The following is a 56636-nucleotide window of genomic DNA, read 5'->3' as shown; positions in this document are numbered from 1 at the left end:
CACCATCCTGACCGGCGATTTCAACATCGCGCCGCTGGAATGCGACGTGTGGAGCCACCGGCAACTGCTGGACGTGGTCAGCCATACCCCGGTCGAATGCGAGATATTGGCGCGGCTGCAGGCGTCGAACGACTGGGTCGACATCGGCCGCCATTTCCACCCCGCGCCTGCGCGGCTCTATACCTGGTGGAGCTATCGCGCCAAGGATTGGGCGGCGTCGGACCGGGGCCGGCGCCTCGACCATATGTGGATGACCCGCGACGTCGCGGCGAAGGCGGTCGGCCATCGCGTGATCGAGCCGGCGCGCAGCTGGATCAAGCCGTCGGACCATATCCCGATCATCACGGATTTCGCCTTCTGATGGCGGGCAGTCTGGCCCGCAACGCCGCGCGCGCGATCGACGCGCTGCGCCGGGGCTGGGCGGTGCGCCTGGTCGCGGACGATGGCGCGATCCGGCTGATGGCGATCGAGGGAGCGGACGCGGTTACGCTGGCGGGGTTTGATCCCGACAGCGAAGCCGACATATTGATTTCCGCCGCGCGCGCCGAGACGCTGAAGCTCGCCAACCAGCTGGCGGCGGCCGACCCCGAATTGCCGGTGCTGATCGAGCGGACGCCCTGGATCGACGCCGATGTCGCGACCAGCATCGCCGACCCGGTGCTGGACCTGGCCTCGCCGCTCAAGGGTCCCTTTCGCGCCCGGCCGATCGCCAGCCCGCAGGCTGCCAAGGCGGCGCTGCGGCTGGCGCGGCTGGCCGGCATCCTGCCCGCCTATTTCGTGGCGAGCGGCGATGGCGACGCTGAAGCGGAGGTGCGCGCCGCTGACATCGCCGCCTATGACGACGCCATCCACCTGGCGATCGCAACGCGCGCGCGGCTGCCGGTGTCGGCGAGCGAGACTGCCGAGATCGTCGCCTTTCGCAGCCCGGACGAGCCGCGCGAGCATGTCGCGCTGATCCTGGGCAAGCGGGACGCCTCTCCGCCGGTCATCCGGCTGCACAGCGAATGCCTGACCGGGGACGTGCTGGGCAGCCTGAAATGCGATTGCGGGCCGCAATTGCATGAGGCGTTGCACAGGATCGCGGATGCGCCCTGGGGCATTCTCCTCTATCTGCGGCAGGAAGGGCGAGGCATCGGCCTGGTCAACAAGCTGCGCGCCTATGCGATGCAGGACCAGGGGTTCGACACGGTCGACGCCAATGTGCGGCTGGGCTTCGCCATCGATGCGCGCGACTTTTCGGTCGCGGCGCGGATGCTGGACCTGCTGAACGTGGGCACGGTGCGGCTGCTGACCAACAATCCCAACAAGGTCGTGGGGCTGGAGGCGGCCGGGATCAAGGTGGCCGAGCGTCTGCCGATCATCCTGCCGGCCAATCCGCATAATGAACGCTATCTGGCCACCAAGCGGGACCGGACCGGCCACCAGCTATGAGCATCGTGCGGGTCGATTGCGCCGCCGGGCGGCTGACCTTCGGCGACCTGGCGATGGACTGCACGATCGGGCGAGGCGGCGCCTGCGCGGCGACCGACAAGCGGGAGGGCGATGGCTGCACGCCCATCGGGACCTGGCCGATCCGCGGCGTCCTGCTGCGGCCGGGCAAGGTCGACGCGGCCGGCATCCGTCTGCCCTGGCGCTGGGTGCGGGCGGGCGAGGGATGGTCGGACGATGGCGCCGACCCCGCCTATAACCGCCCAGTGAGGCTGCCCCGCGCCTTTTCGGCGGAAAGCCTGATCCGCGGCGACGACGCCTATGACGTGATCGTGGTGCTGGGCCATAATGACGCGCCGCCGGTGGCAGGGCGGGGGAGCGCGATCTTTTTCCATGTGTCGGAAGGCCGGCCCACCGCCGGCTGCGTGGCGGTGGAGCGGGAGGACATGCTGCGCCTGCTGCCGCTGCTGGCCTCGGGCGATGCGATGGAAATCATTTAGGCTTCGGGCTCGCCTTCGAGGCGCCGCTCCATTGCGCGCCAGCGGCCGTCGAGTCGTTGCCGAACGATATGAAGAGCCTTCAGCCGATCGGCGGCATCCTTTTCGTCAACGGTCAGTCGCTCTTCGACCACCCGGTCAGGCCGCATGTCAATCATGCTGAAATGTGCGTACCAGCGGCCCTTGTGATCGACGCTGATGGCCGCTGAGCCATGACACAACATGGTGCGTAGGGGCGCAAATTCGGTCCATTCAGCCAACGCCGCCGCAACGCCCTTGCCTTCTTGCGCGAACGGTCCGCCTGGGCCGACAGCTTTTGCAAGAGCGCAGAAGCGCTGGCCGACCGGATGCGGTAGCAGGATTTCGGCTCCCCGCCCCGGAACGGCCGCAAGGCGGAGGAGAGCATTGCTGACGACCCTTTCTCCGCACGCATATTCTTCTATGAAGCGGCCGCGCCAGCCGTTCGCCTGATGCCAGATGTCGGGCCAGTCGAGAGGATTGACAGGAAGCGGAGCGAGCATTGCGGTCACGTCTGACGCGTAACATCAGAACGTTGCCAACCCCTTATCGGCCAAAGCGATCCTAGGCCCGCTCCAGCGCTTCACCCACTTCGCCGCCGGCTGCCTCCAGCAGGCGGCGCTCCAGCGTCTGCAGCCGCGCCTTGCTCTCGATCTTTCCGCCGATCAGATCGGTGATGTAGAAGGTGTCGACCGCGCGCTCGCCATAGGTGGCGACATGGGCGCTGTGGACGGTGACCTTCGACTGGAACAGCGCATTGGCGAGGCTGAACAGCAGCGCCGGCCGGTCGCGGGCATTGACTTCAATCACCGTGAAGCGGTTCGAGGCCTTGTTGTCGATCAGCACATTGGGTTCGATGCGGAAGGCTTCGGCCCGGGTGCGGGGCAGGGGGCGCGCCGACAATTTGGTGATGAGGCGATGTCGGTTCGAGAGCGAATCCTCGATCGCGCCGCGAATGCGCTTCAGCTGTTCGGGGCTGTGGAAAGCGCCGCCGAGCGGGTCCTGCACCAGGAAATTGTCGATGGCGACGCCATCGCGCGTGGTGTGGATGCGCGCGTCGATGATGTTGCCGCCGGCCAGATGGATGGCGCCCGCCACCCGGTAGAAAAGGCCGGGATGGTCGGTTGCATAGACGGTGACCAGGGTCGCGCCGCGCTGCGGATAATATTGCGCCGCGATCGACAAGGGGGAGTCGCCCGCTTCCAGCATATGCTGGGCATTGTGGATCAGGATGTCCTCAGGCTCGGCGATCCAGTAGGATTCGGGCAAGCGGCTGCTGAACGCGTCGAACGTCGCTTCATCCATCCCAAGCGCGTCGCGCAGCGCATCCTGCTTGGCGGTGACGCGCTCGCTGCGGCCCTTCTGCTTGTGGCCGAGGCGCAACAGTTCCTCCGCCGATTCGTAGAGATCGCCGAGCAACTGGCGCTTCCAGCTGTTCCAGACGCCCGGCCCCACCGCGCGGATGTCGACCACGGTCAGGCACAGCAGCAGGCGCAACCGCTCCGGGCTTTGCACCACTTCGACGAAATCGAGAATGGTCTTGTAGTCGGCCAGGTCGCGCTTGAAGGCGGTGGCCGACATCAGCAGATGATAGCGCACCAGCCAGGCGACGGTTTCGGTCTCCGCAGCGGTCAGGCCCAGGCCCGGGCAGAGCGTGTCGGCGATCTGCGCGCCCAATATGCTGTGGTCGCCGCCGCGCCCCTTGGCGATGTCGTGCAGCAGCACCGCGACATAGAGGACGCGGCGCGAGAGCAATTTGCCCATCAGATCGGTGGCGAGCGGATGGTCGGTGCCAAGCTCCCCCTTTTCGATGCGGGCGAGCAGGCCGACGGCGCGGATCGTATGTTCGTCGACCGTATAATGATGATACATGTCGAACTGCATCTGCGCGACGACGCGGCGGAAGTCGGGGATGAAGCGGCCGAACACGGTGGATTCGTTCATCCAGCGCAGCACCGTTTCGGGATCGCGCGGGGATGTCAGCACATCCATGAAGAAGGCGTTGGCGCGCGCGTCGCGGCGGACCTTGTTGGTGATGAGGCCAGCGTCGCGGCTGGCCGCACGCATGGCGCTGGGGTGGATCTGAAGCCCGTGCTTGTCCGCCAGCGCGAAAATCTCCAGCAGCCGCACCGGGTCTTCCTGAAAGAAATCGTCGCTCGGCAAGCTGAGCCGGCCGCGGTCGAGCACGAAACCTTCCAGCTTCTTGGGCCGGCGGAACAGGCTGGGGATATAGCGCCGCCCCTTGGGGCCGAGCTGGTCGTCCAGATGTGCGAGGAAAACGGCGGTGAGGTCGCCCACCGTTTTGGCGTTCAGGAAATAATAGCGCATGAAGCGCTCCACCCCCGAACGGCCGGCGCGGCCGGTGAAATGCATGCGGGTCGCGGTTTCGAGCTGAAGGTCGAAGGTCAGCCGATCCTCGGCGCGGCCGGTGATGCTGTGCAGGTGGCAGCGCACCGCCCAGAGGAAATCCTCCGCCTTCTGGAACTGGCGCAGCTCCGCCTGGGTCAGAAGGCCGACATCGACCAGTTCCGCGACGGAGCGGACGCGGTTCACATATTTGCCGATCCAGAAGAGGGTGTGGAGGTCGCGCAGGCCGCCCTTGCCCTCCTTCACATTGGGTTCGACGACATAGCGACTGTCGCCCATGCGCCGGTGCCGCTCGTCGCGCTCCTCCAGCTTTTCGGTGACGAAAGCGCGGGCATTGCCCTGCATCACTTCGGCGTCGAACCGGGCCGAGCTTTCCTCGTACAAGGCGCGGTCGCCCCAGATGTAGCGCGCTTCCAGCAAGGCGGTGCGCACCGTGAGGTCGCTTTTGGCCATGCGGATCGTTTCGTCGATCGACCGGCTGCTATGGCCGACCTTCAGACCCAGGTCCCACAGCGAATAGAGCATGGATTCGATCACCTGCTCGGTCCAGCCGGTGGGCTTCCAGGGCGTGATGAAGCCGATGTCGACATCGCTGTGCGGCGCCATTTCGCCCCGGCCATAGCCGCCTACGGCGATCAGCGCGATCCGTTCCCCCGTGCTGCGGTTGCTGGCGGGGTAGAGATGATGGGTGGTGGCGTCGTAGAGCAGGCGCAGGATCTGGTCGATAAGGAAGGCGAAGGCGCTCACCGCCTCGCGCCCGCGGGTCGGCCGCGCCTCCAGCCGGCGCGCGACGTCAGCGCGGCCATGATCGAGCGCGTCCTTCAGTTCCTGCACGATCAGCCCGCGCAGCCGCATGGGATCGCCCCGATGCTCCTGCGCCAGGGCGTTGATCCGGTCGGATACGGCGCGCCGGTCGATGATCGCGCGCCGCGACCCCAGGGCAGGAAACTGCATGACCATGCTGCGCTATCTAGTCGGGGCGCGGCTGCGCGGCCAGTTGTTTCAGCCGATATATGTGATCGAGCGCATCGCGCGGCGACAGGGCATCGGCGTCGATCGCTTCGATCGCGTCGCGCAGTGGGTCGCTCGCCTCTTCCTCCTGCGCGGCGACGGCGGCGAAGAGGGGCAGATCGTCCAGGCCAGCGGCAATGCCGCCGGTCTTCGCCTTGCCTGCCTCCAGCCGGGCGAGCACGTCCTTCGCGCGCTTGAGCACCGCGGGCGGCAGGCCGGCAAGCCGGGCGACGGCAAGACCATAGCTGCGATCGGCCGGCCCTTCCGCCAGTTCGTGCAGCAGGATGAGGTCGCCCTTCCATTCGCGCGCGCGGACATGATGGAGCGACAGGGCCGAGAGCGTTTCGGCGAGGCGCGTCAGTTCATGATAATGGGTGGCGAAGAGGCAGCGGCAGCGATTGACCTCATGCACCGCCTCCACCACCGCCCAGGCCAGCGCAAGCCCGTCATAGGTGGACGTGCCGCGCCCGACTTCGTCCAGGATCACGAAGCTGCGCTCGGTTGCCTGCGCGAGGATGGCGGCGGTTTCGACCATTTCGACCATGAAGGTGGAGCGGCCCCTGGCAAGGTTATCGGATGCGCCGACGCGGCTGAACAGCCGGTCCACCAGGGTCAGCGTGGCCGATTGGGCAGGGACATAGCCGCCCGCCTGCGCGAGGATCACGATCAGCGCATTTTGCCGCAGGAAGGTGGATTTGCCGCCCATATTGGGTCCGGTGACGAGCCACAGCCGGTCGCTGTGGCTCAGGCGGCAGTCATTGGCGACGAAGGGCTGGCCCTCGCGCCGCAACGCATCCTCCACCACGGGATGGCGGCCGCCGACGATGTCGAGGCACTGGCCCGCCCCGTCGGCCGGCACGAAATGAGGCCGCCGCCAGCCGCCTTCGGCCGCACGTTCGGCGAGCGCCGCCGCGACGTCGAGCCGGGCGAGCGCATCGGCGGCGCGGGCAATGTCGGCCTTGCGGTCGAGGACGGCGGTGATCAGCTCCTCCAGATGCGCGGCTTCGGCCACCAGCGCATGCGCGCCGGCCTGGGCGACGCGCCCGGCTTCCTCATGCAGGTCGATCGAGTTGAAGCGCACCACGCCGGCCAGCGTCTGGCGATGCGTGAAGCCGCTGTCGGGCGCCATCAGCGCGTCGGCGGCGCGGGCGGGCACTTCGACATGATAGCCAAGCACGCCATTGTGCCGGATCTTGAGCGCGCCGATGCCGGTCTGGTCGCGATATTTCGCCTCCAGCGCGGCGATGGCGCGGCGGCCGTCACCCGCCATGCGGCGCAGTTCGTCCAGCGCGGGATCATAGCCATCGGCGATATAGCCGCCATTGGCGGTTTCAGTCGGCGGGGCGGGGACCAGCGCGCGGGACAGCGCGTCGACCAGTTCGCCATGGCCGTCGAGCGCGGGAAGCAGCTGTTGCAGCAGCGGCGGCATGTCGGCCAGGCGGGCAAGCCGCTCGCGCAGCAGCCGCGCTTCGCCCAGGCCATCGCGCAATTGGCCGAGATCGCGCGGGCTGCCCCGGCCGACAGCGACGCGGCTGAGCGCGCGTCTGATGTCGGGCAAGGCGCGCAGCGCGGCGCGCAGCTGGTCGCGCAGGCCCGCATCGTCATGGAACAGCTGGACGAGGCCCAGCCGCGACTCGATCGCGGGCAGGTCCATCAGCGGGGCGGACAGGTCCTGCCCCAGCAGCCGCGCGCCCGCGCCCGTGACCGTCCGGTCGATCGCGCCGAGCAGGCTGCCCGCGCGCGTGCCGCCGGTGGTGGCGACGATTTCCAGGCTCTCCCGCGTCGCCGCGTCGATCGCGACATGCGCGCCGCTCGTCTTGCGCAGCGGCGGCGCGAGGAAGGGCAATGTCCCCTTGCCCGCATGGTCGAGATAGGCGACGAGCCCGCCCATGGCGGCGAGTTCGGCGCGGCCGAACTGGCCGAAGCCGTCCAGCGACGCGACCCCGAACAGGCGCTGGAGCGCGTCCTGCGCGCGGCTGCTGGAGAAGGCGGCGCGATCAAAGGGGTGGGCGCCCGCGACGTCGAGCGGCGATCCGTCGGCCACCACGGTTTCGCTGGGCCGCAGCCGCGCCAGTTCGGCGGGCAGATCGGCCAGCGGGCATGTCAGCGTTTCGAAACGGCCAGTGGAGATATCGGCGGCGGCGATGCCGACTTCGCCCGATTCCTCGCCCCCGACGTGCGCTAGCGCCACCAGCATATTGTCGCGCCGCGCGTCGAGCAGCGTTTCTTCGGTCAGCGTGCCGGCGGTGACGTAGCGGACGATGTCGCGCGCCACGAGCGTCTTGCCCCCGCGCGCCTTGGCCTGCGCGGGCGTTTCGGTCTGTTCGGCGATGGCGACGCGGTGGCCGCCCTTGATGAGGCGCGCGAGATAGGCTTCGGCGCTGTGCACGGGAACGCCGCACATCGGAATGGGCGCGCCATCATGTTCGCCGCGGCTGGTGAGCGCGATGTCGAGCGTCGCCGCGGCCAATTTGGCGTCGTCGAAGAAGAGTTCGAAAAAATCGCCCATCCGGTAGAAGAGCAGGCAATCGCGCGCCTGGGCCTTGAGCGCCAGATATTGCGCCATCATCGGCGTGGGCTGGGCAGTCGGCTGGGCGCTGGTGTCGCTGGATTTCGCCATGTCGCCAGCCGATAGCCCGAACACCGCACCGAAACCAGAGCTTCGCCCGGCGGCAGGAAAATTGCGCTTCTCGCACTTGCCCACAAGCCGGCCGTGCCGCTAGGGCGACCCCATCTTTCCAGATCGTTCCAATAATTGGGAGGCTGCCTTGTCCGATAGATCGAATGTGGAATTTTCCGAGCGCGAGGCGCTGTTCTTCCACGCGACCGGGCGCCCCGGCAAGATCGAGATCATCGCGTCCAAGCCGATGGCGACGCAGCGCGACCTGTCCCTCGCCTATTCACCCGGCGTCGCGGTGCCGGTGCGCGCCATCGCCGCCGATCCCGCGACGGCCTATGACTATACCGCCAAGGGCAATCTGGTCGCGGTCATTTCCAACGGCACCGCGATCCTGGGCCTGGGCAATCTGGGCGCGCTGGCGTCCAAGCCGGTGATGGAAGGCAAGGCGGTGCTGTTCAAGCGCTTCGCCGACGTCGATTCCATCGACATCGAGCTCAAGACCGAGGATGTCGACCGGTTCATCGACGCAGTGGAGCTGATGGAGCCGAGCTTTGGCGGCATCAACCTTGAGGACATCAAGGCGCCCGAATGTTTCATCATCGAGCAGACGCTGAAGGAACGGATGAACATCCCGGTCTTTCACGACGACCAGCATGGCACCGCGATCATCGCCGCGGCAGGCGTGCTGAACGCCGCGCTGCTGACCGGGCGCGACATGAAGGATCTGAAGGTCGTGGTGAACGGCGCGGGCGCGGCGTCGATCAGCTGCACCGAACTGATCAAGGCCTTGGGCGTGCCGCACGACAATGTCATCATGTGCGACAGCAAGGGCGTGATCTACCAGGGCCGCGCCGAGGGCATGAACCAGTGGAAGTCGGCGCATGCGGTCAAAACCGACGCGCGCACGCTGGCCGAGGCGGTAAAGGGCGCGGATGTGTTCCTGGGCCTGTCGGTCGCCGGCGCGATGAGCCAGGACATGGTGCGGTCGATGGCGGACAAGCCGATCATCTTCGCCATGGCCAATCCCGACCCGGAAATCCTGCCGCCCGACGCCAGGGCGGCGCGGCCCGACGCGATCGTCGCCACAGGCCGGTCCGACTTTCCCAACCAGGTCAACAATGTCCTGGGCTTTCCCTTCATCTTCCGCGGCGCGCTGGACGTGCGGGCGACCGGCATCAACGAGGCGATGAAGCTGGCGGCGGCCAAGGCGATCGCCGAGCTGGCGCGCGAGCGAGTGCCCGAGGAAGTGGCCAAGGCCTATGGCAAGTCGCACAGTTTCGGGCCGGACTATATCATCCCCGCGCCCTTCGACCCGCGGCTGATGGAAGTGGTGCCCGCCGCCGTCGCGCAGGCGGCGATGGACACAGGGATGGCGCAGCGGCCGATCGAGGACATGGTCGGCTATCGCCAGTCGCTCAAGGCCCGGCTCAACCCCACCACATCGGTGCTCAACAGCGCCTATGAGATCGCCAAGGCCAATCCCAAGCGCGTCGTCTTCGCCGAGGCGGAGGAGGAAGTGGTGCTGCGCGCGGCGATCCAGTTCCGCGAACTGGGCTATGGCGTGCCGGTGCTGGTCGGGCGCGGCGACGTGGTCGACAAGCTGCGCGCGCTGGGCGTGCGCGATCCTGAAAGCTTCGAGCTGCACAACAGCGTCAATTCGCCGCTGGTGCCCGACATGGTCGACCTGCTCTACGCGCGGCTGCAGCGGCGCGGCTATCTGCGCCGCGATTGCGAGCGGATGGTCAATCGCGATCGCAACATCTTCGGCACCTTGCTGGTGAAGATGGGCGTCGCCGACGCGATGCTGACCGGCATGACCCGGCCCTATGCGCAGACGCTGCGCGAGGTGAAGCGGGTGATGGACCCGGCGGCGGGCCGCACGCCCTTTGGCATCCATGTCATGGTGTCGAAGGACAAGACGGTGTTCCTGGCTGACACCACGGTCAACGAACGGCCGAGCGCGGCGGAACTGGCCGACATCGCGGAAGGCACGGTCGCGGTGGCGCGGCGCATGGGCCATGATCCGCGCGTCGCTTTCCTGTCCTATTCCAATTTCGGCAATCCGCCCGGCAGCTACCTGGACAATATCCGCGGCGCGGTGAAGCTGCTGGACGAGCGCGCCGTCGATTTCGAATATGAGGGCGAGATGACGCCCGACGCCGCGCTCAACCCGGCGGTGATGCGGAATTATCCGTTCAGCCGCCTGTCCGGGCCCGCCAATGTGCTGGTCATGCCCGGGCTGCAATCGGCCAATATCTCCGCCAAGCTGCTGCGCGAACTGGGCGGCACGTCGATGATCGGGCCGCTGCTGGTCGGCATGGAGAAATCGGTGCAGATCGCCACCATGTCCTCCAACGCGTCGGAACTGCTGACGCTGGCGGTGCTGGCGGCCGGCGGGGTCGCGCTCTGATCCTGCCTGCGTCGCTTTTCGCTTGCGCCCCGACCCCCCGCCGCGACAGGGAGGGGGCCAGCAGCAGGTCCGGGAGCATGCAGGCATGAGCAACGCCAGTTTCGACAGCGCGACATTCCGCCGCGTGCTCGGCCATTATCCGACCGGCGTGTGCGTCGTCACCGCCGTCGAGCCCGACGGCACGGCGGTGGGCATGGTGGTGGGCTCCTTCACCTCCGTCTCGCTCGACCCGCCGCTGGTCGCCTTCTTCCCGGCCAAGTCGTCGGGCAGCTGGCCCCGGATCGAGAAAGTCGGCCGCTTCTGCGTCAACATCCTGGCGAGCGACCAGCTGGCGCTTTGCCGCCAGATCGCCGCGCCCGGCCCGGACAAGTTCGCCGGCATCGCCCATCGCGCGTCGGCCAATGGATCGCCGATCCTGGACGATGTCGTCGCCTGGATCGATTGCACGCTGGACGCCGTGCACGAAGCGGGCGACCATCATATCGTCCTGGGGCGGGTCGTGGCGCTGGAGGTGGAGCGGCCCGAGCGGCCCTTGCTCTTTTTCCAGGGCAGCTATGGCGAGTTCGCGCTGCTCGACTGACCGGGCTGTCGCATCGCATTGGGGGCGATATTGCGGCGCGTGTCGGAAGCAGACATATGCGGGACATAATACCGCTCCTTAACGCATCCCGCCTATGTCGGGCTGGACGCCCCCTGACCGGATCGCCGCATGACCGCGTTGCTCATCACTGTCGATACCGAGCTGTCCGCATCGCTGCACCAGCGCGGGCTGAGCCTGGAGGAGAATCTGCGCCGGTCGATCCATGCGGAGACGGGGGCGGGCGCCTACGGCATCGGGTGGCAGATGGACCTGCTCGACCGCCAGGGCCTCAAGGGCGTGTTCTTCCTTGATCCGCTGCCGGCGCTGGTTCATGGCGCCGACTTCCTGACGCCGATCGTGGGGGAGATTGTCGGGCGCGGGCATGAGGTGCAGCTGCACATCCACACCGAATGGCTCGCCTGGGCCAGGGAGTCTCCGGTCGAGGGGCGGCAGGGCCGCAATATCGGCGATTTCTCCCTGGCGGATCAGGTCGCGCTGCTCGGCTTGGCCCGGCGCTTGCTGGAAGATGCGGGCGCGCCGCCGATCCGCGCCTTTCGGGCGGGCAATTTCGGCGCCAGTGACGATACGCTGCGCGCGCTTGCCCAGATCGGCATCGCCTGGGACAGCAGCGTCAATCCCGCCTATCTGGGCGGCGCGTGCCGGATCGCCGCCGATCGCGGCCAGATCGGCGCGCAGCGGCTGCATGGCGTCATCGAACTGCCGGTATCGGGGATCGCCGACCGGCCGGGCGGATTTCGCCCGGCACAGATTTGCGCCATGTCCGCCGCGGAGATGCGCGCGGGACTGCGCCACGCGGTGCGCAACGGCCATGACGCCTTCGTCGTGGTGACGCACAGTTTCGAAATGCTCTCGCGCGACCGGGCGCGGCCCAATCAAGCGGTGATTGGCCGCTTCGCGCAGCTGTGTCAGGAAGCGGCGCGGCTGCCGGGTGTCGAATGCGCGGGCTTCCGCGACCTGTCGCCGGCGCTGGCCGAGGGGCCTGCGCGCGTGCTGGATCGCGCCGCGCCCAGCCGCCTGCGCACCGGGCTGCGCATGGCGCAGCAGGCCTGGGCGACATGGCGCTACGAGCGTCGACTGGTTCCTGCGTGAGCGCGCTGCCGGGCGTCCTTCTCCTGGGCATGGAGAATGCGATCAGCCTTACCGTCCTGCGCGAACTGGGCGAGCATGGCGTGCCGGTCCATGGCGTTGCGCGAAGCGCCCGGTCGATCGCTGTCGCATCGCGCCATTGCCGGGGCTGGACGCCGCGTCCGGCCGGGCCGATCGCGACATGGCTGCCGCAGATGATCGCGCGGAGCGGGGTCGGCGCGGTGCTGGCGATCGCCGAATCCGACCTGGTTGAACTGGCGGCGCTGCCCGCCCGCATCGGCGACTGCCATATGCTGGCGCCGCGGCTCGATCGGCTGGCCCGGGTGCTGGACAAGCGGCAGACGCTGGAGGCGGCGGCCGAGGCCGGGCTGCTGGTGCCGCAGACATGGCAGCCCATGGCCGGCGAGGATTTCGCCGCGCGAGTCGCCGCCATGCGGTATCCGCTGGTCGCCAAATGGGCGAATCCGCAAGCGATCCTGCCGGTGCTGGAGGCGGCCGGGCTGCCGTGGCGCAAGACGGACTATCTGCATGGCCCCGATGACCTGCGCGCGCTGCTGGAGCGGTTCGCGCCGATCGGGCGCTGGCCGCTGATCCAGCAATATTGCGGCGGCGTCGGCCTGGGGCAGATGCTCTACATGCAGGACGGGCGCGCGACGCTGCGCTTCCAGCATCGCCGTCTGCATGAATGGCCGCCCGAAGGCGGGGTGTCGACGCTGTGCCGCGCCGAGCCTGCGGCCAGCCATGCCGCGCAGATGGCGCTATCGGAAAAGCTGCTGCAGGCGATCGGCTGGGAGGGGCAGGCGATGGTCGAATATCGCCATGAGCCGGGCAGCGGCCGCTACTGGCTCATGGAGGTGAATGGCCGCTTCTGGGGCAGCCAGCCGCTCGCCTGGCATTGCGGCGCGCATTTCGCGTGGGAAAGCTATCGGCGCAGCGTGCTGGGACAGGGCGATGCCGTGCCGGCGCCGCGCGATGATCTGCGCGCGCGCTACATGGTGCCGGAAACCAAGCGGTTGGCGCGCATCCTGCTGAACCCCGATCGCATCGACGATCCGCATTTCCGGCGACGGCCGCTGGCGGAACTGGGCGGATATCTGGCCGCCTTTTTCGATCCGCGATCGCGCTATTATGTCTTCAGCGCGCGCGACCCGCGCCCCTGGCTGCGCGACATGGGGCAGATCGTCAGGAAAGCCGTGCGCCGGGAAAGCTGAGCGCCAGCCGCGCCACCGCCCGGTCGATGCGCGCCAGGCAGCGCGCCATGTAGCGATCGTCCAAGCCATAGGGATCATGCAGATGCGGCATCATCGGCCGGGTCCAGCGGCCGAGCAGCGCGCGCGGCACATCGCGCAGGCGCGGATCGGCGGCTAGGCGGCCGAGTTGCCGCACCTCCATCGCCAGCAGCAGGTCGCCCGGCTGCGGCTGATAATCGGCAAGGTCGGTGGCGCGATGCGCTTGGAGATCATGGCCGAGCGCCTGCGCGGCGGTGATGGCGGGCGGATGGGCGGGACGGCCGGGCGTCGTCGACAGGCCGACCGACGCGGCGCGCAGCCCGGCGCGGCGCGCCGCCGCCTCGGCAAAGGCGCTGCGGCAGATATTGCCCTGGCAGACGAAGACCAGCCGGCGCACGGTCGCGGGATCGACGGGCCGGCCCGCGCCGAGGCCCAGGAATAGCTGCGGATAGGAGAGAGCGAGCCGCACCAGCCCCCGCAGCGTGCCGAATCGCGGCCGGATCATCGCGGGGAGAGGGGGAGGGAGGTCGTCATCGCCCCCCTGATAGCGCGCGCGCGCCGGCGATCAACCATGGCGCGTCACACGTCGCCCATGCCGTCCAGCTCCCTGTCGTCGCGGCCCAGGGCGACGAACTGGTCGAGCAGCCAGGACGCGGCGGGACCGGGGGGCGTGTCGCGCCGCCAAATGCCCGCGAAACGATAGGTGCCGCCCGGATGATCGGGCATGGCGAGCCGCACCAGCGTGCCGGCAACCAGGTCGGGCTCGACCATCGGCAGCGGCATATTGCCCCAGCCTATGCCTTCGCGCAGCAGTGCATGTTTGGCGCCCAGGTCCGCGAGGCGCCAGGTCTTGGGACTGGCGACGGCATAGTCGCGCCCTTCGGTGAAGCGCGACCGATCGGTCAGCACCAGCTGGATATGGTCGCGCCCGGCGCCCGGCGGAATCGCGCCCATGCGCCCCAGTGGATGATCGGGCGCGGCCACGGGCACCATCGGCACCGATCCCGCCGCCATGCCCTCTATGCCCTCGACGCCCGCAGACAGGGGGCCCGACAGGCCGATGACGGCGCCGCGATCCAGCACCATGGCGGTGATCGCGCCCAGCGCTTCGACATGGAGGCGCAACTGGACGGTCGGAAATTCGCGAGCGAAGGCGCGCAGCACCTTTCCCAGCCGTTCCGCCGGCAGCATGACGTCGACGGCGAGATTGACTTCCGCCTCCAGCCCGTCGAGCAGCCCCTTCACCTTGGCGCGCAGCCCGTCGATGCCGTGCGATATGCTGCGCACCTCCGCCAGCAGCGCGCGGCCGGCCACGGTCAGCTGCGGCTTGCGCGTGCCTTCCCGGTCGAACAGCGACAGGCCCAGCTGCGCCTCCAGATTGGCGATGCCATAGCTGATGACCGACACGGCGCGGTTGAGCTTGCGCCCGGCCGCGGCGAAGCTGCCGGTGTCGACGATGGTCAGGAAGATGCGCAACTGGTCGAAGGTCGGCGTGCCGGGCTCGTTCATCATTCTAAATCCTGGAACGTTTCGAAAGATTTTATCTGGCTGATCGGGAAAGAGAGCAAGCCCTAAATAGCTCTCCTACACGGGCCGCCTTTCGCCGCCCGTCAGGAGATTTGCATCATGATCGAGCTTCGCCCCTTCGACAGCCTCGGCGGCGCCAACCATGGCTGGCTGGACGCCAAACATCATTTTTCCTTCGCCGGCTATCATGACCCGGCGCGGATGCACTGGGGCAATCTGCGCGTGTGGAACGACGACACGATCGCGCCGCAGACCGGCTTGCCGCCGCATCCCCATCGCGACATGGAGATCATCACCTACGTCCGCGAAGGCGCGATCACCCACCAGGACAGCCTGGGCAACAAGGGCCGCACCGAAGCCGGCGATGTCCAGGTGATGAGCGCAGGCACCGGCATCCGTCATTCGGAATATAATCTGGAGGATGTGACGACCAGGATCTTCCAGATCTGGATCATCCCCACCCGCGACGGCGAAGCCCCGAGCTGGGGCGCGCGCCCCTTTCCCAAGGGCGAGCGCGCCGGCCAGTTCGTGACGCTGGCGTCGGGCTATGACGGCGACGGCGACGCGCTGCCGATCCGGACCGACGCGCGCGTCGTCGCCGCGACGCTGAAGGCCGGGGAGAGCGCCGATTATCCGATCGGCCGCGATCGCAAGGCCTATCTGGTGCCCGCGACCGGCGCGATCGAGATCGACGGCGTGCGCGTCAACGCGCGCGACGGCGCGGCGATCAGCGACCTCGACATCATCCGCGTGACGGCGATCGAGGACAGCGAGATCGTGCTGGTCGACGCCGCATGAAGCGGGGAAGGGCGTGCGGGCTTCGCGCGCCCTTTTCCATTTTCTCGAACAAAATGGCCGATCTTATCCCTCTGAACCGGAAGGCGCGGAGCGGCTAAAGAGAAGCCATCGAGCGAAAGGAGTGACTGCCCATGCTGACCATCGCCACCCCGCGCCTCAGCCCCGCCGAATGGCGCGACGTGCAGGCCGCCCTTTCCGCCGTTGCCGATTGCGGTTGCGGCCAGCCCGCCGCGGCGGGATCGCTGCGCGCGCGCATCGCCCATGCCGTCGATGCGCTGGTCGGGCCAAATCGGCAGGCGCAGGCCGCGCTGCCCGATCGCTTCGTGCCGGTGCGGGACTTCCTCTGCGCCACAGGCCGCACCGGCCGCATCGCCCCGGCCCATGCCGCCACTCTCGCCGCGCAGGGCTACAGCCCCGCGCAGATCGACGCGCTGGCGCTGCTTGGCGCCTGACCCCTCCTTCTTCACGAAAGGTCTGTCTCCATGTCCATCCGCACTTCCGATGTCGACGGCGTCGACACGATCATCCTGCCGCCGGTCCGCGATCTGGGCGACGGCTTTTCCGTCCGCAGGGCGCTGCCGTCCGCCCACCGCCGCATGGTGGGGCCGTTCATCTTCTTCGACCAGATGGGCGAGGCGGTGTTCAACAGCGGCGAAGGGCTGGACGTGCGGCCGCATCCGCATATCGGCCTCGCCACCGTCACCTATCTGCTGGAAGGCGAAATCCTGCACCGCGATTCGGTGGGATCGAAGCAGGCGATCCGGCCGGGCGAGGTGAACTGGATGACGGCGGGCAGCGGCATCGTCCATTCCGAGCGCACGTCCGACGCGGTGCGCGCCAGCGGCGGCACGTTGTTCGGGCTGCAGACCTGGGTCGCGCTGCCCACCAGCCATGAGGAAACCGATCCGGGCTTTTCGCACCACAAGGCTGCGGACATCCCCACGATCGAGGATGCGGGCGCGCGGCTGACGCTGATCGCGGGGCATTCCGACGGGCTGACGTCGCCGGTGAAGACCTATTCGGACATGGTCTATGCCGACATCGCCCTGCAGGAAGGCGCGCGCTATCAGTTGAAGGCCGAGCATGTCGAACGGGCCATCTATGTCGTGGGCGGCGCAGTCGAGGTGGTCGGCCAGAGCGGCGGCTTTGCGGCCGGCGAATTGGTGGTGTTCAAGCCGGGCGCGGAAATCGTGCTGCGAGGCCGGGGCGCGAGCGGCGCGCGGCTGATGCTGCTGGGCGGCGAACCCTTGCCCGAGAAGCGCAACATCTACTGGAACTTCGTGTCCTCCTCCGCCGAGCGAATCGAGCAGGCCAAGGCCGATTGGCAGGCGCAGCGTTTCGCGCCGGTGCCCGAGGAAAGTGAGTTCATCCCGCTGCCGGCCTGACCAACAAGCAAGGGCGTCTATTCGGCCTGGGCCGGGTGTTCAGCCCGAAGCCGTCCGGTTCGAACGCGCCCGTCACCGGCATGGGCCGGCGCGGGTCATCATTTCAGAAGGCGGACGTCAGAATTTGAAGCTGGTGCCGAGATAGACGGCCTGGCTGTCCTGCCGGTCGTCGGTCATCGGGGTCAGGCGACCCGCGACATTGTTGTTGTAGCGCACGCCCGCCGTCACATTGAGATTGCGGGTCAACGAATAGGAACTGGCAAGATCCAGCGAATAATCCTTTTCCGCCGACGGATTGCGCACGGTGGCGCTCGGTTCGCGGCGGCTTTCGATCAGCACCTTGGTGCTGAAGCGATCCTTCTTGCCGTCCTCCAGCGAGAAATTCTTGGCGTCGACCATGGTTTCGACCGGCACCGGATCGAGCGCCTTGCGGCCGACCGATTCGGACAGGGCGAACTTGCGCCAGTTGTGCGCGCCATTGAGGCTGAACGCCATGGGCTTGATGTCGACCGGGGTGGCCGGCTTGTCGGCGGCGCCACGATCGCTGGCGCGGACCATGATGGTGATTTCGCGCTGGCCGCTCAGCGATCCGCTGGTGGGCGTGAAGCGGAAGCCCTGCCGGCTGGCCGACGCCGCGATCTTCGCATAGGCGGCGGCGAGCTGCGGATCCTTGGTCGTGGGGGTGAAGGAGGAGATGCTGCCGAGCGCACCCAGCGAAACCGGCGCGTCGGGGCGCATCGCAACCAGGTCGGTCGCGGCGCCGAACGCGGGAGACAGCAAAAAGCCAGCCACGGCAACCGCCGAGCCCGCTATCGCCAGATATCCCCGTTTCACGCTCATGGTCCGAATCTCATCCCCGCCGACTTGTATTTGATGACGCATTACACCGACAAACCCGCCACTGGCTAGAGGCGGAACGGCTTTTTGCCCCAAGCTGTTGCAGCAAACCCACATAGGCGTCGGAAGCTCCGCGATCGCCGCATTTTTCGGCGCGAACGCCAACGCGCGGCGGAGCGATCCAGCGCCCCTTGCCGATTGGCGCACGGACATTATAGAAGCGGGCTGATTTTCGTCTTTCCAAGCTAGGACATGCCTGATGGTCCGCCGCCTTCCCGCCTCTCTTTCCACTGGCCTGCTCTTGGCCGCGCTCCTGCCGCTGGCCGCATGCGGCGGCGGGTCGAAGGAACGCCCGCAGGCGGATCTCGCCGCGTCCCGCGTCACCACCATCGGCGTCAACGCCTATCTGTGGCGCGCGACGCTTGATGCCCTGTCGTTCATGCCGATGGCGCAGACCGATTCGAACGGCGGCGTGGTCGTCACCGACTGGTATACCGATCCCAACACTCCGACCGAGCGGATGAAGGTGACCGTGTCGATCCTGGACCAGGATCTGCGCGCCGATGCGCTGCGCGTCGCCGCCAGCCGCCAGGTGAACCAGAATGGCGTCTGGGTCGACGCTCCGGTCAAGGCCGCGACCGTGCAGAAGCTGGAGGAGATCATCCTCACCAAGGCGCGCGACCTGCGCCGCATGGCGATCGGCTGACCCCACCCCTTTTTCCAGGGGCCGCGCGGCGCGGTCCCCTGTTTCAGCATCCGGGGCTGGGCTTCATCACAGGCCCAGCCCCGCTCGCATTTGTAAGGAATAGACATGCAAAGGCGCTTCAACCCGCTGGAGGCCGACGCCCGCTGGCAGGCGGTCTGGGACGAGAAGCAGAGCTTCAAGGCGGACGACGCTTCGGCCAAGCCGCGCTCCTATGTGCTGGAGATGTTCCCCTATCCGTCGGGGCGCATCCATATCGGCCATGTCCGCAACTATTCCATGGGCGACGTGCTGGCGCGTTTTCGCCGGATGACGGGACATGAGGTGCTCCATCCGATGGGCTGGGACGCCTTTGGCATGCCGGCCGAAAATGCAGCGATGGAAAAGAAGGTGCATCCGGGCGACTGGACTCGATCCAACATCGCCAATATGCGCGCGCAGCTCAAGAAGCTGGGCTTCGCCATCGACTGGAGCCGCGAACTCGCCACCTGCGAGCCGGATTATTATGGCCATGAACAGGCGCTGTTCCTGGACATGCTGGAGGCGGGGCTGGTCTATCGCAAGGAGTCGTCGGTCAATTGGGACCCGGTCGACATGACCGTGCTGGCCAATGAGCAAGTGATCGACGGCAAGGGCTGGCGATCGGGCGCGCCGGTCGAGAAGCGCAAGCTCAACCAGTGGTTCCTCAAGATCACTCAGTTCGCCGACGACCTGCTGGAGGGGCTCAAGAGCCTGGACCAATGGCCCGACAAGGTGCGCACGATGCAGGAAAACTGGATCGGCAAGTCGGTCGGCCTGCAGTTCCGCTTCGATTTCGCGCCTTTCCCTGAGCGCGAAGGGTTGGAGGGCGTGGATGCGGGCGCGGGGATCGCGGTCTATTCCACCCGGCCCGACACCATCTTCGGCGCCAGCTTCGTCGCGATCGCGGCCGACCATCCGGTCGCCCAGACGGTCGCCGCCAACAATGCCGATGCCCAGGCCTTCATCGACCGGTGCAAGGAAGGCGGCACCACCGCGGCCGAGCTGGAAACGGCGGAAAAGCTGGGCTTCGACACTGGCCTCAGCGTCACCCACCCCTTTGACCCCGACTGGCAGCTGCCCGTCTTCATCGCCAATTTCGTGCTGATGGACTATGGCACCGGCGCGGTCATGGGTGTTCCCGGCCACGACCAGCGCGACCTCGACTTCGCGCGCAAATATATGCTTGCCGTGGAGCGCGTGGTCGCCGCGGAGGGCGAAGCCGACAAGCCGATCCATGACGAGGCCTATACCGGCCCCGGCAAGCTGGTGAACAGCCGCTTCCTCGACGGCATGGGCGTGGAGGAGGCCAAGGCCGCCGTCATCGCCCGCGCCGAGGGCGAAGGCTGGGGCGAGGGCAAGACCGTGTTCCGCCTGCGCGATTGGGGCGTGTCGCGCCAGCGCTACTGGGGCACGCCGATCCCGGTGATCCATTGCGAGCATTGCGGCGTGGTGCCGGTGCCCAAGGACCAGCTGCCGGTAGTGCTTCCGCAAGATGTCAGCTTCGATATTCCGGGCAACCCGCTCGACCGGCATCCGACCTGGAAGCAGGTCGACTGCCCGACCTGCGGCAAGCCCGCACGGCGCGAGACCGACACGCTCGACACCTTCGCCGATTCGAGCTGGTATTTCATCCGCTTCGCCAGCCAGCCCAAGGACCGGCCGTTCGATCGCGCCACGGTCGAGCAATGGCTGCCGGTCGGCCAATATATCGGTGGGGTCGAACATGCGATCCTGCATCTTCTCTACGCCCGCTTCTGGACTCGCGCGCTCCAGCATATGGGGCAGCTGGGCTTTGCCGAGCCGTTCACCGGCCTGTTCACCCAGGGCATGGTGACGCATGAGACATACAAGGCCGCAATTCCTGTGTCGCCGCCTGCAGACTATGATGGTGCCAATCCTGAAGCTTATGCGATTGAGCAGTGGGTATCGCCTGCTGACATCGAGCGGCGTGATGGCAAGGTATTCTTGGTTGGAACTGACACGGAAGTTGCTGTCGGCCGCGTCGAGAAAATGTCCAAGTCGAAGAAGAATGTCGTCGATCCCGACGACATCATCGAACAATATGGCGCGGACGCGGTGCGCTGGTTCATGCTGTCCGACAGCCCGCCCGAGCGCGACCTGCCCTGGACCGAGGCCGGCATCGAGGGCAGCTGGCGCTTCGTCAACCGCGTCTGGCGACTGTTCGGCGAAGCCGACGCCGGCGCCGAGGGGCAGGACAAGGCGCTGGACCGCAAGCTGCACCAGACGATCGACGGGGTCGCGAGGGACATCGAATCGCTGGGCTTCAACAAGGCCGTGGCGAAGATCTACGAGCTGGTGAACGCGATCGAAAAGGCCAAGCCGTCGACCAGCCGCACCGCCGCCATCCGTACGCTGGCTTTGCTGGTCGCGCCGATGACGCCGCATCTGGCCGAGGAAGGCTGGGCCGAAATGAGCGGCGCGCGTGGCGAGGATTGGGGCCTGATCGCCGATGCCGCCTGGCCAGCGGTCGATCCGGCGCTGCTGGTCGATAATGAGGTGACGATCGCCTGTCAGGTGATGGGCAAGCTGCGCGACACCATCACTGTGCCCAAGGGCACGCCCAGGGACGAGCTGGAAAAGCTGGCCCTCGCCGCGCCCAATGTGGTCCGCATCCTGGACGGCGCGAGCCCCAAGAAGGTGATCGTGGTTCCCGACCGGCTGGTCAATCTGGTGATCTGAATGAAGCCCGCCCTTCCCGCGCAGGCGGACCCGTCACGGCTTCGGCACTGTCGTTGCGTGGCCGCCAATGGGTTGCCGCTTTCGCGGGAGCGACGGAAGGGTTAAGGGTCCGGATATGAAGCGCATCCTTCCCCTGCTCCCCATCGCCCTTGCATCCCTTACCGCCTGCGGGCTGCGTCCGGTCTATGGCGGGGGCGGTCATGGCGCCGTCGCCCAGGCGCTGGGCAATGTCGAAGTCGCGCCGATCGAAGGCAAGGCCGGCTGGCTGGTGCGCAATGCGCTCAATGACCGGCTGGCGGCGATGCAGAGCGGATCGGGGCCACGCTATCGGCTGGTAGTGAAGCTGGACGACAATATCGCGGGCCTGGGCCTGCGCGCCGACGCCGCGATCACGCGCGAGCGGCGGACGCTGCGCGCCCGCTACCAGCTGGTGGATGAAGCGACGGGCGCGCAGATATTGGACGACACCGCGGGGTCGGATGCGGGCATCGACGTCACCTCCAGCGAATATGCGACGATCGCGGCGGAGGATACGGCGCTGGAGCGGCTGTCGCAGACCGTTGCGGACCAGATCGTCACGCGGCTGGCCCTCTATTCGCGCAAGGCCGCCAATCCTTGAAGGCCAATCGCGGCCAGATGGAAAGGGCGCTGGACGCCCCCGGCCAGGGCGCGGCGGCCGATGTGCGTTTCTTCCTGCTCTACGGCCCGGACGAGGCGGGCAGCCAGGCGCTGGCGAAGCGGCTGGAGCGCGCCATGGGGCCGCAGGCGGAGCGGATCGACCTTGACGCCTCGACGCTGCGCGAGGATCCGGCCCGCCTGCCCGATGAAGCGGCGTCCTTTTCGATGTTCGGGGATAGGCGCTGGATTCGCCTGAACGGCATTGGCGAGGAATCGGTGCCGGCGCTGACCGCCCTGCTGGAGGCGGAAGCGGCGGGCAATCCGGTAATCGCGGTGGCGGGCGCGCTCAAGGCGACGTCGAAGCTGGTCAAGCTGGCGATCGAGCATAAGGCCGCGCTTGCCTGCATTTCCTATCAGCCCGACGGACGCGAGGCGGAGCAGATCGCCATCGGCATCGCGCGGGACGGGGGGCTACGCCTGTCGTCCGACCTGGCCCGCCGCATCGTCGATCTGTCGGGCGGCGACCGCGCCTTGATGGCGGGCGAGATCGAGAAGCTGATCCTCTATCTGGACGCTGCGCCCGACCGCCCGGTGGAAGCGACCGCCGAAGCGCTCGACGCGTTGTCGGCGGACAATCCCGAAACCGAAGTCGGGCCGCTGGTCAATGCGGTGCTGGGCGGCGACCTCAAGGCCATGCATCGCGAACTGACCGCGATGGCGCAGGCCGGCACGGCGATGGCGGCGGTGATCCGCCCGCTGCTGACCCGGGCGATGCTGATCGCCACGATTCGCCAGCTGTTCGACGCCAGCGGCCGGCTGGAAGCGGCGGTGGAACAGGCCGGCAAGGCGGTTTTCTGGAAGGAGAAGGGGCTGGTGACGCGGCAGGTGCGGCTGTGGGACGCCGCCGGCATCGCGCGCGTGATCCAGCGGCTGCTGGAGGCCGAGCGATCGAGCCGCGGGGGCAGGGGACTGGGCGAGCTGATGGTGCGGCACGAATTGCTGACGATCGCGCGGCAGGCGGCGCGGGAGCGGGCTTGATCCGCCCGGACCCCATGGCCATATTGCGGCCATGGAGAAGATCAGCCTTACCGATGCCGAATGGCGCCAGCGCCTGAGCCCCGAACAATTTCATGTGCTGCGCGAAGGCGGCACCGAACGGGCCTTCACCGGCAAGCTCAACGCCAACAAGATTGACGGCGTCTATTATTGCGCGGGTTGCGGCGCGGAGCTGTTCGACGCGGAGGAAAAATATGATAGCGGGTCGGGCTGGCCCAGCTTCACCGCGCCCGTCGACATCGACGCGGTCGAGGAAATCCGCGACACCAGCCATGGCATGATCCGCACCGAAGTGCGCTGCGCCAGATGTGACGGCCATCTCGGCCATGTCTTTCCCGACGGCCCCGGCGTTAACGGGCTGCGTTATTGCATGAACAGCGCCAGCCTGGACTTCAAGCCGCGCGAATCCGGAAAATAGCCGTTCATCCCCGGTAAACCGCCCATCGCCATGGAAGGGCGCGACGGTCCTTTTTTAAGCGTCGATCGCATGATTTGCGCTGGCCGGGGCCAGGATTAGCGCGTATCCGGGGCGGCACAAATGGCAGGATCAGGCAAGAGCAAGAGCGCGCCCCGGGGCGCGAGGAAATGGCTGATGCGCGGGCTGAAGATCGGTCTGGCGGCGGCGGTGGCGGGTCTGTTGGCGGTGGTGATCGCGGTGGTGATCGCGCTTCAGTCGCTGCCCGATTATGAAAGCCTCAAATCCTCGCCCAACGGCCAGATGATCCGCGTCCATGCCGCCGACGGCAGCGTCATCGTGTCGCTGGGGCCGAGCTTTGGCCGCTGGATGGATTATGACCAGATCCCGCAGATCATGGTCGACGCGATGGTGTCGACCGAGGACAAGCGTTTCTACATGCATCCCGGCGTCGACCCGATCGGCATGGCGCGCGCGGCCTGGGTCGCGGTGGAGCGGCGGGGGTCGGGGCGGCGCTGGCAGGGCGCATCGACCATCACCCAGCAGGTGACGCGCAACATCTTCCTCAACAACAGCTATAGTTTCGGCCGCAAGGTCCGCGAAATGGTGCTGGCGCTGGCGATGGAGCGCAAATTCTCCAAGCGCCAGATCCTCGAACTCTATCTGAACAAGGTCTATTTTGGCGGCGGCGCCTATGGCATCGATGCCGCCAGCCGCAAATTCTTTGGCCATCCCGCGACATCCATCGACCTGCCCGAAGCGGCGATCATCGCCGGCCTGGTCAAGGCGCCGTCCAGCTATTCGCCGACCGCCGATGCCGAAGCGGCGATCGGCCGCGCTGGCGTGGTGCTGGACCTGATGCGGGAAAATGGGAAGATTTCCGCGTCCGAGCGCATCAGCGCCGATCTGGATGGCGTCAAGATGGCGCCCGAACCGCCGCAGAACAGCGTGCGCTACTTCACCGACTGGGCGCTGCCGCAGCTCGACCTGCTGATCGACGAGCCCAATGAGCCGCTGGAAGTCTATACCACCATCGACCTGGGCATGCAGCGGGCCGCGACCGCCGCGGTGCAGGCCAATGCGCCCAAGGGCGCGCAGGGCGCGCTGGTCAGCCTCGACCGCGACGGGGCCGTGCGCGCGATGGTCGGCGGGCTCGACTATGTGACGTCCAACTATAATCGCGCCGTCACCGCGACGCGCCAGCCGGGGTCGGCCTGGAAGATCTTCGTCTATATGGCGGCGCTGGAGGCTGGCTATACCCCTGACACCGGCATCACCGACGAGCCGGTGACGATCAACGGCTGGAGCCCGCGCAACAGCAATGGCCGCTTCGCCGGCGCCATCGATATCCGCACCGCCTTCGCCTATTCGATCAACACGGTCGCGGCCAAGCTGGGCGTGGAGGTGGGCTTTTCCACTGTCGCCGACATGGCCCGGCGCTTTGGCGTGTCGACGCCGATCAACACCCATCCCTCGATGGTGCTGGGCACGTCGGACGTGCGCCTGATCGACATGACGCGCGCCTTCGCCTCGATCGCGCGCAAGGGGATTGCGGTGACGCCCTATGGCATCACCAAGGTGACGACCGCAGACGGCCGGCTGCTCTATGCTCATGAGGATGACACGAGCCGCGTGCTGGTCGCACCCTGGGTGGCGGCGGGCATGACCGACCTGATGCAGACCGCCGTCAGCACCGGCACGGGTCGCGCGGCGCAGATCGGTCGTCCGGTCGCGGGCAAGACCGGCACCACCAGCAGCAACAAGGATGGCTGGTTCCTGGGCTTTTCCAGCGGCATCACCACCGGCGTGTGGATGGGGCGCGACGATGCGCGCGCGGTCGGCGGGCTGCAGGGCGGCCGTGCCCCGGCGCGCGCCTTTGCCGATTATATGAAGGTCGCCGTCGCCAAGCGTCCGGAAGAGAAGTTCGATACCGAAGTGACTTTGCCCGAATGGCAGCTCGAGCCGGACGAGGAAGCCTATTACAACAGCCCGGACAACGGCGCCTATGCCGGCGGCATGATGGTGGACGAGAATGGCTTCCCGATCGAGCAGCCGGTCCCCGCCGACCCGCAGGGCTATGACGACGAGCCGCAGATGGAGGTGGATCGGGAGGATCGCCCGCAGCCGCCGCGGCTCGACCAGCAGTGGATCGACAATGTGCTGGGCCGCGACCGGCCCCGCCAGCCGCAGCCAGCGCCGCCGCCCAGCCGCCCGCCGCCCCAGCAGCCCTGAACGCGACTCAGCCCGCCGCCGGTTTGTTCGCGGCCAGGCGGGTGGGCGTGAGGGCGCTGGCGTCGGGCAGCAGGAAGTCGACCTTGCCCCGCCCGAAATCGATCGCCACCCGGTCGAACACGCGCAGTGCGCTGATCCCCAGCAGCAGCGCGGGCTTGTCCTGCATGCCCAGTTCCGCGAAGGGGCTGGCGTCGGCGAAGATCACGGGCACCTCGGTCAGATTGACTCGCCCCATCGTCACCGATCGGATGCGCGCCACTTCGCCGGTCAGCGTGCCGCCGGTGACGCTGGTGAGCGTGGCGCTCAGCATCTCGGGCGCGCGCTTGCGACGCATCAGCTTGTCGCGCAGCGCCAGATTGCCGATGCTGTAATGGGTGCCGGTGTCGAGCATGATGTTGACGCGCATGCCGTTGACCTGCGAATCCAGCAGGATCAACTGCCCGCGCTTGCGCCGCGCTTCGACCACGATGGTGTCGGGATCGGCCGAAACTTTCCGGCGGCGGCTGCTTTCGGCGATCTCCATATGGCCGCTGCGAAAATTGAGGATCACGCGCTTGGCATGCAGGCTGTCCAGGCCCAGCAGTCCCGCCGCGCCCAGATGCTCGCCCTCCAGCACCGGGGCTTCGATATCGTCGATCACGCCCGCGCCGAACGCCAGCCGGGGGACGGCGACCGTGCCGACTTGCGAGCGACCAGTCATGCTGAGGATGGTGACATTGGCGCGCGGCGGCAGTGCCAGTTGCTGCGCCAGATCGCGCGCGATCACGGTGCGCTGCGACCCGGTGTCGATCACGAACGGCCAGGGGCCCTTGCCGTCGATGGAGATGGGGATGGTGACGCGGTCGTCCGGGGCGCTGGCGGTGCGCACGAGCGCGGGCGGCTGATCGGGATCGAGCAGCGGCGGCGGCTGCGCGGCAAGGGAAGGGCCGCCGATCGCCAGCATCATCGCCAGCAGGGCAGGGAGCCGTCCCATATCCTCATCCTTCCATATCTTATTCCCCATCCTATATCATGAAAGGCGATCGTCGCGCCAGCGACACCGCTGGCCGTTGCTCGCGGCAAAAGCGGGAATTTCGCGCGCGGCGCGCGTGTGTCCCAGCTTGACGGACGGGCGAACGGGCCGCTACACGCGAAACATATATCCATGCCCGTCCGGAGCGTGGGTTCCTGGTCGTCCTGACCGGCTATCTCCTTCCTTTCCGGCCATTTTCATCCTCACCCTCATCGGACCGATTCGCCAATGCACCTCAAGGACCTCAAAAAGACCGTCCCCGCCGACCTCGTCACCATGGCCGAAGAATTGGGGGTCGAGGGCGCGTCGACGCTGCGCAAGCAGGACCTGATGTTCGCGATCCTGAAGGCCGAGGCGGAAAACGGCGAGCAGATCATGGGCGAGGGCACGATCGAGGTGCTGCCCGACGGCTTCGGCTTCCTGCGCAGCCCCGAAGCGAATTTCCTGGCCGGTCCCGACGACATCTATGTGTCGCCCAACCAGGTCCGCAAATTCGGCCTGCGCACCGGCGACACGGTGGAAGGCGAGATCCGCGCCCCCAAGGACGGCGAGCGCTATTTTGCCCTCACCAAGCTGACCACGGTCAATTTCGATGATCCCGATGTGGTTCGCCATCGCGTGAATTTCGATAATCTGACGCCGCTCTACCCGGATGAGAAGCTGCGGCTCGATACGCTGGACCCGACCGTCAAGGACAAGTCGGCGCGCGTCATCGACATCGTTTCCCCGCAGGGCAAGGGCCAGCGCACGCTGATCGTCGCGCCGCCGCGCGTCGGCAAGACGGTGATGCTGCAGAATATCGCCAAGGCGATCACCGACAATCATCCCGAAGTCTTCCTGATCGTGTTGCTGATCGACGAGCGGCCCGAGGAAGTCACCGACATGCAGCGCAGCGTGAAGGGCGAAGTCGTCAGCTCGACGTTCGACGAACCAGCCACCCGCCACGTCCAGGTCGCTGAAATGGTGATCGAAAAGGCCAAGCGCCTGGTCGAGCACAAGAAGGATGTGGTCATCCTGCTCGATTCGATCACGCGCCTGGGCCGCGCCTATAACACCGTCGTGCCTTCGTCGGGCAAGGTGCTGACCGGCGGCGTCGACGCCAATGCGCTGCAGCGCCCCAAGCGCTTCTTCGGCGCCGCGCGCAATATCGAGGAGGGCGGATCGCTCTCGATCATCGCCACCGCGCTGATCGACACCGGCAGCCGCATGGACGAAGTCATTTTCGAAGAGTTCAAGGGCACCGGCAACTCGGAAATCGTGCTGGACCGCAAGGTCGCCGACAAGCGCATCTTCCCGGCGCTGGATGTCGGCAAGTCGGGTACCCGCAAGGAGGAACTGCTGGTTGACAAGCCGACGCTCAGCAAGATGTGGGTGCTGCGCCGCATCCTGATGCAGATGGGCACGATCGACGCGATGGAGTTCCTGTTGGACAAGATGAAGGACAGCAAGACCAACGAGGATTTCTTCGCGACAATGAACCAGTAAGCCCGACGCGGGTTCGTTCAACGCATGTCATGGGCGCCGCGGGCGCCCCATATTGTATCGGGGCGCCGGATCATGCGATGGTCCGGCGTTCATTCCATAGGACAGGAACGCTCAGGCCGCCATGCTAGACCTCTTCGCTACCGCCGCCTCGGCCGCTCAGGGGATTGGTTCCCCCGCCGCCATATGGCAGCATATCGTCAATGATTTCAGTAATATAACCTCCCCTTCGGCGCTGTCGGCCTTTGTTCAGGTGTTGATGATCGACGTGCTGCTGGCGGGCGACAACGCTATCGTCGTCGGCGCTCTCGCGGCTGGCCTGCCCGCAGACCAACGCAAGAAGGTCATCCTGATCGGAATTCTCGCCGCGCTGGTGCTGCGCATCGCCTTCGCGCTGGTTGTCAGCCAGCTTATGCAGATTGTGGGCTTGATCCTTGCCGGTGGTTTGCTGCTGCTGTGGGTCAGCTGGAAGATGTGGCGCGAACTGCATCCCAAGCGCGGCACGGATACGCCGCACGATCCCACCGATGATGACGTGTCAGGCGTGCGCCCCGCCAAGAGCTTCGCTGGCGCCGCCTGGGCGGTGGCCCTCGCTGACGTGTCGATGAGCCTCGACAATGTTCTCGCCGTGGCGGGCGCGGCGCGCGATCACCCTGGCATCCTCATGATCGGGCTGGTTCTGTCGGTGGCCCTCATGGGCATCGCGGCCAATGTCATCGCGCATTATATCGAGCGCTTCCGCTGGATCGCCTATCTTGGCCTGGCGGTCATCGTCTACGTCGCGGTCAAGATGATCTATGATGGCTTTGTCGATCAGCAGGTGGGCATATTGACGCTGTTCTGACCGCCCTCGACCCAGAGGTGAAAAAAGGGACGGTGCCGAGCGGTGCCGTCCCTTTTTCTTTCGTCATGAAAGGTGCGTGGTTCAGGGGATCAGGATCGTCGCGCCCCTCGTCTGCCGCGCTTCCAGCGCCCGATGCGCCTCAGCTGCATCCGCCAGGGCGAAGCGCTGCCCGATCCTTGCGCCGACGACGCCACGCGCCATGCGGTCGAACAGGCGCTGTGCGGTGTGCGCCAGCGTGCGCGGGGTGGCGACATAGTCGAACAGGGTTGGCCGCGTGACATAGAGCGATCCCCCGCGGCTGAGATCGAGCAGGCTGATCGGCGGCACCGCGCCCGATGCATTGCCATAGCTGACCATCATCCCGCGTCGCTTCAGGCTGGCGAGCGATGCGTCCCAGCTGTCCTTGCCGACGCCGTCATAGACGATGTCGACGCCTTGACCACCGGTCAGCTCTCGAACCTGGGAGGACAGATCACTGAGACCACCATGTAGGCTATGGTCTGCATCGACCGTTGCGGCCTTTTCGGCGGAGCCGCAATGAGCGATCACCGTCACCCCCTTGTCGCGCAGCCAGGGCACGAGCACGGAGCCAACGCCGCCCGCTGCGGCATGGACGAGCGCCACCTGACCCGGCTGCAGTGGCAGCACGTCCTCTGCCAGGAAGCAGGCGGTCATCCCCTTGAGCATCATCGCTGCCGCGTCCACGCTGGCGATGCTGTCGGGCAGCGCTACAAGCTGTGCCGCCTGCACGGTCCAATGAGTCGTGTAGCTGCCGCGCCCGGTGCCGCTCGCTACCCGGTCACCGACGGCAAAGTCAGTCACGCCCGGCCCCACCGCGACTACGCGCCCGGCTGCTTCGAAGCCCAGCGTCAGCGGCAGGTCGGCAAGGTAGAGACCGGTGCGGAAATAGGTGTCGATGAAGTTGAGGCCGATGGCTTCCGTTTCCAGCAGCACCTCGCCTTCCCCCGGAGCGGGGGAATCGAATTCCTCCCGCTCGATCACCTCGGGCCCGCCGTGGCGGCGGACAACCATGCGCCATGCCGTGCTCAAGCGAGATGCTCCGCGAAGAAATCGGCCGTGCGGCGGTCGGCGAGCTGCGCGGCATCCTCGACCCGGCGCTTGCCCATTTCGGCGGCAAAGCCATGGTCGAGCCCCTCATAGTCGTGCAGCGTCACGTGGGGATTATCGGCCAGCCCCTCATGCATCGCCTTCTGAACGTCGGGCGTGACGAAATGGTCGGCTGTAGGGATGTGCAGCATCGTCGGCTTGCCGATCGCATGCTGTTCGTTCAGCAGACCGTCGATGCCGACGCCATAATAGCCGACAAAGGCGTCGCCATCGGTGCGGCATGCGGCCATGAAGACGGTGCGGCCGCCCAGGCAATAGCCGACCAGTCCAACCTTGCCGCCGCCAGCCGCCTGACGCGCCGCCTTGATGGTGGCTTCCAGATCTCGAATGCCCTGATCCTGGTCGAACTTTGGGATGAGGCCTAGGGCCTTGTCCATCTCTTCGGGAACGTCGGCATCCAGTTCGATATGGGGTTCGATTCGCCAGAACAGGTCGGGGGCATAAGCGACATAACCGGCCTTCGCCCAGGCATCGCATTTGCGGCGAATACCTTCATTCACCCCGAAGATTTCCTGGATGACAATGATTGCGGCGGTTGGCTCGCCCTCGGGCTTTGCCATATAGGCATCGAATTGCGCATCGCCTCCCAGCGTGCTGACGGAAGTGAACTCGCCCATACCTGATCCTTTCACTGATGATCCGGTGCGCATATTGGCCGTTCCAAGGGCGGTGGCAACCATGGCCCCGACGTAAAAATTTGCGTTTATGCGATGATTTGCGGCATGACGCGTCAAGCGAATGTGCACCGGCAAGGAAGGGCAGGGACATGAAGGTTAGCGTGGATGTGGACTGCACCCCGGCCGAGGCGCGGGCTTTTCTGGGCCTGCCGGATGTCACGCCCATTCATGACAAATATATCCGCACGATGCTCGACAGCTTTGATGGCATCGGGAGCGCCGAACAGATGGAGACGCTGTTGAAAAGCTTCTCGCCCCTGGGCGATGCGGGCATGCGCCTGTTCCAGCAGATGATGAATGTCGGACTGGCTGGCATGGGCGGCGGCAAGGACGACACGAAGTAATCCGGCATGACGCGGCGGGATAGCATCTTCGCGCTGTCCAGCGGCGCGCCTCCCGCCGGTATCGGCGTCATCCGGGTGAGCGGCCCGCAAGCGCGTCCCGCCTTGCTGGCCTTGGCCGGCCGCCTGCCGCCGGCGCGGCAGGCGAGCCTCGCCCTGTTGCGCGATCCTCAGGATGGCATGCCGCTCGATCGGGCGCTGATATTGTGGCTGCCAGGTCCTGCCACCGTCACGGGCGAGGATATGGTGGAGCTGCATTGCCACGGGGGACGAGCGGTCATCGCCGCGGTGGAGGCGGCGCTTGCGGCGATGCCCGGCCTGCGCCGCGCGGAGCCTGGTGAGTTCACCCGTCGCGCGTTCGACCGTGGCCGCATGGACCTGAATGCGGTGGAGGGCCTGTCCGACCTGCTCGCGGCCGAAACCCAAAGCCAGCGCCGCGCGGCGCTCATGATGGTGGAGGGGCATTTCTCTCGTCGCATCGACCAATGGCGGCGCGCGCTGCTCGACCTGTCGGCCATGGCCGAAGCAGCGCTGGACTTTTCGGATGAGGATGATGTTCCGGATGCGGCGATCGAAGCGCGTATAGGCGACGGGATCGCAGCGCTGGCGGCCGATGTCGGGGCGCTGCTCGATGCGCCGTCGGCCGAGCGGTTGCGCGACGGCGTGCGCGTCGTGCTCGCCGGCCCGCCCAATGCCGGCAAGTCCACTTTGCTCAATGCGCTGGTCGGCCGCGAAGCCGCGATCGTCTCGGACATTGCCGGAACGACGCGCGACCGGATCGAGGTGCCTGCTGCGATCGGTGGAGTCGCTTTCCTCTTCACGGACACAGCGGGGCTGCGCGAGGAAACGGGCGACGCGATCGAGGCGATCGGTATCGACCGGGCGCGGGCCGCGCTGGACGCGGCGGACATCATAGTTTGGCTAGGCGAACCCGATGCGCTCCCGCGCGCGGACGCGATCCTAGTCGCGGCACAGAGCGATCGGGGCGCCGGCGATCGCCCCGGTCTTGCTCTGTCCGCGCGAACGGGGGAGGGCATGGCTGCGTTGGTGGCTTTGTTGCAGCAGCGCGCGCGCGCCCTTTTGCCGGGTGAGGGGGACTATGCTCTCCACCGCCGCCAGCGCGATCTGGTGGGACAGTTGCTTGATCATCTCCACGCGGCCAGAGCGGCGCGTGACTTGCTGGTAACGGCGGAGGAATTGCGGCTGGGCCGATTCGTGGTGGACTCGCTGACCGGACAGGCGGGAACCGAGGACATGATGGATCGGCTCTTCTCCGGATTTTGCATCGGCAAATAGACGATGTTCCACGTGGAACGCTTTTGACCGACCGCCTCTGAATCTGGTAAGGACGCGCCATGCGAACAAGCTATGATGTGATCGTAGTGGGCGGCGGCCATGCCGGCTGCGAGGCGGCCGCTGCGGCGGCGCGCGCGGGTGCGTCGGTGGCGCTGCTCACCTTCGACCGTGCGACTGTAGGCGCGATGTCCTGCAATCCGGCCATCGGAGGCTTGGGCAAAGGGCATCTAGTGCGCGAGGTGGATGCGCTGGATGGCCTGATGGGACGCGCCGCCGACGCAGCCGCGATCCATTATCGCATGCTCAACAGCAGCAAGGGTGCGGCGGTGCAAGGGCCGCGCATCCAGGCGGACCGCAAACGCTATCGCGCCGCAATCCACCAGATGCTGGACGCGCAAGCCGGCCTTGCCATCGTCGAAGGCGAAGCGAGCGGGCTGATCCTGCGCGACGATGCGATCGCCGGCATCGCCCTGCCGGATGGTCGGCAACTGGCGGCGCGGGCGGTCGTGCTGGCGACGGGCACCTTCCTGGGCGGCAAACTGTTTCGGGGCGACGAGCGCGAAGCGGGCGGACGCATCGGCGAACGCGCCGCCACCAGCCTCGGCCTGCAGCTGCGCGACCTCGGTCTACCCATCGCGCGGCTCAAGACAGGCACGCCGCCGCGGCTGGATGGGCGCACCATCGATTGGGCGCGACTGGAGACGCAACCGTCGGATGCGGATGATTGGACCATGTCGCCGCTGACGCGGAGTCGGATGCTCCCGCAACTGGCCTGCGCCATCACGCGCACCAATGATCGCACACACCAGATCATCCGCGACGGGTTGGGCCGATCGCCGCTGTTCAGCGGTGCGATTGAAGGGCGAGGGCCACGCTATTGTCCCTCCATCGAGGACAAGGTGCTGCGCTTCGGGGATCGCGACGGGCATCAAGTCTTTCTCGAGCCTGAAGGGCTGGACAATGCGCTCGTCTACCCCAATGGCATTTCCACCTCATTGCCCACGGATGTCCAGCTTGCCATGGTCCGGTCAATGACCGGGCTCGAACGGGTCGAGATCGTCGTGGCCGGCTATGCGGTCGAATATGACCATGTCGATCCGCGCGCGCTCAGCGCAACCCTGGAGGTGCGAGCGATCGCGGGGCTCTTCTGCGCCGGCCAGATCAACGGGACCACTGGCTATGAGGAAGCGTCGGCACAGGGGCTGGTTGCCGGTGTCAATGCGGCGGCGCGTGCTCGCGACGAAGCGCCGATGATCCTCGACCGCGCGACATCCTATATCGGCGTGATGATCGACGACCTAGCGCTGCAGGGCGTCACCGAGCCCTATCGGATGCTGACCGCCCGTGCGGAATATCGCCTCCGACTACGGGCGGATAATGCGGAGACGCGGTTAGGGCCGGTCGGTCTGGCGCATCGCGTTGTCGGGCCAGAGCGCGCCGCGCGGCTGACGGAGCGCGCAGCCCTGCGAAGCCAGATCGAGGCGGACCTCGCGCGACCGCTGTCGGCCAGCGAGATGGCGCGCGCCGGTGGTGCGGTGCGGCAGGACGGGGCGCGCCGGTCGCTGTTCGATTGGGCACGCTTTCCGGAGGTGGACAAAGCTTTGTTGCTTGATCTGGCGCCCAGCCTGCGCGACGCCCCGGCAGATCTCCGCCAGGAGATATTGGAGGACGCGCATTATGCGCCCTATCTGCAGCGGCAAGATGCGGAAATTGCCGAACTGCGCCGCAACGAGCGCGTTATCCTTTCGGCTGACTTTGATTTCCGCTCCATCGGCGGACTCTCCAGCGAGATGATCGAGCGGCTGGAAGCGGCGCAGCCCGACACGCTCGCTGCAGCGGGGCGCATACGCGGCATCACACCAGCGGCGCTTGCGGCGATCCTGGTCCATGCTCGGCGGGAGGCAGCGTGACTGAGGACGAGGCGCGCGCCTGGCTGACGGCGCACTTCGACGTTCCACGTGAAACATGGGATCGGCTGGCACGCTATGTGGCGATCCTGCTGTCTGCGATGGACGAGCAGAATCTGATTGCTGAATCGACGCGCCCGCATGTCTGGGCGCGCCACATCGTGGATTCGGCCCAGCTGCTGTTGCTGGCGCGGGATGCAGGCAAGGGAGAGTGGGTCGATCTCGGCTCGGGCGCTGGGCTGCCCGGGATTGTGGTGGCCTGTCTGAGTGATCGCCCCGTGCTCATGATTGAAACGCGCCGCAAGCGCATCGATTTTCTGAATGATGTGGCTGCGCAACTGGGGCTGAGCCATGCGCGGGTTTTCGGCGGACGGGTGGAAAGCGCGGCGCCGATGCGCGCGGCCGTCATCAGCGCGCGGGCCTATGCGCCGCTGCCCAAATTATTCGCGTCGGCGCTGCACCTCAGCGACAAAAACAGCCTCTGGGTGCTGCCGAAGGGACGAAACGCGCAAAATGAACTGGAGACCGCGCGCCCGGCATGGCAAGGTATGTTCCACGTGGAACCCAGCGTGACGGACGCCGAAAGCGCCATCATCGTTGCGCAAGCCGTCATGCCCGCCGGCAAGAAGAAAGGTCGCTCATGATCCGCATCGCCATCGCCAATCAGAAGGGTGGCGTGGGCAAGACCACCACCGCCATCAACCTGGCAACTGGTCTGGCGGCGACCGGCTTGCGCGTTTTGCTGGTCGATCTCGACCCACAGGGCAATGCGTCGACGGGGCTGGGGGTCGATCAGGCGGCGCGCGAACGGTCCAGCTACGATCTGCTGGTCGGCAACTGCGCGCTGGACGACAGCATCGTGACGACGCGCGTGCCCAAGCTCGATCTGGTGCCCGCGACCCAAGACCTGTCAGGCGCGGAGATCGAACTGATCGAATATGAGCAGCGCACGCACCGGCTGGAGCGCGTCCTGTCGGAGGCGCAGCCGGGGCGTTGGGACATCTGCCTGATCGACTGCCCGCCATCGCTTGGCCTGTTGACCATCAACGCCATGGTGGCGGCGCAGTCGCTGCTGGTGCCGCTGCAGTGCGAATTTTTCGCCCTGGAAGGCCTATCGCAACTGTTGCAGACGGTCGAGCGAATCCGCGGGCGGTTCAACCCTGGCCTGTCGATCATGGGGGTGGCGCTCACCATGTATGATCGCCGCAACCGCCTGACCGACCAGGTCGCCGACGATGTGCGCGCCTGTCTGGGCGATCTGGTCTTTTCGACCGTGATTCCGCGTAATGTGCGCTTGTCCGAAGCCCCCAGCCATGGGGTGCCCGCCCTCATCTACGACTTCCGCTGCTCGGGATCGGAAGCCTATATGCGTCTGGCGCGCGAACTGATCGCGCGCCTGCCCCGACAGGAGGTTGCCGCTTGAGCGAAGACACGACCGAAAAGCCCAAGGCTGCCAAACGTCCCCAGGGTCTGGGTCGCGGCCTGTCCGCGCTGCTTGGCGATGTCTCGCGCGAGGAGCCGGTATCGCCCAGCACGCCGCAAGCCAATGGCAAGGCGGTGCAGAGCATCGAAGTCGCGCTGATCCACCCCCATCCCGAACAGCCGCGCCGGCATTTCGACGATGGCGCGTTGCAGGAGTTGGCGGACAGCATCGCCAAGCGCGGCGTGATCCAGCCGATCATCGTCCGGCCGCATGGCGGCGGCTTCCAGATCATCGCGGGCGAGCGGCGCTGGCGCGCGTCGCAGCGGGCTCAGCTTCACCGCATTCCGGCGATCGTCCGGGACTTTGACGAGCAGGAGACGCTCGAAATCGCGCTCATTGAAAATATCCAGCGCGAGGACCTCAACCCGATCGAGGAAGCGGAAGCCTATCGCAAGCTGATCGCGGAATTCCACCATAGCCAGGATGCGCTGGGTCGCATCGTTGGGAAATCGCGCAGTCATGTCGCCAATCTGATGCGCCTGCTCGACCTGCCACAACCTGTGCAGCAGCAGGTGATGCACGGCAGGATCAGCATGGGCCACGCTCGCGCCTTGATCGGTGCGCCAAATTGCGAGCGGCTGGCCCGCCAGGTGGAGGAAAAGGGGCTGTCGGTCCGCGATACTGAACAGCTGGTCCGCCGGGCCAAGACCGGAGACGAGGCGCCGGCGGCGCGCGCGACGCGCGGCGCCGCGAAGGAGAAGGATCCGGATATCGCCGCGCTGGAGCAGCATCTGGCCGATATATTGGGGCTGAAGGTCGAGATCGCTCATGACGGCGCGTCCACCGGCGGCATCCTGTCGATGCGCTATTCCAATCTCGACCAGCTCGACATGCTGTGCCAGCGCCTGTCGGGCGAGAGGATCTGACCGGCAGAGCCGGCAACAATAGCTGCGGGCTTTCGCTTGCCACCGCTGCGAAGCCACTGGTCTTTTCGCCGGCCGCTCCCTAGGTTGCGGCGATGGACATGCACGCTCCCACCGCCGCCGCGCCCGCAATCATTCGCCGTACCGACTATCGCGCGCCCGATTGGCAGGTGCCGGATGTCGCGCTGCACTTTGATCTTGATCCCGCGCTGACCAAGGTCCGTGCGCGGCTGTCGGTGACGCGCAATGGCGATCATGACCGGCCGCTGCGGCTGGACGGCGATGGGCTGGTGCCGCTGGAAGTGAAAATCGACGGCCGGCTGCTCGCGCAAAGCGAGTGGCATCTGGAGGCGGGAGCCCTCATCATTGCGCTGGCCGGTGCCGCGCACGAGGTAGAGACGCTGGTCGAACTGGCGCCGGAGCGCAACAGCAAGCTCATGGGCCTTTATGCCAGCGGCGGCCTGCTCTGCACCCAGTGCGAGGCAGAGGGCTTTCGCCGCATTACCTTCTTCCCCGATCGCCCCGACATTCTCTCGCGCTACAGCGTGCATATGATGGCGGACAAGGCGCGATTTCCGATATTGCTCGCCAATGGCGATCCGGTCGCGCAGGGGGACGAGGCGGACGGCCGCCATTGGGCGACCTGGAACGACCCCTATCCCAAGCCCTGCTATCTGTTCGCGCTGGTTGCGGGTGATCTTGCCTGCAACGCCGATCATTTCGTGACGATGTCGGGGCGCGACGTGCAGCTGGGCATCTGGGTCAAAGAAGCCGACTTGCCGCGCACCGCCCATGCGATGCAGGCGCTGAAGAACAGCATGGCCTGGGACGAGCGCGTTTATGGCCGGGAATATGATCTGGACGTCTTCAACATCGTTGCCGTTGCCGATTTCAACTTCGGCGCGATGGAGAATAAGGGCCTCAACATCTTCAATTCGCGCTATATTCTGGCCGATCCCGAAACCGCGACCGACATCGACTATGATGGTGTCGAAGGGGTGGTGGCGCACGAATATTTCCACAATTGGTCGGGCAACCGCGTCACCTGCCGCGACTGGTTCCAGCTGTCGCTGAAGGAAGGCTTCACCGTCTTTCGCGATCAGAATTTTTCGGCCGACATGGGCAGCCACGCGGTCAAGCGGATCGAGGATGTCCGCATCCTTCGCGCCGGCCAGTTTCCGGAGGATTCAGGACCGCTGGCGCACCCGGTTCGCCCTGAATCCTATATGGAAATCAGTAACTTCTACACCGCGACCATTTACAATAAGGGGGCGGAGCTGATCCGCATGATGGCGCTGATGCTGGGGCCGGAACGCTTCCGCGCCGGCACCGACCTCTATTTCGCGCGGCATGACGGGCAGGCGGCAACCTGCGAGGATTTCGTGCGCGCGATGGAGGAGGGGGGCGAGATCGACCTGTCCCAATTCCGCCTCTGGTACGAGCAGGCGGGCACCCCGCGCGTGCGCGCCTCGCTGTCGCACGATCCCGTGACTCTTCAGGTTGAATTGACGCTGGAGCAAAGCGTGCCGCCGACTCCGGGGCAGCCAAATAAGCAGCCCATGGCGATCCCGCTGCGCGTCGCGCTGTTCGACCAGGAAAGCGGGACGCATCATGGCGACGAACTGCTGATGCTGACGCAGGCGGAGCAGCGCTTCACCTTTCCGGATTTCGCGACTGCGCCGATCCTGTCGATCAATCGCGGCTTTTCCGCGCCCGTCATCGTCGACACCAACCGCAGCCAGGCCGATCTGGCGTTCCTGTCGGCGCATGATGATGATCCCTTTGCCCGCTACGAGGCGATGCAGCAGTTGATGGTCAATGTGCTGGTGGGCCGGATCGGCGGCCAGACAGTTGACGAAGGGGCGGTGATCAACGCCATTCGCCAGACGCTGACCGACCCCACGCTGGACCCGGCCTTTGTCGCGGAAGCGATCCGCTTGCCGAGCGAAGCCTATCTGGGCGACCAGATGCGCCAGGTCGATCCCGATGCGATCCACGCCGCGCGTGAAGCGCTTCAGCGCAGCATCGGCGCAGAGCTGGAGCCGCTGTGGCGCGACATTCATGCCCGGTTGAAGGCGAACGGCTTTGCGCTGTCGCCCGCAGCCAAGGGCGCACGCAAGCTGCGCAACGCGGCGCTCCATTATCTGGTGGCCTCGGGCGCGGCGGATGGCCCCGCCATCGCCTTCGACCAGTTCAGCAGCGCGGACAATATGACCGAGCGGCAGGCGGCGCTGGGCATATTGGCCAACGGCGTCAGCCCGGAGCGAATCGCTGCGCTCGACATTTTCTACAATCGTTATTCCGCCGACGCGCTGACGCTGGACAAATGGTTCCAGACCCAGGCCTTCGCCTTCCACCCCGACACGGTCGACCTGGTTGAGGAACTGGGGCGGCACAAGGATTTCACCCTGTCCAATCCCAATCGGGTGCGCGCTCTCTATGGCGCCTTTTCCGGCAATCAGTGGGCGTTCCACCACCGATCGGGAAAGGGCTATCGACTGGTGGCCGACTGCATCATCGCGCTGGATGGGATCAACCCGCAGACCGCCGCGCGGCTCGTCCCGCCGCTCGGCCGCTGGAAGCGATTCGATGCGGAACGCGCCGCGCTGATGCAGGGCGAGCTGCGGCGCATCCTGGCGCAGCCGGGCCTGTCGAAGGACGTCACCGAACAGGCGCGCAAGAGCCTGGACTGAACGCCGCCCGACGGCTGACGCGTCAGTCCTTCACGGCTGCGACCCAGGCGGCGACATCGGTTGCAACCTGGTTCGCCGCTGCATTGAGCGGCACGCCGACGCTGCCCGCCTCGATCTTGCCGCCGACCGGCGCGCTGGCGGTAAAGCGCTGCCGCGCCAGCGCAACGCCGCGAGGCGTGGTGAGCATCGCGTCATAGGTAACCGTCGCGCTCTGCTGAGCTTCGTCAATCCCGAATTCGATCAGTTCGCCGCTCAGCCGCTGGCCGCCGTCGCCCGAGAACTGGCCCGAATCGAGCACGACCCGGTCGGTCGTGGCAGAGATTGTTTCGGCCAGCAGGCGGCGGAACATGTGGCGCGGCGTGTCGGCCCACTGCACCTTGGTCACATAGGCGACGGAGGTCGGGCTGGTCTTCACCGGCACGCGCACCGTGTCCAGCATCTTGGGCGCTTCGGGTTCGGTGACGATCAGCGTGCGACCGCCGCCCGCCACGCGTGCGGCGCCCGATGGCACCTTGTGCGCGGCATCCAGCGAGAGCAGCCGTTCGGGCGGCTTGCCGCCGAAGGACACGCAGCCCGACAGGAGCAGGGCCGCGGCCAGCGCCGCCGTGGCGCCCTGGGGTTTCGCGTGGAACATGCGCCTCATCCTTATCCTCATCATGGCTTGTAATCGGGCAGCTTGGGCGATCCGACGATCGAACCGGCACCTTGCTGGTCGAGCTTTTCGGCGACGCCGCGGAAGGCGCGCGACATTTCACGCAGGTCGCGGACGAGCTGGTTGACCTCCGGCATGGTCTGGTTGCTGAAGCTCTTCACCCCCGGCTGTGCCTCGCCGATCGTCTTGTCCAGCGTGTCGATGCTGCGACTCGCGGCCTGCACCGTCTTGCGCAGGTCCGCCATCAGCGGCTTGCCCTGTTCGTTCAGCAGTGAATCGGTGGTTGCGGCAAGCTTGCCAATCTGTTCCACGGCAACACCCGTGCGTTGAACCGCGATGCGCGCTTCGGCCAAGGTGGCGGCAATCTCGGGGCTGCGATCCGCCAATGATCCCGAAATCCGCTCCACATTGGCCAGGATGCCGGCGATCGATTGCTGGTTCTTGTCGTTCAGCAATTCGGTGAGACGCTCGGTCAGAGTCGACAGCCGCTCCAGCAGCTGCGGCGCGTTGTTAAGCAGTTCGCCGAGCGCGCCAGGCTTGGTCGGGATGACTGGCACGCCATCGGGGCAGGCCGCAGGGGCATTGTGCGCCGGGCAGACGATCGGCGGCGCGCCCTTGACCGCGCCATCCAGCACGATCTCGCTCACACCGGTGAATCCCACGCCCTGAATCGTCGCGGTCGTGCCCTGCAGGATCGGCGTGCTGTCGCGGACGGAGATGCGCACCTTCACGAAACTGGGATCCCGCTTCCACAGCTCGATCCGCTCGACCTGCCCGGACGGGACACCGGCGTAATTGACGCCCGATCCCTTGGCCAGGCCGCTGACCGACTGTTTGAAGAAGATGTCATATTCCTTGTTGTCGCCCTGCGACAGGCGCGAAAACCAGAAGGCGGCGATCATGATCGCGGCCAGCAGCAACAGCGTGACCGTGCCGACCAGCACATGGTTGGAGCGGGTTTCCATATCCTATCGCCTTCTATCGGGCGGCGTGGGCGCCGCCTTGTTCTTTTCGCGTTCGACGGCCGCGGTGGCGGCGCGGCCGCGCGGGCCGTTGAAATATTCCTGGATCCACGGGTGGTCCAGCGCCAGCAGTTCCTCGATCGTGCCGACCGCGATCACTTTCTTGTCCGCCAGCACCGCGACCCGGTCGCAGATCGAATAGAGCGTGTCGAGATCGTGGGTGATGAGGAAGACGGTGAGGCCCAGCGTCTGCTGCAGCTTGCGCGTCTGGTCGTCGAAAGCCGCCGCGCCGATCGGGTCGAGACCGGCGGTGGGTTCGTCCAGGAACAGCAGGTCGGGGTCCAGCGCCAGGGCGCGAGCCAGGCCCGCGCGTTTGCGCATGCCGCCCGACAGTTCGGCGGGATATTTGGGGCCCGCTTCGGTCGGCAGGCCGGTCATGCGGATTTTGTAGGCGGCGATCTCGTCGCGCAGCTGTGGCCCGATATTGGGATAATATTCCCGGATCGGCACTTCGACATTTTCCGCCACGGTCAGCGTGGAAAACAGCGCGCCGCCCTGGAACAGCACGCCCCAGCGCTTGCGGATCGCCAGCGCTTCGTCGTCCAGCCGGCCGACCATCGATTCGCCAAAGACGCGGACTTCGCCTTCGTCCGGGGTCTGAAGGCCGATGATCGAGCGCATCAGCACCGACTTGCCAGTGCCCGATCCGCCAACCACGCCCAATATCTCGCCCTTGCGCACGTCTAGGTCGAGCTGTTCATGCACCACCTGGTCGCCGAAGCTGTTGCGCAGACCCCGCACGCTGATGGCGACGTCATTCTGCTCCACTGCCTCTTCGATGCGCCGTTCCTCGGCCTGCTGCATCTCTTCCTCGCTCATCAGTTCCACCCGACCCAGGTGAAGAAGACGGCGAAGAAGGCGTCGATCACGATGACGAGGAAGATCGCCTGCACCACCGCCGCGGTGGTGCGCAGCCCGACTTCCTCCGCATTGGCCTTGACCTGCATGCCCTGATAGCAGCCGGCGAGCGCGATGATGACGCCGAAGACCGGCGCCTTGATGAGGCCGACCCACAGGTCGGTGATCGGCACGACTTCGCGCAGGCGCTGGATGAAGGTGATGGGCGGAATGTCGAGCGCGACCGCGCACAGGAAGCCGCCGCCGATGATTGCGACGATCGAGGAATAGAAGCCGAGCAGCGGCATCATCACCACGACCGCCAAGGTGCGCGGCATCACCAGCGCCTCCATCGGCGACACGCCGATGGTGCGCATCGCGTCGATCTCCTCGGTCAGCTTCATCGTGCCGAGCTGCGCGGCGAAGGCGGAGCCGGACCGGCCCGCGACCATGATCGCGGTCATCAGCACGCCCAGTTCACGAAAGGTGAGGCGGCCGACCAGGTTGATGGTCAGCATTTCCATGCCGAACTGGCGCAGCTGCACCGAACCCTGCTGGGCAATGACGATGCCGATCAGGAAGCTCATGAGGCCGATGATGCCGAGCGCGGACACGCCCACCACCTCGAACCGCTGCACGACGGCATTGATCCGAAAGCGGCTGGGATGACGGATCAGGCCCCAGGTGGCGACCAGGCTGGCGCCGAAAAAGCCGAGCAACCCCACGAGCGTGCTGCCGGCATTCACCACAGCCTCGCCAATCTGCCCCACGACGCGCGTCAGCGGCGACTGCTTTTCGGGGCGGATCGGCATGGGTTCGTCCAGATCGCCCACCGCCTCGATCAAGCGCTGCGCATCGTCATGCGCGCCGACGATCTTCGCGTCGAGCCGCTTGGCCGCGCTGTGCACGGTCCAGGCGCCGATCGTGTCGATATGGTCGACCTGCGACAGGTCGATGGCGTCGACCGGCCCCTGCACGCCATCCAGGCGAGCGGGCAGATCGTGAAGGCACGCTATGGCCAGGTTTCCCGAAAGCCGTATTACCGTGCCGCCATCGCGTTGTTCTTCTGTCAATTCGGCGGCTTTGTTCATCAGGGGATTTAGTGGTCCATTATCGGTTGCACGGCAAGCCGAAACGGCCCATCCGCAAGCCAGAACGAAGGGCTCAGGCAAAAGTTTCGGATACGGCATGACGCATCGACTGGCGATCTACGACATGGACCGGACGGTCACATTTTCGGGCACCTATACGGGCTTCCTGATCCATGTCGCGCGGGCGATGGCGCCCTGGCGGCTGGTGCTGCTGCCCTGCGTCCTTCTGCTGATGCTGGCCTATGTGCTCAAGCTCGTCACGCGCCAGCGCCTGAAGGAGCTGAACCAGGCGCTGATGGTCGGCTATAATGTCGAGCGCGCCAGGCTGATGCCGCATGTCGAAAGCTATGCCGACAAGGTGATCGCCACCAATGTGCGACAGGGCGCGCTGGCGCAGATCGCGCAAGACCGGGCGGACGGCTATCGGCTGGTGCTCGCCACCGCCTCCTACCGTCTCTATGTCGAGCCGATCGCGCGGCGGCTGGGGTTCGACGCCGTCATCGCCACCGATCATCTGAGCCAGGATCTGCGCTATGTGCGCGCCAAGATCGCTGGCGAAAATTGCTACGACACCGGCAAGCTGCGCATGATCAAGGCGTGGATGGCGGCGCAGGCGATCGACCGGGGGCAGGCGCATATCCGCGCCTATTCCGACCATGTGTCCGACGCGCCGATGCTGGAATATGCCGACCTGCCCTTCGCCGCCAACCCGCACCGCCGCCTGGCGTTGCTGGCGGCGGCGCGGGGATGGCCGCGCGTCGACTGGGACTGACCGTCAGGCGACAGGCGCGGGCAGCGGCGCGCCCGCGAAATGCGCCGCCAGATTGGCGCGCAGCATGTCCAGCATCCGCGCCACCGCCTCCTGCGTCGCGCCGCCCGTATGCGGGGTTAGAACGACATTGGGCACACCGGCCCAGCGCGCCGGATCGGTCGGTTCGGGGTCGAACACGTCCAGAGCCGCGCCGCCCAGCCGCCCGGCCCTCAGCGCCGCGACCAGCGCGACTTCGTCCACCAGCTGCCCGCGCGCGACATTGACCAGCAGCCCGTCCGGACCCAGCGCGTCCAGGATGGCGGCGTCGATCATGCCCCGATTATTGTCGTCGGCGCGCGCCGCGACCGCCACAATGTCGCTTTCGCGCGCCAGTGCCGCGAGACTGTCCGTGCGCGGCCAGGCAAGGCCGGGCTTGTCGCGCGGACCCCACCAGCCGATGCGCATCTTCATCGCCTCCGCCCGCTCGGCGATGGCGATGCCGATCGCGCCCATGCCCACGATCCCCAGTCGCGCGCCGCCCATCGATCGGGTCCGCGTCTTGGCCTCGATCGTCCACTGACCCGCGCGCAGATGGCGGTCGCCGCCCACGATCCAGCGACGATGCGCGATCATCAGGCCGATCGCATGGTCGGCGACATCCTCGGCATTGGCGGCGCCCGCATGGGCGACGGCGATGCCGCGCGCCTGGGCCAGGTCCAGGTCGACGCCGTCATAGCCCACGGTGAAGCAGGCGATCAGCCCCAGGCGCGGCATCGCGTCGATCAGTGCGGGGCCAAGCGGAAATTCGCCCGCCCAGACCAGCGCATCGACGCGGGCGAGCGCCGCCGCATCGGGCTGCTCCCACAGGGTGAGCACGTCATAGTCGGCGCGCAGCACGGGCAGCAGCGGCGCCAGCAGCGGCTGCCCCACCAGCAATAGCGGTCGAACCATATTTTCAGCCGATCTGCCGCAGCGCCTGGGCGAAGTCGGCGATCAGATCGTCTGCATCCTCGCAGCCGATCGAGATGCGCACCATATTGTCGCCAATCGCCAGCGCCGCCTTGCGTTCGGCCGGGACCGACAAATGCGTCATCGCCGCGGGATGGCTCGCCAGCGTTTCGGTGCCGCCCAGGCTGACCGCCAGCTTGGCGATCTTGAGCGCATCGAGGAAGGCAAAGGCCTCCGTCTCGCCGCCCTTGAGGTAGAGCGAGAAGGTCGATCCCGCGCCCGAGCAGTGGCGGCGATAAATGTCGGCCTGCCGCTCGGTTTCGGGAAAGCCCAGATAGACGACCTTCTCCACCTGCGGCTGGTCGCGCAGCCATGCGCACACCTTTGCGGCATTCTCGCCCGCGCGGCTCATCCGCAGTTCCAGCGTTTCCAGGCTGCGCAGCAGCATCCAGGCGCTGTGCGGGTCCAAAATGGTGCCGATCGTGTTGCGCATCAGGCGGATGGTGTTGATCAGCGCATTGCTGCCCAGCACCCCGCCGGCGACCAGATCGCTATGCCCGCCGGCATATTTGGTGAGGCTGTAGATGACGAGGTCTGCGCCATGGCCGATCGGCTTGTGCCATAGCGGCCCAAGGAACGTGTTGTCGATCGCGATCGGCGGGACATGATCGTCCCCGGAAAAAGCCGAGTCGCGCCGCGCAACAACGGCGTCGAGATCGACCAGCACATTGGTCGGGTTGGCCGGGCTTTCCAGATAGATCAGGGCGACGCGGCCCAGCGCCTTCGCCTTGTCGATCACCGCGCCAATCTCCTCCGCGCTCGCGCCGGCGGGAAAATCGAGCCACTGGACGCCGAAGCGGCCCAGGATGCGCCCGATCAGCGATTCGGTCGCGGCGTAAAGCGGTGCTGAATGGACGATCACGTCGCCCGGTTGCACCAGCGCCAGCAAGGTGGTGGCGATCGCCGACATGCCGCTGGAAAAGAGCAGCGCGTCCTCCGCCTCCTCCCATACCGACAGCCGATCCTCGCAAATCTCCTGATTGGGGCCGTTGAAGCGCGAATAGACCAGGCCCTCCGCCCCGCCCGGGCGGATGCCCGTCACCCCTTCGAAATGACGCTTGCCCGCCGCCGCGCTTTCGAAGGCGAAGGTGGAGGTGAGGAAGATGGGTGGCTTGAGCGATCCCTCCGACAAGGTCGGGTCATAGCCATGGCCCATCATCAAGGTGGCGGGCTTCAGCCTGCGCCCGTCAATCTCCATGATCGGCGCCTTGGGACGGCGACGGTTGCCGGTGGGCTCCACGCCCGTCAGGTCGGCTTCGCTCACGGGAGGGGTTTCGCCGGTCATATCATGTCTCCTGCTGTCGCAGCGTCTGAAGCGCCGCTGATGATGCCGCGAGTGTAACGCAGCAGCCGGGGTGCCGACCAGAGGCGCAGGACATAATCTTTCGTAACCCGGCATCTTAATTACGATGCGCCGGGCGAGGCGGGGAGGGTGACGCGCGCCGCGCGCGATCCTACATGAAGGGCCATGCCTGTCGCTCTGCCCGCCATCGTCGAAGACTGGTTCGCCGCCCGCGGCTGGCGCGCGCGGCGGCATCAGATGGAGATGCTGGCGGCGGCGCAACAGGGGGATCACGCGCTGCTGGTTGCGCCCACGGGGGCGGGCAAGACGCTCGCCGGCTTCCTGCCGACGATCGCTGACCTGATCGCCGCGCCGACCGAGGGGCTGCACACCCTCTATGTCTCGCCACTGAAAGCGCTGGCGGTCGATGTCCGGCGCAACCTGCTGACCCCGATCGAGGAGATGGGGCTGCCGATTCGCGTCGAGACGCGCACCGGCGACACGCCCTCGGACCGCAAGGCGCGGCAGCGCGCCCGGCCGCCGCACATCCTGCTGACCACGCCCGAATCGCTGTCGCTGCTGCTGACCTATCCCGATGCGGACATGATGTTCGCCAATCTGCGCACGGTGATCGTCGATGAGGTCCATGCCTTCGCCACGCAGAAGCGGGGCGACCTGCTCAGCCTGTCGATGGCGCGGCTGCAGGCGATCAACCCCGGGCTGCGCCGCGTCGCCCTGTCCGCCACGGTCGCCGATGTCGACGCCTATCGCGCCTGGCTGGCGCCCGATGGCGACATAGGCGCGGTGACGCCGGTGCTGGGGGAGGCGGGGGCAGAGCCCCATGTCGCGATCCTCATTCCCGAAGGGCGCATCCCCTGGTCGGGCCATTCGGGCCGCTATGCCGCCAGGCAGGTGATGGCGGAAATCGAGTCGCGCGGCACGACTCTGGTCTTCTGCAACACGCGCGGCCTTGCCGAACTGATCTTCCAGGAACTCTGGTCGGTCAATGACGCCAATCTGCCGATCGCCATCCATCATGGCAGCCTGTCGATCGAGGCGCGGCGCAAGGTCGAAAGCGCGATGGCGGCGGGCAGGCTGCGCGCGCTCGTCGCGACCGCCTCGCTCGACCTGGGCGTCGATTGGGGCAATGTCGACTGCGTCATCCAGATGGGCGCGCCCAAGGGCAGCTCGCGCCTGCTCCAGCGCATCGGCCGCGCCAATCACCGGCTCGACATGGCGTCCGAAGCGATCCTGATCCCGGGCAACCGGTTCGAATATCTGGAGGCGCGCGCGGCGCTCGACGCGGTGGAGGCGGGCGAGCGCGATGCCGATGACTTTCGTCCCGGCAGCCTGGACGTGCTGGCGCAGCATGTCATGGGCCTGGCCTGCGCCGGGCCGTTCCGCGCGGAGGAGATGCTCGACGAGATCCGCTCCGCCACGCCCTACAGCGCGCTGACCGCCGAAGCGTTCGACAATGTCCTCTCCTTCATCGAAGGGGGCGGCTATGCGCTGCGCGCCTATGACCGCTTCAAGCGCCTGACCCGGGAGGAGGACGGGACCTGGCGCGTCTCGCACCCTCGCTTCGTCCAGCAGCACCGCCTCAATGCCGGCATCATCGTCGATCAGCCTGCGCTCGCCGTCCGCTTCGCCAATGGCCGCAAGCTCGGCACGGTCGAGGAAGGCTTCGCCGCGCAGTTGCGGCCGGGCGACAGCTTCTTCTTCTCCGGCATGGCGCTGGAGGTGGTGCGGATCGACATCACCGACCTGACCGTGCGCGCCACGTCGAAACAGGCGCGCGTGCCCAGCTGGGGCGGCACGCGCATGGCGATGTCTACTCGCCTGGCCGACAGGGTGCGCCATTTCCTGGCCGAGCCGGAAGAATGGGGCCGCTTCCCGCCCGACGTGCGCGAATGGCTGGACATGCAGCAGGCCCGCTCCGCCCTGCCGCAGCCGGGGCAGCTATTAATTGAGACCTTCCCGCATGAAGGGCGCCATTATCTCGTCTGCTACAGTTTCGAAGGCTGGAACGCCCACCAGTCGCTCGGCATGTTGCTCACGCGGCGCATGGATGCGCAGGGGCTGATGCCGCTGGGCTTCGTGTCCAATGATTATGCGCTGGCGGTTTATGGCCTCAAACCCGTGACCGACCCCCGGAGCCTGTTTTCCGCGGATATTCTGGACCATGAGTTTATCGACTGGGTCGAACAGTCGAGCTTGCTGAAGCGCGCGTTCCGCGACGTGGCGGTGATTTCCGGCCTGATCGAGCGGCAGCATCCCGGCAAGCGCAAGACCGGGCGGCAGGTGACCTTTTCCACCGACCTCATCTACGACGTGCTGCGCAAATATCAGCCCGACCATCTGCTGATCAAGGCGGCCTGGGCCGACGCCCGCGCGCGGATGACGGATGTGGGGCGGCTGGGCGATCTGATCGACCGAGCGGCGACGACGATGCTGCACATCGACCTGGAGCGAGTCAGCCCGCTCGCGGTTCCCGTGCTGATCCTCATCGGCCGCGAACAAGTGGCGCAGCAGGCGGCCGAGGACGCGCTGCTGATGGAAGCCGAAGCGCTCGTCGCCGAAGCGATGCGCGCGGACTAGAGCCCGCTCAGCGCCGCGAAGGGATCGTCGGTCGGATCGTCATTCCAGCGATATTCGGCGCGGTCCGCGACCCATTGCGCCATTGCCTTGCCATAGAGTTTGGCGATCAGACCCAGCGCCATGTCGGTGCCTGCCGAGACGCCCGACGATGTTGTATATTTCCCGTCCTCGACCCAGCGGGCATGGGGTACCCAATGCACCTGCGCGCCCTGTGCCGTCGCCCAATCCCATGCCATCTTGTTGCTCGTCGCCTTCACTCCATCGAGCAGGCCGGCCTTGGCCAACAGGCCCGATCCGGTGCAGATGCTCGCCACCTGCGGCGTGGCGTCGGCCAAATTCTTGATCGCTTGCAGGAAGGCGGGGTTGCCGACCTCCCGCCGCGTGCCCGATCCGCCGGGGATCATCACGATGTCCAGCTTGGGCGCATCGGCGAAAGCGACATCGGCCATGGCGGCGGGGCCAGTGCGGCTCTTCACCGGGCCGGCCTTCTCCGCGATCAGCAGCGTGTCGACGCGATCGTTCAGCATCGCGAACATTTCCAGCGGGCCGAACACGTCGAGCAGTTCGAACCCGTCGAACAGCACCATACCCAGCGTCTTGCGCGGAGCTTCAGGCGGCACCGGCGGCTCGCGCGAGATACGGCTCGCCGCCTGCGCTGGCGGCGCGGCGACGGTCAGCAGGGCGGATGCGACCAGCAGGTCGCGACGGGACGGCAGTGTTTCGCGCATGGCACATCTCTCTTTTCCTCCCTGGACGATCAGTAGCCGAAATCCCGCCCCTCGTCGCGCGCGCCGCCGCAACCTTTCAGCACGCCCTCGCCAAAGGCGATCTGCACCCGGTCGGACCATATGGCGTCGCTCATGCCGTCGCTGCACGGACCATCGCTGACGGTCATGCTGAACCCCTCGCCCAGAAAGCGCAGCGCCGCCGCATCGGCTTCCTCCCGCACTCGGTAGCGCACCGCCGCCCTGTCGGGCCGCTCCAGCGTCGCTGTGTCGCCGCGTACAGTCACAGCCCAGAAAGGCTCGGTGCCGATCGCGCGATAAGCGGCGAGCTCCGGCGGGGGCGGCGATGTTTCACGTGAAACCAACGGTTTGGCGAGCGGCGTAACGGACGTCGGCCTGTCGCTTTTGCTGTCGGCCTTGGCTGTCTCATCGGCGATCGGCGTCACCACCACCTCTGCCGGACGGTCGGCCCCCGTCTTGTTCACCACGGCGGGCGGCGGATCCTCGCTGCAGCCCGCCGGCAGCGCCAGCATCAGCGCGATCCATGCCCGCCTCATGACGGCATCACCGCGTCGCGGCGAAAGCAGTCGATCGCATGATCATTCAGCAGCCCGGTCGCCTGCATCCATGCATAGACGATGGTCGGACCGACGAATTTAAACCCCCGCCGCTTCAGATCCCTGGAGATCGCCTCCGACAGCGGGCTCTTTGGCGGCACCGCGCGGCCGTCATTGCGGATCGGCCGGCGGTCGACAAAGCCCCAGGCATAGGCCGAGAAATCCTCGCCCCGCTCGCGCATCGCGCAATAGAGGCGGGCGCCGGCGATCGTCGCCTCGATCTTCGCGCGCGCCCGCACAATGCCGGCGTCGCTCATCAGCCGATCGACATCCGCCGGCCTGAACGCCGCGACCTTGTCCGGATCGAAGCCGGCGAAGGCGGCGCGAAAGGCCTCACGCTTGCGCAGGATGGTGATCCACGACAGCCCGGCCTGAAAGCCCTCCAACATCAGCATTTCCCACAGCATGCGCGAATCGCGCTGCGGGACGCCCCATTCCTCGTCATGATAGGCGCAATAAAGCGGGTCCGTGCCGCACCAGCCGCACCGGACCCGCTCCATGTCAGACGTCCAGATTGGCGACGTTCAGCGCATTGTCCTGGATGAACTCGCGCCGCGATTCGACCACGTCGCCCATCAGCTGGGTGAAGATTTCGTCGGCGACGTCCGCCTGCTCCACCTCGACTCGCAGCATGGAGCGATTGTCCGGATCCAGCGTGGTTTCCCAAAGTTGCTCGGCATTCATTTCGCCCAGGCCCTTGTAGCGCTGGATCGACAGCCCCTTGCGCCCGGCGGTCAGGATCGCGTCGAGCAGCTCGCTCGGGCTGGTGATGGTCGTGCCCTTGGCGCTGGCGGTCGGCAATTCGTCCTCGCCGGCATCCTCGACCGCCTGCGCCGCCTTGGCCGTGACCAGCCGGCTCGCGCTTTTATAGCTGGCCGCTTCCTCGCTGGCGATGGCGTGCAGCTTGCGCGCCTCGGCCGATCCGATGAAGCCGCCCTCGATCATGTGATGATCGGTGACGCCGCGCCACAGCCGTTCGAAATGAAATCCGCCTTCCTGCGCGATCCGGCCCGACCAGCGGCCTTCGGCATCATGCGCGTCCATCCAGGCGACGGTGGCGTCCAGCCGCTGCGCCTGCGCGTCCTTCGACAGTTCCGGGTCCAGCGCGCCATTGAGGCTCAGCGCCTCGATGATCGCGGGATTGTAGCGGCGCGGCACATAGCGCATCACCGCGCGCATCCGCCTGCCATGTTCGATCAGCCCGCGTAGATCGTCGCCGCTGCGCGCGCCGCCGCTGGTTTCCAGCACCATCGTGTCGACGCCATTGTCGACCAGATACTGCTCCAGCGCCGCTTCGTTCTTGAGATAGACTTCCGATCGTCCCCGGCTCGCCTTGTAGAGCGGCGGCTGGGCGATGTAGAGGTGCCCCGCCTCGATGATCTGCGGCATCTGGCGGTAAAAGAAGGTCAGCAGCAGCGTGCGGATATGCGCGCCGTCGACGTCGGCGTCGGTCATGATGACGATCTTGTGGTAGCGCAGCTTGTCCAGGTTGAAATCGTCGCGGATGCCCGTGCCCATCGCCTGGATGAGGGTGCCCACTTCCTTGGACGAGAGCATCCGGTCGAAGCGCGCGCGCTCGACGTTCAGGATCTTGCCCTTCAGCGGCAGGATCGCCTGATTATGGCGGTTGCGCCCCTGCTTGGCCGACCCGCCGGCCGAATCGCCCTCGACCAGGAACAGTTCGGACTTGGCCGGGTCGCGCTCCTGGCAGTCGGCGAGCTTGCCGGGCAGCGAGGCGATGTCCATCGCGCCCTTGCGGCGCGTGAGCTCACGCGCCTTCTTCGCGGCCTCGCGGGCGGCGGCGGCGTCGATCACCTTCTGCACGATCATCTTGCCGTGCGCAGGATTCTCCTCCAGCCATTCGGCCATCTTGTCGGCCATCAGGCTTTCAAGCGGCTGGCGCACTTCGGAACTGACCAGCTTGTCCTTGGTCTGGCTGGAGAATTTGGGATCGGGCAGCTTGACCGATACGATGGCGGTCAGCCCTTCGCGCATATCCTCGCCGGTGAGGCTCACCTTCTCCTTCTTGAGCAGGCCCGTCTTGTCGGCATAGCTGTTGAGCGTGCGGGTCAGCGCCGCGCGGAAGGCGGCGAGATGGGTGCCGCCGTCGCGCTGCGGGATGTTGTTCGTGAAACACAGCACATTTTCATAATAGCTGTCATTCCACTCCAGCGCGACGTCGATGGTCACGTCGTCGCGCGTGCCGGCGATCGCGATCGGATCGGGCATCAGCGCATTCTTGTTGCGATCCAGATATTTGACGAAAGCCGCGATGCCGCCCTCATAGAAGAGTTCGACTTCCTTCTTCTCCTCATGCCGCGCGTCGACCAGGAACAGGCGCACACCGCTGTTGAGGAAAGCCAGCTCGCGATAGCGATGCTCCAGCTTGTCGAAATCATAGTCGGTCTGGTTCTTGAAGGTGCCGCCGTCGCCGGGGGTCTTCTCGGTCGAGGCGAGGAAGGTGACGCGCGTGCCCTTCTTGGGAGTCCCGTCTTCTTTGGCCGGCGCATCGCCGATCACCTTGAGCGGCGCGGTCGCGTCGCCATAGGCGAAGCGCATATAATGTTCCTTGCCGTCACGCCAGATGTTGAGGTCCAGCCATTCCGACAGGGCGTTCACCACCGAAACGCCCACGCCGTGCAGGCCGCCCGACACCTTGTAGGCATTGTCGTCCGACGTATTCTCGAACTTTCCCCCGGCATGCAGCTGGGTCATGATGACCTCGGCCGCCGACACGCCTTCTTCCTTGTGGATGCCGGTCGGGATGCCGCGGCCATTATCCTCGACGCTGACGGAGCCATCCGGGTTCAAGGTGATGACGATCTTGTCGCAATGGCCGGCCAGCGCTTCGTCGATCGCATTGTCCGACACTTCGAATACCATATGGTGCAGGCCGCTGCCGTCGTCGGTATCGCCGATATACATGCCGGGCCGCTTGCGCACCGCGTCCAGCCCTTTCAGCACCTTGATGCTGTCGGCACCATAATCATTCTTGTTGGAAATCTGGGGTTCGTCGCTCATGCCCAGTCTATAGGGAATGCGCCCGTGAAACTAAAGCGAAACATGGCGTCTTTCCCCCGCCGGCGGCCCGGTCTATCACGCTTTCCATGCGCATTGTCCCCGCCCTGATGCTGTGCCTTGCCGGCTGTTCGCAGAGCAACGACGTCTATGAGGAACTGCCCAACAGTTCGCTCGCCGGCGCACCGCGAGAGGTCGTGCCCGACAGCCGGATCGAATCCACGCTGGCGCGCCCCGTGACCATCGGTGAGGATGGGCCGCGGCTCGACGCCTGCGGCGCCATGGGGCAAGTAACGCGGGTTGGAACGGAAGGGCTCGCGGTGCGCGCCGCGCCGTTCACCGAGGCGAAGAGCGTGGCGACGCTGGGCGAGGGGGCGCGCCTCCACATCTGCACCCGCAGCATCGACCAGAAATGGCTGGGAGTCGTCGTCGCGCCGATGCCGGCGGCGGACAATGCGACCGAGGGGCCGGCATGTGGCGTCTCATCGCCGGTCGAGCGCAAGCAGGCCTATGAAGGCCCCTGCGCCAGCGGATGGGTGGCCAGCGCCTATGTCCGCCTGATCGCCGGCTAGACGCTGACGGGCCGTGCGCGCGGGGTCAGAGCGCGCCCAGATAATCCATCTTGCCCAGCGGCACGCCCGCCTGCCGCAGCAGCGCATAGGCCATGGCGACATGGAAGAAGAAATTGGGCAGGGCAAAGCGCAGCACATGATCGCGCCCGGCGAAGCGGAACTCGGCATTGGGCACCTTGAGCACCACCTGCGCGTCCTCGCGCCCGTCGATCGCCTGCTGCGGCACTGCCTCCAGCAGGGCGATGGTGCGCGCGATCCGCGCCTGCAACTGCGCGAAGCTCTGCTCATCGTCCGGCATCGCGACCGGCTCCAGCTCGCCCAGCCGCGTCACCGTACCCTTGGCGGTGTCGCAGGCCGACTGAATCTGCGCGGTCAGCGGCTTCATGTCCTCGATCAGCCGCGCCCCCGTCAACGCCAGCGGGTCGATGCCCCGATCGCCGGCGAAGGCCGCGCCCTTGTCGAGCAGGGTCGACAGGATGCGCAGATGATGGATGAAGACGGGAACGGTCAGGTCGTACAGTCCGGTGCCCACGCAGCTGTTCCTCTCATTCGATGCCGGTGAACACCAGCTTCTGGATGCGCCGGCCCGTATTCACCTCGGTCGCATAGATATTGCCGTCGCTGTCGGTATCAATGCTGTGCAGCCAGGTAAATTGCCCCGCCTGCCGCCCGACCCGGCCGATCGCGCCCAATATCTCATGCGTCTTGCGCTTCAAAATCCAGATGCGGCCGTTCATCATGTCCGCGACATAGAGATAGGTCTGGTCGGCGTCGGGCGAAAAGGCGATGTCGGTCACCGTATGCGTGCCGCCCGTTTCGCCCGCGATCACCAGGTCGCGCACGAAGGTGAGGCCGCCATCCTTGTCGCGCCGGAACAACTGCGCCCGGTTGTTGTTGCGGTCGCAGACATAAAGATGCCCGTCCTTCGTCGGCACCACGCAATGGACGATGTCGGCGAAGGTCTCGGCCTTCGGATTGGCGACCTTGCTGGGGTCGACCGCGTGGCTCTGGTCGAAATCGCCGGCGCGGGTGGGCGCGATCGGCGGTCTGGCATAGGCGCCCCAGCGACCGCGATAGGCGTTGCTGCCCGCATCGAAGCCGATCACCCGCCTGTTGGTGTAGCCATCGGAAATCAGGACCATGCCGTCGCTATGGTTGACGTCGGACGGGTTGCCCAGCAGGTCGGTCGCGTCATTGCCGCCGGTCTTGTCGCGGCGACCGAAGCTGCGGATATAGCGGCCGTTGGGGCTGTAGTTCATGACCACATGATCGCCCTTGCCGTTGCCGCCGAACCACACCGTCCCGGCCTTGTCGACGAAGATGCCGTGCAGGCTGGCGGGCCATTGGTTGACGCCCTCGACGGTTGGCGCGTTCGCCGCGCCGCCCCAGCCGCCCAGATAGCGCCCGTCCTGCGCAAAGTGGACGACCGGCGGCGCTGGCTTGCAGCAGATCGCGGTCGGCGGCGTCTGCGCCAGCCCCGTGTCGGTGGCGGTCAGCGAATGGGGCCGGTGGACGACCCAGACCGAATCGTCGGGACCGACGGCAACGCCGCTCACTTGCCCCAGCAGCAGATCGCCCGGCATGCGCGGCCAGGCGGCATCGACCTTGAAGCGCGGCATCCTGGTGCCCGGCGGCGCGATTTGTTCGAAGGCGAGGGGGGCGAGCGCCGCTTCGGGCGCCGATGCGGCGGTCAGCGTCAACAGGGCGGCAGCTGCTAGCAGGCGGATCATCCGGCGTCTCCTTGATCGACCGGGCGCATCATGCCGGCTTTGCCACGGCGGGCACAAGAGCCCGCAGCGCATCTCCGGCAAGGCACCCGCGATCGCGACAATGTCGGCGGCCGGCCGCGCCCGCGCACGCTGTGGTGGCGCCGGGCAGCCGCCGGGCCAGTTCGGATCAAGCCGATTTGGCTTTACTGGCCTTTTGATGCAGGGCCGGTTACGCGTAAATGGCAGCAATCTCTCGATCAGGCAGGATCGCTCATGTCCCCTTCGTCGCTTCGTCCGCCTTCCCTGTTGCGCCTGCTCGGCGCCTGGCGCGCGCAGGACAGCGCCGAACCCGCCTATCGGCAACTGGCCCAGGCGCTGCGGATGCTGGTGCTCGACGGGCGCGTCGGCCTCAACGTGCGCTTGCCGGGCGAACGCGAGCTTGCGGCCGCGCTCGGCCTGTCGCGCACCACCGTAGCCGCAGCCTTCGACCGGCTGCGCGACGAAGGCTTTCTGGAAAGCCGCCAGGGGTCGGGCAGCGTCACGCGCCTGCCCGCGGGCCACGCCGCCAAGCCCGCGGACGATCCGGAAATGCCGGCGGGCGGCAATCTGCTCAACTGGACTCATGCCGCGCTGCCGGCCGCTCCCGGCGTCGCGCGCGCCTATGCCCATGCGGTGGAGGCGCTGCCCGCCTATCTCGGGGATCTTGGCTATGATCCTTTCGGCCTGATGGTGCTGCGCCGTGCGATCGCCGCCCATTATGATCGGCGCGGCTGCCCGACCTCGCCGGACCAGATCATGGTGACCAACGGCGCGCAGCAGGGATTTTCGCTGCTGCTTCAATGGCTGGCCGGCCCCGGCGACCGGGCGGTGATCGACCATCCGACCTATCATAATGTCATCCAGGCGCTGCAGCGCGCCCATGTCGTGCCGGTGCCGGTCGGCTTGCCCGAACAGGGGTGGGACATCGACGCGATGGAGGCGGCCTTTCGCCAGACCGCGCCGCGCTTCGCTTACGTGATCGCCGATTTCCACAACCCGACGGGGCGGTCGATGGACCCGGCGACCCGCCGCGCCCTGGTGGCCGCCGCCGCGCGCGCGCACACGCCCCTGATCGTCGACGAAACGATGGTCGCCATGGGGCTGGACTTCGCGCCGCCGCCGCCGGTGGCCTGCCATGATCCGTCGGGCCGGCAGGTCATCTCGCTGGGATCGGCCAGCAAGATTTTCTGGGGCGGCTTGCGGGTCGGGTGGATTCGCGCCGATGCGCAGACGGTCGCGGCGCTCGGCCGATTGCGCACGACGATGGACATGGCAAGCCCGGTCGTCGAGCAGCTGGCGGTGGCGCAACTGATCGACGCGGATGTGGGGCTGGGCGCGCGGGCGCAGGTGCTGCGGGACCGGCGCGACCATCTGCTGGGGTTGATCGCCACGCATCTGCCGCACTGGCGCGTCGAATCGCCGGCGGGCGG

At 66.6% G+C, this 56636-nt stretch carries 50 protein-coding genes (2 of these 50 running past the window's edge); 29 read left to right on the top strand and 21 right to left on the bottom strand.

The genetic code is table 11. The features are described 5' to 3' along the window. The 3 genes in view from ACGGKE_RS11320 to ACGGKE_RS11310 are tightly spaced (each overlapping or abutting the next) and all read left to right on the top strand, a layout consistent with a single transcriptional unit that may run on beyond the window. Nucleotides 1–361, top strand: partial view of an exodeoxyribonuclease III gene (locus tag ACGGKE_RS11320; RefSeq protein WP_394437917.1) — the 3' portion only. 437 nt of this gene lie to the left of the window's left edge; 361 of the gene's 798 nt are visible here — the last part of the coding sequence; its start codon lies beyond the left edge, outside the window; its stop codon occupies nucleotides 359–361. After that, entirely contained in the window at nucleotides 361–1431 is a 1071-nt protein-coding gene (ribA, locus tag ACGGKE_RS11315; RefSeq protein ID WP_394437915.1) for a GTP cyclohydrolase II, read from the top strand. The genes ACGGKE_RS11320 and ribA overlap by 1 nt, the downstream gene beginning before the upstream one ends. Further along, nucleotides 1428–1928: a L,D-transpeptidase gene (locus ACGGKE_RS11310; protein WP_394437913.1), complete on the top strand. Its 501-nt coding sequence runs from the start codon at nucleotides 1428–1430 to the stop codon at nucleotides 1926–1928. The genes ribA and ACGGKE_RS11310 overlap by 4 nt, the downstream gene beginning before the upstream one ends. On the opposite strand, the gene ACGGKE_RS11305 is transcribed toward ACGGKE_RS11310, so the two are convergent. The 3 genes from ACGGKE_RS11305 to mutS are packed head-to-tail and all read right to left on the bottom strand — an operon-like array spanning nucleotide 1925 to nucleotide 7941. Then, nucleotides 1925–2455, bottom strand: coding sequence for a hypothetical protein (locus tag ACGGKE_RS11305; RefSeq protein ID WP_394437911.1), 531 nt, complete (start codon nucleotides 2453–2455; stop codon nucleotides 1925–1927). The two genes, ACGGKE_RS11310 and ACGGKE_RS11305, sit on opposite strands and share 4 nt — an antisense overlap. A gap of 52 nt (nucleotides 2456–2507) precedes the next feature. Beyond that, complete coding sequence (locus tag ACGGKE_RS11300) at nucleotides 2508–5270, bottom strand: [protein-PII] uridylyltransferase (protein WP_394437909.1); 2763 nt, start codon at nucleotides 5268–5270, stop codon at nucleotides 2508–2510. Between the two features lie 10 nt (nucleotides 5271–5280). Continuing rightward, complete coding sequence (gene mutS, locus ACGGKE_RS11295; RefSeq protein ID WP_394437907.1) at nucleotides 5281–7941, bottom strand: DNA mismatch repair protein MutS; 2661 nt, start codon at nucleotides 7939–7941, stop codon at nucleotides 5281–5283. Nucleotides 7942–8089: 148 nt separating this feature from the next. On the opposite strand from mutS, the gene ACGGKE_RS11290 reads away from it, so the two are divergent. From ACGGKE_RS11290 to ACGGKE_RS11275, 4 genes are all read left to right on the top strand, one after another. Further along, nucleotides 8090–10351, top strand: coding sequence for an NADP-dependent malic enzyme (locus ACGGKE_RS11290; protein WP_394437905.1), 2262 nt, complete (start codon nucleotides 8090–8092; stop codon nucleotides 10349–10351). 85 nt (nucleotides 10352–10436) lie between these two features. Beyond that, nucleotides 10437–10931, top strand: coding sequence for a flavin reductase family protein (locus ACGGKE_RS11285; RefSeq protein WP_228167222.1), 495 nt, complete (start codon nucleotides 10437–10439; stop codon nucleotides 10929–10931). Between the two features lie 129 nt (nucleotides 10932–11060). After that, nucleotides 11061–12041 carry a hypothetical protein gene (locus tag ACGGKE_RS11280; RefSeq protein ID WP_394437902.1) on the top strand — a complete coding sequence of 327 codons (981 nt, stop codon included), beginning with the start codon at nucleotides 11061–11063 and terminating at the stop codon, nucleotides 12039–12041. Further along, nucleotides 12038–13249, top strand: a complete 1212-nt coding sequence (locus ACGGKE_RS11275; RefSeq protein ID WP_394437900.1) for a carboxylate--amine ligase — start codon at nucleotides 12038–12040, stop codon at nucleotides 13247–13249. Before ACGGKE_RS11280 ends, ACGGKE_RS11275 begins: the two co-directional genes overlap by 4 nt. Here the strand turns inward: ACGGKE_RS11275 and ACGGKE_RS11270 are convergent. Further along, on the bottom strand, nucleotides 13221–13772 hold the full coding sequence (locus ACGGKE_RS11270) for a phosphotyrosine protein phosphatase (protein ID WP_394437898.1): 552 nt from the start codon (nucleotides 13770–13772) through the stop codon (nucleotides 13221–13223). The two genes, ACGGKE_RS11275 and ACGGKE_RS11270, sit on opposite strands and share 29 nt — an antisense overlap. A gap of 74 nt (nucleotides 13773–13846) precedes the next feature. Further along, the gene (locus ACGGKE_RS11265) at nucleotides 13847–14776 is read right to left on the bottom strand and encodes a LysR family transcriptional regulator (RefSeq protein WP_394441921.1); all 930 of its coding nucleotides are present in this window, start codon (nucleotides 14774–14776) and stop codon (nucleotides 13847–13849) included. Nucleotides 14777–14893: 117 nt separating this feature from the next. On the opposite strand from ACGGKE_RS11265, the gene ACGGKE_RS11260 reads away from it, so the two are divergent. The 3 genes from ACGGKE_RS11260 (at nucleotide 14894) to ACGGKE_RS11250 (ending at nucleotide 16977) form a co-directional block, all read left to right on the top strand. Then, nucleotides 14894–15592: a pirin family protein gene (locus ACGGKE_RS11260; protein ID WP_394437896.1), complete on the top strand. Its 699-nt coding sequence runs from the start codon at nucleotides 14894–14896 to the stop codon at nucleotides 15590–15592. A gap of 131 nt (nucleotides 15593–15723) precedes the next feature. Continuing rightward, a complete protein-coding gene (locus ACGGKE_RS11255) occupies nucleotides 15724–16044 on the top strand; it encodes a hypothetical protein (protein ID WP_317517341.1) in 321 nt (106 codons plus the stop codon). Nucleotides 16045–16074: 30 nt separating this feature from the next. Continuing rightward, nucleotides 16075–16977 carry a pirin family protein gene (locus tag ACGGKE_RS11250; RefSeq protein WP_394437893.1) on the top strand — a complete coding sequence of 301 codons (903 nt, stop codon included), beginning with the start codon at nucleotides 16075–16077 and terminating at the stop codon, nucleotides 16975–16977. Nucleotides 16978–17094: 117 nt separating this feature from the next. Here ACGGKE_RS11250 and ACGGKE_RS11245 read toward each other — a convergent pair whose 3' ends face one another. After that, nucleotides 17095–17817, bottom strand: a complete 723-nt coding sequence (locus ACGGKE_RS11245; protein ID WP_394437891.1) for a hypothetical protein — start codon at nucleotides 17815–17817, stop codon at nucleotides 17095–17097. A 256-nt stretch (nucleotides 17818–18073) separates the two neighbouring features. Between ACGGKE_RS11245 and ACGGKE_RS11240 the strand changes: the two genes are divergently transcribed. From ACGGKE_RS11240 to ACGGKE_RS11215, 6 genes are all read left to right on the top strand, one after another. Beyond that, entirely contained in the window at nucleotides 18074–18520 is a 447-nt protein-coding gene (locus tag ACGGKE_RS11240; RefSeq protein WP_317517344.1) for a DUF3576 domain-containing protein, read from the top strand. 105 nt (nucleotides 18521–18625) lie between these two features. Then, complete coding sequence (gene leuS / locus ACGGKE_RS11235) at nucleotides 18626–21238, top strand: leucine--tRNA ligase (RefSeq protein WP_394437888.1); 2613 nt, start codon at nucleotides 18626–18628, stop codon at nucleotides 21236–21238. A gap of 115 nt (nucleotides 21239–21353) precedes the next feature. Further along, nucleotides 21354–21857, top strand: coding sequence for an LPS assembly lipoprotein LptE (lptE, locus tag ACGGKE_RS11230; RefSeq protein WP_394437886.1), 504 nt, complete (start codon nucleotides 21354–21356; stop codon nucleotides 21855–21857). Next, nucleotides 21854–22894, top strand: coding sequence for a DNA polymerase III subunit delta (gene holA, locus ACGGKE_RS11225; RefSeq protein ID WP_394437884.1), 1041 nt, complete (start codon nucleotides 21854–21856; stop codon nucleotides 22892–22894). Before lptE ends, holA begins: the two co-directional genes overlap by 4 nt. Before the next feature lie 31 nt (nucleotides 22895–22925). Further along, complete coding sequence (msrB, locus tag ACGGKE_RS11220; RefSeq protein ID WP_394437882.1) at nucleotides 22926–23330, top strand: peptide-methionine (R)-S-oxide reductase MsrB; 405 nt, start codon at nucleotides 22926–22928, stop codon at nucleotides 23328–23330. A 120-nt stretch (nucleotides 23331–23450) separates the two neighbouring features. Further along, entirely contained in the window at nucleotides 23451–25559 is a 2109-nt protein-coding gene (locus tag ACGGKE_RS11215) for a transglycosylase domain-containing protein (RefSeq protein WP_394437879.1), read from the top strand. A 7-nt stretch (nucleotides 25560–25566) separates the two neighbouring features. Here the strand turns inward: ACGGKE_RS11215 and ACGGKE_RS11210 are convergent, their stop codons facing one another. Then, a complete protein-coding gene (locus ACGGKE_RS11210; protein ID WP_394437876.1) occupies nucleotides 25567–26532 on the bottom strand; it encodes an aspartyl protease family protein in 966 nt (321 codons plus the stop codon). Nucleotides 26533–26799: 267 nt separating this feature from the next. Between ACGGKE_RS11210 and rho the strand changes: the two genes are divergently transcribed. Then, nucleotides 26800–28056, top strand: a complete 1257-nt coding sequence (gene rho, locus ACGGKE_RS11205) for a transcription termination factor Rho (protein WP_009823287.1) — start codon at nucleotides 26800–26802, stop codon at nucleotides 28054–28056. A 121-nt stretch (nucleotides 28057–28177) separates the two neighbouring features. Further along, entirely contained in the window at nucleotides 28178–28897 is a 720-nt protein-coding gene (locus ACGGKE_RS11200; protein WP_394437872.1) for a YjbE family putative metal transport protein, read from the top strand. Between the two features lie 81 nt (nucleotides 28898–28978). Here ACGGKE_RS11200 and ACGGKE_RS11195 read toward each other — a convergent pair whose 3' ends face one another. Further along, the gene (locus tag ACGGKE_RS11195) at nucleotides 28979–29929 is read right to left on the bottom strand and encodes a quinone oxidoreductase family protein (RefSeq protein WP_394441918.1); all 951 of its coding nucleotides are present in this window, start codon (nucleotides 29927–29929) and stop codon (nucleotides 28979–28981) included. Between the two features lie 14 nt (nucleotides 29930–29943). Beyond that, complete coding sequence (locus ACGGKE_RS11190) at nucleotides 29944–30642, bottom strand: dienelactone hydrolase family protein (RefSeq protein WP_394437870.1); 699 nt, start codon at nucleotides 30640–30642, stop codon at nucleotides 29944–29946. Between the two features lie 149 nt (nucleotides 30643–30791). Here ACGGKE_RS11190 and ACGGKE_RS11185 point away from each other — a divergent pair, with 149 nt between their 5' ends. The 7 genes from ACGGKE_RS11185 (at nucleotide 30792) to pepN (ending at nucleotide 39285) form a co-directional block, all read left to right on the top strand. Next, on the top strand, nucleotides 30792–31046 hold the full coding sequence (locus tag ACGGKE_RS11185) for a DUF6489 family protein (protein ID WP_394437867.1): 255 nt from the start codon (nucleotides 30792–30794) through the stop codon (nucleotides 31044–31046). A 6-nt stretch (nucleotides 31047–31052) separates the two neighbouring features. Further along, on the top strand, nucleotides 31053–32339 hold the full coding sequence (gene mnmE / locus ACGGKE_RS11180; RefSeq protein WP_394437864.1) for a tRNA uridine-5-carboxymethylaminomethyl(34) synthesis GTPase MnmE: 1287 nt from the start codon (nucleotides 31053–31055) through the stop codon (nucleotides 32337–32339). 59 nt (nucleotides 32340–32398) lie between these two features. Beyond that, a complete protein-coding gene (gene mnmG, locus ACGGKE_RS11175; RefSeq protein WP_394437861.1) occupies nucleotides 32399–34249 on the top strand; it encodes a tRNA uridine-5-carboxymethylaminomethyl(34) synthesis enzyme MnmG in 1851 nt (616 codons plus the stop codon). Next, nucleotides 34246–34890 (top strand): 16S rRNA (guanine(527)-N(7))-methyltransferase RsmG, encoded by a 645-nt coding sequence (gene rsmG, locus ACGGKE_RS11170; protein ID WP_394437858.1) that lies wholly within the window; start codon nucleotides 34246–34248, stop codon nucleotides 34888–34890. The genes mnmG and rsmG overlap by 4 nt, the downstream gene beginning before the upstream one ends. Next, nucleotides 34887–35669 carry a ParA family protein gene (locus ACGGKE_RS11165; RefSeq protein WP_394437856.1) on the top strand — a complete coding sequence of 261 codons (783 nt, stop codon included), beginning with the start codon at nucleotides 34887–34889 and terminating at the stop codon, nucleotides 35667–35669. Before rsmG ends, ACGGKE_RS11165 begins: the two co-directional genes overlap by 4 nt. Next, nucleotides 35666–36595: a ParB/RepB/Spo0J family partition protein gene (locus ACGGKE_RS11160; RefSeq protein ID WP_394437853.1), complete on the top strand. Its 930-nt coding sequence runs from the start codon at nucleotides 35666–35668 to the stop codon at nucleotides 36593–36595. Before ACGGKE_RS11165 ends, ACGGKE_RS11160 begins: the two co-directional genes overlap by 4 nt. Nucleotides 36596–36687: 92 nt before the next feature. After that, nucleotides 36688–39285, top strand: a complete 2598-nt coding sequence (pepN, locus tag ACGGKE_RS11155) for an aminopeptidase N (RefSeq protein WP_394437851.1) — start codon at nucleotides 36688–36690, stop codon at nucleotides 39283–39285. A 22-nt stretch (nucleotides 39286–39307) separates the two neighbouring features. Here pepN and ACGGKE_RS11150 read toward each other — a convergent pair whose 3' ends face one another. Genes ACGGKE_RS11150 through ACGGKE_RS11135 form a run of 4 tightly spaced genes read right to left on the bottom strand, consistent with a single transcriptional unit; the run spans nucleotide 39308 to nucleotide 42887 of the window. Then, the gene (locus tag ACGGKE_RS11150) at nucleotides 39308–39919 is read right to left on the bottom strand and encodes an ABC-type transport auxiliary lipoprotein family protein (RefSeq protein WP_394437849.1); all 612 of its coding nucleotides are present in this window, start codon (nucleotides 39917–39919) and stop codon (nucleotides 39308–39310) included. A 20-nt stretch (nucleotides 39920–39939) separates the two neighbouring features. Continuing rightward, a complete protein-coding gene (locus tag ACGGKE_RS11145) occupies nucleotides 39940–40902 on the bottom strand; it encodes an MlaD family protein (protein ID WP_394437847.1) in 963 nt (320 codons plus the stop codon). 3 nt (nucleotides 40903–40905) lie between these two features. Then, nucleotides 40906–41763, bottom strand: coding sequence for an ABC transporter ATP-binding protein (locus ACGGKE_RS11140; protein WP_394441915.1), 858 nt, complete (start codon nucleotides 41761–41763; stop codon nucleotides 40906–40908). Nucleotides 41764–41777: 14 nt separating this feature from the next. Beyond that, entirely contained in the window at nucleotides 41778–42887 is a 1110-nt protein-coding gene (locus tag ACGGKE_RS11135; protein WP_394437845.1) for an ABC transporter permease, read from the bottom strand. Between the two features lie 97 nt (nucleotides 42888–42984). Here ACGGKE_RS11135 and ACGGKE_RS11130 point away from each other — a divergent pair, with 97 nt between their 5' ends. After that, entirely contained in the window at nucleotides 42985–43659 is a 675-nt protein-coding gene (locus ACGGKE_RS11130; RefSeq protein WP_394437843.1) for an HAD family hydrolase, read from the top strand. Nucleotides 43660–43662: 3 nt separating this feature from the next. On the opposite strand, the gene ACGGKE_RS11125 is transcribed toward ACGGKE_RS11130, so the two are convergent. Continuing rightward, nucleotides 43663–44589, bottom strand: a complete 927-nt coding sequence (locus ACGGKE_RS11125; protein ID WP_394437841.1) for a 2-hydroxyacid dehydrogenase — start codon at nucleotides 44587–44589, stop codon at nucleotides 43663–43665. Between the two features lie 4 nt (nucleotides 44590–44593). Next, the gene (locus ACGGKE_RS11120; protein ID WP_394437838.1) at nucleotides 44594–45931 is read right to left on the bottom strand and encodes a cystathionine gamma-synthase family protein; all 1338 of its coding nucleotides are present in this window, start codon (nucleotides 45929–45931) and stop codon (nucleotides 44594–44596) included. Between the two features lie 183 nt (nucleotides 45932–46114). Between ACGGKE_RS11120 and ACGGKE_RS11115 the strand changes: the two genes are divergently transcribed. Next, complete coding sequence (locus ACGGKE_RS11115; protein WP_394437836.1) at nucleotides 46115–48526, top strand: ligase-associated DNA damage response DEXH box helicase; 2412 nt, start codon at nucleotides 46115–46117, stop codon at nucleotides 48524–48526. On the opposite strand, the gene ACGGKE_RS11110 is transcribed toward ACGGKE_RS11115, so the two are convergent. The 4 genes from ACGGKE_RS11110 to gyrB are packed head-to-tail and all read right to left on the bottom strand — an operon-like array spanning nucleotide 48523 to nucleotide 52889. Further along, a complete protein-coding gene (locus ACGGKE_RS11110) occupies nucleotides 48523–49254 on the bottom strand; it encodes a DJ-1/PfpI family protein (protein ID WP_394437834.1) in 732 nt (243 codons plus the stop codon). The two genes, ACGGKE_RS11115 and ACGGKE_RS11110, sit on opposite strands and share 4 nt — an antisense overlap. Before the next feature lie 29 nt (nucleotides 49255–49283). Next, nucleotides 49284–49808, bottom strand: a complete 525-nt coding sequence (locus ACGGKE_RS11105; RefSeq protein WP_394437832.1) for a membrane-like protein — start codon at nucleotides 49806–49808, stop codon at nucleotides 49284–49286. Then, a complete protein-coding gene (locus ACGGKE_RS11100) occupies nucleotides 49805–50368 on the bottom strand; it encodes a DNA-3-methyladenine glycosylase I (protein ID WP_394437829.1) in 564 nt (187 codons plus the stop codon). The genes ACGGKE_RS11105 and ACGGKE_RS11100 overlap by 4 nt, the downstream gene beginning before the upstream one ends. A 1-nt stretch (nucleotide 50369) precedes the next feature. After that, nucleotides 50370–52889 (bottom strand): DNA topoisomerase (ATP-hydrolyzing) subunit B, encoded by a 2520-nt coding sequence (gene gyrB / locus ACGGKE_RS11095; protein WP_394437826.1) that lies wholly within the window; start codon nucleotides 52887–52889, stop codon nucleotides 50370–50372. Nucleotides 52890–52975: 86 nt separating this feature from the next. Between gyrB and ACGGKE_RS11090 the strand changes: the two genes are divergently transcribed. Continuing rightward, complete coding sequence (locus tag ACGGKE_RS11090; RefSeq protein ID WP_394437823.1) at nucleotides 52976–53458, top strand: hypothetical protein; 483 nt, start codon at nucleotides 52976–52978, stop codon at nucleotides 53456–53458. 25 nt (nucleotides 53459–53483) lie between these two features. Here the strand turns inward: ACGGKE_RS11090 and ACGGKE_RS11085 are convergent, their stop codons facing one another. Both ACGGKE_RS11085 and ACGGKE_RS11080 read right to left on the bottom strand, forming a co-directional pair. Further along, the gene (locus tag ACGGKE_RS11085) at nucleotides 53484–53990 is read right to left on the bottom strand and encodes a DUF1993 domain-containing protein (protein WP_394437821.1); all 507 of its coding nucleotides are present in this window, start codon (nucleotides 53988–53990) and stop codon (nucleotides 53484–53486) included. A gap of 13 nt (nucleotides 53991–54003) precedes the next feature. Continuing rightward, complete coding sequence (locus tag ACGGKE_RS11080) at nucleotides 54004–55188, bottom strand: hypothetical protein (protein ID WP_394437819.1); 1185 nt, start codon at nucleotides 55186–55188, stop codon at nucleotides 54004–54006. A 252-nt stretch (nucleotides 55189–55440) separates the two neighbouring features. Between ACGGKE_RS11080 and ACGGKE_RS11075 the strand changes: the two genes are divergently transcribed. Beyond that, a protein-coding gene (locus ACGGKE_RS11075; RefSeq protein ID WP_394437817.1) for a PLP-dependent aminotransferase family protein crosses the window boundary here: on the top strand, nucleotides 55441–56636 show its 5' portion. 268 nt of this gene lie beyond the right edge of the window; the window shows 1196 of its 1464 coding nt (coding positions 1–1196); its start codon is at nucleotides 55441–55443; its stop codon lies beyond the right edge, outside the window.

Origin of the sequence: Sphingobium naphthae (assembly GCF_043589935.1) — a bacterium.
Lineage (GTDB): Bacteria > Pseudomonadota > Alphaproteobacteria > Sphingomonadales > Sphingomonadaceae > Sphingobium > Sphingobium naphthae_A.
The sequence above is the reverse complement of the archived record's forward strand: the minus strand, read 5'-3'. Positions and strand labels throughout refer to the sequence as shown.

What these genes read in the sequence shown, in the direction of transcription:
- ribA (WP_394437915.1), top strand. Translation starts at nt 361, where the DNA reads ATGGCGGGCAGTCTGGCCCGCAACGCCGCGCGCGCGATCGACGCGCTG.
- ACGGKE_RS11310 (WP_394437913.1), top strand. Translation starts at nt 1,428, where the DNA reads ATGAGCATCGTGCGGGTCGATTGCGCCGCCGGGCGGCTGACCTTCGGC.
- ACGGKE_RS11300 (WP_394437909.1), bottom strand. Translation starts at nt 5,270, where the DNA reads ATGGTCATGCAGTTTCCTGCCCTGGGGTCGCGGCGCGCGATCATCGAC.
- mutS (WP_394437907.1), bottom strand. Translation starts at nt 7,941, where the DNA reads ATGGCGAAATCCAGCGACACCAGCGCCCAGCCGACTGCCCAGCCCACG.
- ACGGKE_RS11285 (WP_228167222.1), top strand. Translation starts at nt 10,437, where the DNA reads ATGAGCAACGCCAGTTTCGACAGCGCGACATTCCGCCGCGTGCTCGGC.
- ACGGKE_RS11280 (WP_394437902.1), top strand. Translation starts at nt 11,061, where the DNA reads ATGACCGCGTTGCTCATCACTGTCGATACCGAGCTGTCCGCATCGCTG.
- ACGGKE_RS11270 (WP_394437898.1), bottom strand. Translation starts at nt 13,772, where the DNA reads ATGATCCGGCCGCGATTCGGCACGCTGCGGGGGCTGGTGCGGCTCGCT.
- ACGGKE_RS11265 (WP_394441921.1), bottom strand. Translation starts at nt 14,776, where the DNA reads ATGAACGAGCCCGGCACGCCGACCTTCGACCAGTTGCGCATCTTCCTG.
- ACGGKE_RS11260 (WP_394437896.1), top strand. Translation starts at nt 14,894, where the DNA reads ATGATCGAGCTTCGCCCCTTCGACAGCCTCGGCGGCGCCAACCATGGC.
- ACGGKE_RS11255 (WP_317517341.1), top strand. Translation starts at nt 15,724, where the DNA reads ATGCTGACCATCGCCACCCCGCGCCTCAGCCCCGCCGAATGGCGCGAC.
- ACGGKE_RS11250 (WP_394437893.1), top strand. Translation starts at nt 16,075, where the DNA reads ATGTCCATCCGCACTTCCGATGTCGACGGCGTCGACACGATCATCCTG.
- ACGGKE_RS11245 (WP_394437891.1), bottom strand. Translation starts at nt 17,817, where the DNA reads ATGAGCGTGAAACGGGGATATCTGGCGATAGCGGGCTCGGCGGTTGCC.
- ACGGKE_RS11240 (WP_317517344.1), top strand. Translation starts at nt 18,074, where the DNA reads ATGGTCCGCCGCCTTCCCGCCTCTCTTTCCACTGGCCTGCTCTTGGCC.
- leuS (WP_394437888.1), top strand. Translation starts at nt 18,626, where the DNA reads ATGCAAAGGCGCTTCAACCCGCTGGAGGCCGACGCCCGCTGGCAGGCG.
- lptE (WP_394437886.1), top strand. Translation starts at nt 21,354, where the DNA reads ATGAAGCGCATCCTTCCCCTGCTCCCCATCGCCCTTGCATCCCTTACC.
- msrB (WP_394437882.1), top strand. Translation starts at nt 22,926, where the DNA reads ATGGAGAAGATCAGCCTTACCGATGCCGAATGGCGCCAGCGCCTGAGC.
- ACGGKE_RS11215 (WP_394437879.1), top strand. Translation starts at nt 23,451, where the DNA reads ATGGCAGGATCAGGCAAGAGCAAGAGCGCGCCCCGGGGCGCGAGGAAA.
- ACGGKE_RS11210 (WP_394437876.1), bottom strand. Translation starts at nt 26,532, where the DNA reads ATGGGACGGCTCCCTGCCCTGCTGGCGATGATGCTGGCGATCGGCGGC.
- rho (WP_009823287.1), top strand. Translation starts at nt 26,800, where the DNA reads ATGCACCTCAAGGACCTCAAAAAGACCGTCCCCGCCGACCTCGTCACC.
- ACGGKE_RS11200 (WP_394437872.1), top strand. Translation starts at nt 28,178, where the DNA reads ATGCTAGACCTCTTCGCTACCGCCGCCTCGGCCGCTCAGGGGATTGGT.
- ACGGKE_RS11195 (WP_394441918.1), bottom strand. Translation starts at nt 29,929, where the DNA reads ATGGTTGTCCGCCGCCACGGCGGGCCCGAGGTGATCGAGCGGGAGGAA.
- ACGGKE_RS11190 (WP_394437870.1), bottom strand. Translation starts at nt 30,642, where the DNA reads ATGGGCGAGTTCACTTCCGTCAGCACGCTGGGAGGCGATGCGCAATTC.
- ACGGKE_RS11185 (WP_394437867.1), top strand. Translation starts at nt 30,792, where the DNA reads ATGAAGGTTAGCGTGGATGTGGACTGCACCCCGGCCGAGGCGCGGGCT.
- mnmE (WP_394437864.1), top strand. Translation starts at nt 31,053, where the DNA reads ATGACGCGGCGGGATAGCATCTTCGCGCTGTCCAGCGGCGCGCCTCCC.
- mnmG (WP_394437861.1), top strand. Translation starts at nt 32,399, where the DNA reads ATGCGAACAAGCTATGATGTGATCGTAGTGGGCGGCGGCCATGCCGGC.
- ACGGKE_RS11165 (WP_394437856.1), top strand. Translation starts at nt 34,887, where the DNA reads ATGATCCGCATCGCCATCGCCAATCAGAAGGGTGGCGTGGGCAAGACC.
- pepN (WP_394437851.1), top strand. Translation starts at nt 36,688, where the DNA reads ATGGACATGCACGCTCCCACCGCCGCCGCGCCCGCAATCATTCGCCGT.
- ACGGKE_RS11150 (WP_394437849.1), bottom strand. Translation starts at nt 39,919, where the DNA reads ATGTTCCACGCGAAACCCCAGGGCGCCACGGCGGCGCTGGCCGCGGCC.
- ACGGKE_RS11145 (WP_394437847.1), bottom strand. Translation starts at nt 40,902, where the DNA reads ATGGAAACCCGCTCCAACCATGTGCTGGTCGGCACGGTCACGCTGTTG.
- ACGGKE_RS11140 (WP_394441915.1), bottom strand. Translation starts at nt 41,763, where the DNA reads ATGCAGCAGGCCGAGGAACGGCGCATCGAAGAGGCAGTGGAGCAGAAT.
- ACGGKE_RS11135 (WP_394437845.1), bottom strand. Translation starts at nt 42,887, where the DNA reads ATGAACAAAGCCGCCGAATTGACAGAAGAACAACGCGATGGCGGCACG.
- ACGGKE_RS11130 (WP_394437843.1), top strand. Translation starts at nt 42,985, where the DNA reads ATGACGCATCGACTGGCGATCTACGACATGGACCGGACGGTCACATTT.
- ACGGKE_RS11125 (WP_394437841.1), bottom strand. Translation starts at nt 44,589, where the DNA reads ATGGTTCGACCGCTATTGCTGGTGGGGCAGCCGCTGCTGGCGCCGCTG.
- ACGGKE_RS11120 (WP_394437838.1), bottom strand. Translation starts at nt 45,931, where the DNA reads ATGACCGGCGAAACCCCTCCCGTGAGCGAAGCCGACCTGACGGGCGTG.
- ACGGKE_RS11115 (WP_394437836.1), top strand. Translation starts at nt 46,115, where the DNA reads ATGCCTGTCGCTCTGCCCGCCATCGTCGAAGACTGGTTCGCCGCCCGC.
- ACGGKE_RS11110 (WP_394437834.1), bottom strand. Translation starts at nt 49,254, where the DNA reads ATGCGCGAAACACTGCCGTCCCGTCGCGACCTGCTGGTCGCATCCGCC.
- ACGGKE_RS11105 (WP_394437832.1), bottom strand. Translation starts at nt 49,808, where the DNA reads ATGAGGCGGGCATGGATCGCGCTGATGCTGGCGCTGCCGGCGGGCTGC.
- ACGGKE_RS11100 (WP_394437829.1), bottom strand. Translation starts at nt 50,368, where the DNA reads ATGGAGCGGGTCCGGTGCGGCTGGTGCGGCACGGACCCGCTTTATTGC.
- gyrB (WP_394437826.1), bottom strand. Translation starts at nt 52,889, where the DNA reads ATGAGCGACGAACCCCAGATTTCCAACAAGAATGATTATGGTGCCGAC.
- ACGGKE_RS11090 (WP_394437823.1), top strand. Translation starts at nt 52,976, where the DNA reads ATGCGCATTGTCCCCGCCCTGATGCTGTGCCTTGCCGGCTGTTCGCAG.
- ACGGKE_RS11080 (WP_394437819.1), bottom strand. Translation starts at nt 55,188, where the DNA reads ATGATCCGCCTGCTAGCAGCTGCCGCCCTGTTGACGCTGACCGCCGCA.